General features: G+C 69.6%; 52 protein-coding genes, 1 tRNA gene and 8 pseudogenes (2 of these 61 running past the window's edge). 28 read left to right on the top strand and 33 right to left on the bottom strand.

From position 1 onward, the window contains the following. Both ABZ098_RS31300 and ABZ098_RS31295 read right to left on the bottom strand, forming a co-directional pair. On the bottom strand, window positions 1-173 hold the beginning of the coding sequence (locus tag ABZ098_RS31300) for a hypothetical protein (RefSeq protein ID WP_356596840.1). Its footprint begins 517 nt before the window's first position; 173 of the gene's 690 nt are visible here — the first part of the coding sequence; its start codon is at window positions 171-173; its stop codon lies off the left edge, out of view. Then, window positions 166-783 (bottom strand): SigE family RNA polymerase sigma factor, encoded by a 618-nt coding sequence (locus tag ABZ098_RS31295; RefSeq protein ID WP_356596838.1) that lies wholly within the window; start codon window positions 781-783, stop codon window positions 166-168. The genes ABZ098_RS31300 and ABZ098_RS31295 overlap by 8 nt, the downstream gene beginning before the upstream one ends. Before the next feature lie 298 nt (window positions 784-1,081). Between ABZ098_RS31295 and ABZ098_RS31290 the strand changes: the two genes are divergently transcribed. Further along, window positions 1,082-1,690: a hypothetical protein gene (locus ABZ098_RS31290; RefSeq protein WP_356596913.1), complete on the top strand. Its 609-nt coding sequence runs from the start codon at window positions 1,082-1,084 to the stop codon at window positions 1,688-1,690. Here ABZ098_RS31290 and ABZ098_RS31285 read toward each other — a convergent pair. The 4 genes and pseudogenes from ABZ098_RS31285 to ABZ098_RS31270 all read right to left on the bottom strand — a co-directional run. Next, window positions 1,660-2,163: pseudogene (locus tag ABZ098_RS31285) on the bottom strand (DUF5994 family protein); the annotation flags it as partial. The gene ABZ098_RS31290 and the pseudogene ABZ098_RS31285 overlap by 31 nt on opposite strands. 147 nt (window positions 2,164-2,310) lie before the next feature. Continuing rightward, window positions 2,311-2,658, bottom strand: a complete 348-nt coding sequence (locus ABZ098_RS31280) for a hypothetical protein (protein ID WP_356596836.1) — start codon at window positions 2,656-2,658, stop codon at window positions 2,311-2,313. A gap of 357 nt (window positions 2,659-3,015) precedes the next feature. After that, on the bottom strand, window positions 3,016-3,564 hold the full coding sequence (locus ABZ098_RS31275; RefSeq protein WP_356596834.1) for a DUF5994 family protein: 549 nt from the start codon (window positions 3,562-3,564) through the stop codon (window positions 3,016-3,018). 156 nt (window positions 3,565-3,720) lie between these two features. Then, window positions 3,721-3,972 carry a hypothetical protein gene (locus ABZ098_RS31270; RefSeq protein ID WP_356596832.1) on the bottom strand — a complete coding sequence of 84 codons (252 nt, stop codon included), beginning with the start codon at window positions 3,970-3,972 and terminating at the stop codon, window positions 3,721-3,723. 51 nt (window positions 3,973-4,023) lie between these two features. Here ABZ098_RS31270 and ABZ098_RS31265 point away from each other — a divergent pair. Continuing rightward, a pseudogene (locus ABZ098_RS31265) lies at window positions 4,024-4,511 on the top strand (DUF5994 family protein). A gap of 985 nt (window positions 4,512-5,496) precedes the next feature. Here ABZ098_RS31265 and ABZ098_RS31260 read toward each other — a convergent pair. The 3 genes and pseudogenes from ABZ098_RS31260 to ABZ098_RS31250 all read right to left on the bottom strand — a co-directional run bounded on the left by ABZ098_RS31260 (window position 5,497) and on the right by ABZ098_RS31250 (window position 7,937). Then, entirely contained in the window at window positions 5,497-5,922 is a 426-nt protein-coding gene (locus ABZ098_RS31260; RefSeq protein ID WP_356596830.1) for a DUF5994 family protein, read from the bottom strand. Between the two features lie 42 nt (window positions 5,923-5,964). Then, window positions 5,965-6,149, bottom strand: a pseudogene (locus ABZ098_RS31255) (acyl-CoA desaturase); the annotation flags it as partial. Window positions 6,150-6,758: 609 nt separating this feature from the next. Further along, window positions 6,759-7,937 (bottom strand): N(5)-(carboxyethyl)ornithine synthase, encoded by a 1,179-nt coding sequence (locus ABZ098_RS31250; RefSeq protein ID WP_356596828.1) that lies wholly within the window; start codon window positions 7,935-7,937, stop codon window positions 6,759-6,761. A gap of 378 nt (window positions 7,938-8,315) precedes the next feature. Here ABZ098_RS31250 and ABZ098_RS31245 point away from each other — a divergent pair, with 378 nt between their 5' ends. Beyond that, entirely contained in the window at window positions 8,316-8,549 is a 234-nt protein-coding gene (locus ABZ098_RS31245; protein ID WP_356596826.1) for a hypothetical protein, read from the top strand. Between the two features lie 306 nt (window positions 8,550-8,855). On the opposite strand, the gene ABZ098_RS31240 is transcribed toward ABZ098_RS31245, so the two are convergent. Beyond that, the gene (locus ABZ098_RS31240) at window positions 8,856-9,866 is read right to left on the bottom strand and encodes an AsnC family transcriptional regulator (RefSeq protein WP_356596824.1); all 1,011 of its coding nucleotides are present in this window, start codon (window positions 9,864-9,866) and stop codon (window positions 8,856-8,858) included. A gap of 97 nt (window positions 9,867-9,963) precedes the next feature. On the opposite strand from ABZ098_RS31240, the gene ABZ098_RS31235 reads away from it, so the two are divergent. Then, window positions 9,964-11,562 (top strand): MFS transporter, encoded by a 1,599-nt coding sequence (locus tag ABZ098_RS31235; RefSeq protein ID WP_356596822.1) that lies wholly within the window; start codon window positions 9,964-9,966, stop codon window positions 11,560-11,562. Window positions 11,563-11,587: 25 nt separating this feature from the next. On the opposite strand, the gene ABZ098_RS31230 is transcribed toward ABZ098_RS31235, so the two are convergent. The 4 genes from ABZ098_RS31230 to ABZ098_RS31215 form a co-directional block, all read right to left on the bottom strand. Continuing rightward, on the bottom strand, window positions 11,588-11,815 hold the full coding sequence (locus ABZ098_RS31230; protein ID WP_356596820.1) for an AraC family transcriptional regulator: 228 nt from the start codon (window positions 11,813-11,815) through the stop codon (window positions 11,588-11,590). A gap of 234 nt (window positions 11,816-12,049) precedes the next feature. Then, window positions 12,050-14,161, bottom strand: coding sequence for a SpoIIE family protein phosphatase (locus ABZ098_RS31225; protein ID WP_356596818.1), 2,112 nt, complete (start codon window positions 14,159-14,161; stop codon window positions 12,050-12,052). Window positions 14,162-14,823: 662 nt separating this feature from the next. Further along, window positions 14,824-15,483: a substrate-binding domain-containing protein gene (locus tag ABZ098_RS31220; protein WP_356596816.1), complete on the bottom strand. Its 660-nt coding sequence runs from the start codon at window positions 15,481-15,483 to the stop codon at window positions 14,824-14,826. Between the two features lie 89 nt (window positions 15,484-15,572). Continuing rightward, window positions 15,573-17,159, bottom strand: a complete 1,587-nt coding sequence (locus ABZ098_RS31215) for an oxidoreductase (protein ID WP_356596814.1) — start codon at window positions 17,157-17,159, stop codon at window positions 15,573-15,575. Window positions 17,160-17,661: 502 nt separating this feature from the next. Between ABZ098_RS31215 and ABZ098_RS31210 the strand changes: the two genes are divergently transcribed. Then, window positions 17,662-18,534 carry an alpha/beta fold hydrolase gene (locus ABZ098_RS31210; protein WP_356596901.1) on the top strand — a complete coding sequence of 291 codons (873 nt, stop codon included), beginning with the start codon at window positions 17,662-17,664 and terminating at the stop codon, window positions 18,532-18,534. Window positions 18,535-19,094: 560 nt separating this feature from the next. Here ABZ098_RS31210 and ABZ098_RS31205 read toward each other — a convergent pair. Beyond that, window positions 19,095-19,775, bottom strand: a complete 681-nt coding sequence (locus ABZ098_RS31205) for an NAD(P)H oxidoreductase (protein WP_356596812.1) — start codon at window positions 19,773-19,775, stop codon at window positions 19,095-19,097. A gap of 104 nt (window positions 19,776-19,879) precedes the next feature. Here ABZ098_RS31205 and ABZ098_RS31200 point away from each other — a divergent pair, with 104 nt between their 5' ends. Further along, window positions 19,880-20,851 (top strand): AraC family transcriptional regulator, encoded by a 972-nt coding sequence (locus tag ABZ098_RS31200; RefSeq protein ID WP_356596899.1) that lies wholly within the window; start codon window positions 19,880-19,882, stop codon window positions 20,849-20,851. Between the two features lie 128 nt (window positions 20,852-20,979). Here the strand turns inward: ABZ098_RS31200 and ABZ098_RS31195 are convergent, their stop codons facing one another. After that, on the bottom strand, window positions 20,980-21,234 hold the full coding sequence (locus tag ABZ098_RS31195; RefSeq protein WP_356596810.1) for a hypothetical protein: 255 nt from the start codon (window positions 21,232-21,234) through the stop codon (window positions 20,980-20,982). A 306-nt stretch (window positions 21,235-21,540) separates the two neighbouring features. Here ABZ098_RS31195 and ABZ098_RS31190 point away from each other — a divergent pair. Continuing rightward, window positions 21,541-21,991: pseudogene (locus ABZ098_RS31190) on the top strand (response regulator transcription factor); the annotation flags it as partial. Between the two features lie 169 nt (window positions 21,992-22,160). Here the strand turns inward: ABZ098_RS31190 and ABZ098_RS31185 are convergent. Continuing rightward, window positions 22,161-22,517, bottom strand: a complete 357-nt coding sequence (locus ABZ098_RS31185; protein WP_356596808.1) for an STAS domain-containing protein — start codon at window positions 22,515-22,517, stop codon at window positions 22,161-22,163. 198 nt (window positions 22,518-22,715) lie between these two features. On the opposite strand from ABZ098_RS31185, the gene ABZ098_RS31180 reads away from it, so the two are divergent. After that, window positions 22,716-23,195: an ATP-binding protein gene (locus ABZ098_RS31180; RefSeq protein ID WP_356596806.1), complete on the top strand. Its 480-nt coding sequence runs from the start codon at window positions 22,716-22,718 to the stop codon at window positions 23,193-23,195. Window positions 23,196-23,520: 325 nt separating this feature from the next. Further along, window positions 23,521-24,366 (top strand): RNA polymerase sigma factor SigF, encoded by an 846-nt coding sequence (locus ABZ098_RS31175; RefSeq protein WP_356596804.1) that lies wholly within the window; start codon window positions 23,521-23,523, stop codon window positions 24,364-24,366. Window positions 24,367-24,941: 575 nt separating this feature from the next. On the opposite strand, the gene ABZ098_RS31170 is transcribed toward ABZ098_RS31175, so the two are convergent. Further along, a complete protein-coding gene (locus tag ABZ098_RS31170; RefSeq protein ID WP_356596802.1) occupies window positions 24,942-26,162 on the bottom strand; it encodes an MFS transporter in 1,221 nt (406 codons plus the stop codon). Between the two features lie 90 nt (window positions 26,163-26,252). Between ABZ098_RS31170 and ABZ098_RS31165 the strand changes: the two genes are divergently transcribed. Further along, window positions 26,253-27,014, top strand: coding sequence for a DeoR/GlpR family DNA-binding transcription regulator (locus ABZ098_RS31165; protein ID WP_356596800.1), 762 nt, complete (start codon window positions 26,253-26,255; stop codon window positions 27,012-27,014). Between the two features lie 35 nt (window positions 27,015-27,049). Here ABZ098_RS31165 and ABZ098_RS31160 read toward each other — a convergent pair whose 3' ends face one another. The 5 genes and pseudogenes from ABZ098_RS31160 to ABZ098_RS31140 form a co-directional block, all read right to left on the bottom strand. Continuing rightward, window positions 27,050-27,313, bottom strand: a complete 264-nt coding sequence (locus tag ABZ098_RS31160) for a DUF6207 family protein (protein WP_356596798.1) — start codon at window positions 27,311-27,313, stop codon at window positions 27,050-27,052. Between the two features lie 722 nt (window positions 27,314-28,035). Further along, window positions 28,036-28,773, bottom strand: a pseudogene (locus ABZ098_RS31155) (hypothetical protein); the annotation flags it as partial. A 201-nt stretch (window positions 28,774-28,974) separates the two neighbouring features. Continuing rightward, window positions 28,975-29,241 (bottom strand): annotated as a pseudogene (locus ABZ098_RS31150) (hypothetical protein); the annotation flags it as partial. Further along, a complete protein-coding gene (locus tag ABZ098_RS31145; RefSeq protein ID WP_356596796.1) occupies window positions 29,205-30,011 on the bottom strand; it encodes a hypothetical protein in 807 nt (268 codons plus the stop codon). The pseudogene ABZ098_RS31150 and the gene ABZ098_RS31145, both read right to left, overlap by 37 nt. A gap of 847 nt (window positions 30,012-30,858) precedes the next feature. Continuing rightward, window positions 30,859-31,233 carry a helix-turn-helix domain-containing protein gene (locus ABZ098_RS31140; protein ID WP_356596794.1) on the bottom strand — a complete coding sequence of 125 codons (375 nt, stop codon included), beginning with the start codon at window positions 31,231-31,233 and terminating at the stop codon, window positions 30,859-30,861. 90 nt (window positions 31,234-31,323) lie between these two features. Between ABZ098_RS31140 and ABZ098_RS31135 the strand changes: the two genes are divergently transcribed. The 3 genes from ABZ098_RS31135 to ABZ098_RS31125 all read left to right on the top strand — a co-directional run bounded on the left by ABZ098_RS31135 (window position 31,324) and on the right by ABZ098_RS31125 (window position 33,271). Then, the gene (locus ABZ098_RS31135) at window positions 31,324-32,136 is read left to right on the top strand and encodes an MBL fold metallo-hydrolase (protein ID WP_356596792.1); all 813 of its coding nucleotides are present in this window, start codon (window positions 31,324-31,326) and stop codon (window positions 32,134-32,136) included. A 223-nt stretch (window positions 32,137-32,359) separates the two neighbouring features. Beyond that, window positions 32,360-32,710 (top strand): nuclear transport factor 2 family protein, encoded by a 351-nt coding sequence (locus ABZ098_RS31130; RefSeq protein WP_356596790.1) that lies wholly within the window; start codon window positions 32,360-32,362, stop codon window positions 32,708-32,710. A 159-nt stretch (window positions 32,711-32,869) separates the two neighbouring features. After that, on the top strand, window positions 32,870-33,271 hold the full coding sequence (locus ABZ098_RS31125; RefSeq protein ID WP_356596788.1) for a nuclear transport factor 2 family protein: 402 nt from the start codon (window positions 32,870-32,872) through the stop codon (window positions 33,269-33,271). A 17-nt stretch (window positions 33,272-33,288) separates the two neighbouring features. On the opposite strand, the gene ABZ098_RS31120 is transcribed toward ABZ098_RS31125, so the two are convergent. The 3 genes from ABZ098_RS31120 to ABZ098_RS31110 form a co-directional block, all read right to left on the bottom strand. Then, window positions 33,289-34,149: a hypothetical protein gene (locus tag ABZ098_RS31120; protein ID WP_356596786.1), complete on the bottom strand. Its 861-nt coding sequence runs from the start codon at window positions 34,147-34,149 to the stop codon at window positions 33,289-33,291. 217 nt (window positions 34,150-34,366) lie between these two features. Then, the gene (locus tag ABZ098_RS31115) at window positions 34,367-35,626 is read right to left on the bottom strand and encodes an MFS transporter (protein WP_356596784.1); all 1,260 of its coding nucleotides are present in this window, start codon (window positions 35,624-35,626) and stop codon (window positions 34,367-34,369) included. A gap of 51 nt (window positions 35,627-35,677) precedes the next feature. After that, the gene (locus ABZ098_RS31110; RefSeq protein ID WP_356596782.1) at window positions 35,678-36,790 is read right to left on the bottom strand and encodes a DUF5937 family protein; all 1,113 of its coding nucleotides are present in this window, start codon (window positions 36,788-36,790) and stop codon (window positions 35,678-35,680) included. A gap of 67 nt (window positions 36,791-36,857) precedes the next feature. Here ABZ098_RS31110 and ABZ098_RS31105 point away from each other — a divergent pair, with 67 nt between their 5' ends. The 3 genes from ABZ098_RS31105 to ABZ098_RS31095 are packed head-to-tail and all read left to right on the top strand — an operon-like array spanning window position 36,858 to window position 37,572. Further along, a complete protein-coding gene (locus tag ABZ098_RS31105) occupies window positions 36,858-37,187 on the top strand; it encodes a hypothetical protein (protein ID WP_356596780.1) in 330 nt (109 codons plus the stop codon). Then, on the top strand, window positions 37,184-37,345 hold the full coding sequence (locus tag ABZ098_RS31100; protein WP_356596778.1) for a hypothetical protein: 162 nt from the start codon (window positions 37,184-37,186) through the stop codon (window positions 37,343-37,345). The genes ABZ098_RS31105 and ABZ098_RS31100 overlap by 4 nt, the downstream gene beginning before the upstream one ends. Then, window positions 37,342-37,572, top strand: a complete 231-nt coding sequence (locus tag ABZ098_RS31095; RefSeq protein WP_356596776.1) for a hypothetical protein — start codon at window positions 37,342-37,344, stop codon at window positions 37,570-37,572. Before ABZ098_RS31100 ends, ABZ098_RS31095 begins: the two co-directional genes overlap by 4 nt. Window positions 37,573-37,695: 123 nt before the next feature. Here the strand turns inward: ABZ098_RS31095 and ABZ098_RS31090 are convergent, their stop codons facing one another. Further along, window positions 37,696-38,856: a DUF418 domain-containing protein gene (locus tag ABZ098_RS31090; RefSeq protein WP_356596774.1), complete on the bottom strand. Its 1,161-nt coding sequence runs from the start codon at window positions 38,854-38,856 to the stop codon at window positions 37,696-37,698. A 323-nt stretch (window positions 38,857-39,179) separates the two neighbouring features. On the opposite strand from ABZ098_RS31090, the gene ABZ098_RS31085 reads away from it, so the two are divergent. Further along, complete coding sequence (locus tag ABZ098_RS31085; RefSeq protein ID WP_356596772.1) at window positions 39,180-39,392, top strand: hypothetical protein; 213 nt, start codon at window positions 39,180-39,182, stop codon at window positions 39,390-39,392. Window positions 39,393-39,659: 267 nt separating this feature from the next. Here the strand turns inward: ABZ098_RS31085 and ABZ098_RS31080 are convergent, their stop codons facing one another. Both ABZ098_RS31080 and ABZ098_RS31075 read right to left on the bottom strand, forming a co-directional pair. Then, window positions 39,660-40,052: a hypothetical protein gene (locus tag ABZ098_RS31080; protein ID WP_356596770.1), complete on the bottom strand. Its 393-nt coding sequence runs from the start codon at window positions 40,050-40,052 to the stop codon at window positions 39,660-39,662. After that, window positions 40,049-40,516: pseudogene (locus ABZ098_RS31075) on the bottom strand (transposase family protein); the annotation flags it as partial. The pseudogene ABZ098_RS31075 and the gene ABZ098_RS31080, both read right to left, overlap by 4 nt. Before the next feature lie 126 nt (window positions 40,517-40,642). Here ABZ098_RS31075 and ABZ098_RS31070 point away from each other — a divergent pair. The 4 genes from ABZ098_RS31070 to ABZ098_RS31055 all read left to right on the top strand — a co-directional run bounded on the left by ABZ098_RS31070 (window position 40,643) and on the right by ABZ098_RS31055 (window position 43,773). After that, a complete protein-coding gene (locus tag ABZ098_RS31070; protein WP_356596768.1) occupies window positions 40,643-40,780 on the top strand; it encodes a hypothetical protein in 138 nt (45 codons plus the stop codon). A 365-nt stretch (window positions 40,781-41,145) separates the two neighbouring features. Further along, on the top strand, window positions 41,146-41,361 hold the full coding sequence (locus tag ABZ098_RS31065) for a hypothetical protein (protein WP_356596766.1): 216 nt from the start codon (window positions 41,146-41,148) through the stop codon (window positions 41,359-41,361). A gap of 36 nt (window positions 41,362-41,397) precedes the next feature. Next, a tRNA-Gln gene (locus ABZ098_RS31060) sits at window positions 41,398-41,469 on the top strand. A 3-nt stretch (window positions 41,470-41,472) separates the two neighbouring features. Further along, window positions 41,473-43,773 carry a hypothetical protein gene (locus tag ABZ098_RS31055; protein WP_356596764.1) on the top strand — a complete coding sequence of 767 codons (2,301 nt, stop codon included), beginning with the start codon at window positions 41,473-41,475 and terminating at the stop codon, window positions 43,771-43,773. Between the two features lie 205 nt (window positions 43,774-43,978). Here ABZ098_RS31055 and ABZ098_RS31050 read toward each other — a convergent pair whose 3' ends face one another. Continuing rightward, entirely contained in the window at window positions 43,979-44,152 is a 174-nt protein-coding gene (locus tag ABZ098_RS31050) for a hypothetical protein (RefSeq protein WP_356596762.1), read from the bottom strand. Window positions 44,153-44,398: 246 nt separating this feature from the next. Here ABZ098_RS31050 and ABZ098_RS31045 point away from each other — a divergent pair, with 246 nt between their 5' ends. After that, window positions 44,399-45,385 carry a helix-turn-helix domain-containing protein gene (locus ABZ098_RS31045; protein ID WP_356596760.1) on the top strand — a complete coding sequence of 329 codons (987 nt, stop codon included), beginning with the start codon at window positions 44,399-44,401 and terminating at the stop codon, window positions 45,383-45,385. An 82-nt stretch (window positions 45,386-45,467) separates the two neighbouring features. Here the strand turns inward: ABZ098_RS31045 and ABZ098_RS31040 are convergent, their stop codons facing one another. Beyond that, window positions 45,468-45,851 carry a hypothetical protein gene (locus ABZ098_RS31040; RefSeq protein WP_356596758.1) on the bottom strand — a complete coding sequence of 128 codons (384 nt, stop codon included), beginning with the start codon at window positions 45,849-45,851 and terminating at the stop codon, window positions 45,468-45,470. A 153-nt stretch (window positions 45,852-46,004) separates the two neighbouring features. Between ABZ098_RS31040 and ABZ098_RS31035 the strand changes: the two genes are divergently transcribed. Further along, the gene (locus tag ABZ098_RS31035; RefSeq protein WP_356596756.1) at window positions 46,005-46,298 is read left to right on the top strand and encodes a hypothetical protein; all 294 of its coding nucleotides are present in this window, start codon (window positions 46,005-46,007) and stop codon (window positions 46,296-46,298) included. A gap of 114 nt (window positions 46,299-46,412) precedes the next feature. Here ABZ098_RS31035 and ABZ098_RS31030 read toward each other — a convergent pair. Then, a pseudogene (locus ABZ098_RS31030) lies at window positions 46,413-47,062 on the bottom strand (MFS transporter); the annotation flags it as partial. Between the two features lie 837 nt (window positions 47,063-47,899). On the opposite strand from ABZ098_RS31030, the gene ABZ098_RS31025 reads away from it, so the two are divergent. Further along, on the top strand, window positions 47,900-49,084 hold the full coding sequence (locus ABZ098_RS31025) for a type III polyketide synthase (RefSeq protein ID WP_356596754.1): 1,185 nt from the start codon (window positions 47,900-47,902) through the stop codon (window positions 49,082-49,084). Between the two features lie 231 nt (window positions 49,085-49,315). Here the strand turns inward: ABZ098_RS31025 and ABZ098_RS31020 are convergent, their stop codons facing one another. Continuing rightward, window positions 49,316-51,478, bottom strand: coding sequence for a SpoIIE family protein phosphatase (locus tag ABZ098_RS31020; RefSeq protein ID WP_356596752.1), 2,163 nt, complete (start codon window positions 51,476-51,478; stop codon window positions 49,316-49,318). A 437-nt stretch (window positions 51,479-51,915) separates the two neighbouring features. On the opposite strand from ABZ098_RS31020, the gene ABZ098_RS31015 reads away from it, so the two are divergent. From ABZ098_RS31015 to ABZ098_RS31000, 4 genes are all read left to right on the top strand, one after another. Beyond that, entirely contained in the window at window positions 51,916-52,260 is a 345-nt protein-coding gene (locus ABZ098_RS31015) for a hypothetical protein (protein ID WP_356596750.1), read from the top strand. 947 nt (window positions 52,261-53,207) lie between these two features. Further along, window positions 53,208-53,396 (top strand): FAD-dependent monooxygenase, encoded by a 189-nt coding sequence (locus ABZ098_RS31010; protein WP_356596748.1) that lies wholly within the window; start codon window positions 53,208-53,210, stop codon window positions 53,394-53,396. Between the two features lie 4 nt (window positions 53,397-53,400). Next, window positions 53,401-53,769, top strand: a complete 369-nt coding sequence (locus ABZ098_RS31005) for a hypothetical protein (RefSeq protein WP_356596746.1) — start codon at window positions 53,401-53,403, stop codon at window positions 53,767-53,769. A gap of 494 nt (window positions 53,770-54,263) precedes the next feature. Then, a protein-coding gene (locus ABZ098_RS31000) for an amidohydrolase family protein (RefSeq protein WP_356596744.1) crosses the window boundary here: on the top strand, window positions 54,264-54,907 show its 5' portion. 493 nt of this gene lie beyond the right edge of the window; 644 of the gene's 1,137 nt are visible here — the first part of the coding sequence; its start codon is at window positions 54,264-54,266; the stop codon falls past the right edge of the window.

The raw sequence follows: 54,907 nt of genomic DNA, 5'->3' as shown, positions 1-54,907 counted from the left end.
GCACCTCCGCCCACCGCGGCCACCAGGGCAACGGCCAGTGCGGCTGTGGCCGTCCGGTGACGGCGCCGCAGCTCGTCGCCGCGAGTGCGGACCATTGCGGCGGGCCGGGCGCTGGTCCGCGCGGCAAACTCCTCGGATCCTGCCTGGAGGATGGCCTCGAAGTCCTCAGTCATGGTGGTGCACCTCCTGGTCGGCGGAGCCGAAGCCGTCGGTTGCGACAGCGCGAACGATGCCGGGTGCCGAGACCGCCGGCCGCAAACCGGGCGGGCCGGCGGTACCGCCCGGGGTGTCGCCTGGGATGTCGGACAGATGGAGCGCCATCGACTGGCGCCCGCGCGACAGCCGGGCCTTGACCGTTCCCGGCGCGACTTCGGTCTCCCGTGCAGTCTCCTCGACGGACAACCCGACCAAGTGGTGCAGCACGATCGCCCGCCGTTGCTCGTAGGGGATGCGCCGCAACGCCGCGACGATCGCCACGTAGTCAGGGCTGACAGCGGGAATCGTGTCGGGTACGCCATGTCGGCGGTGGGCCGTGATCCGGTTGACCGCCTTCCGCCAGATGCTCACCCGGATACGGCAGGCCACCGAACGCACCCAGGCCACCGGGTCCGCGTAGCCCGATACTTTCTCCCAGTTCTGCCAGGCCCGGGCGAAGGCCTCCTGCACCAGGTCCTCGGCCTCGGGGAGACTGCCGGTCATCGCGTACATCTGGCTTGTCAGCCGACGCACATTGCTGGAGTAGAAATCGTCGAAGGCGCGTACATCGCGCATTGCCCCCTCCACATCAATGATTCGAGGGGTTGTGCCCTCACCGTCTCGTCACGCCCGAGGAGGGTGGCAGGTTGCACGGCTCCCGCACTCTGTCTGCCGCTGTACTCCTGGCCCCAGCACAGGTTCCCATCACGAGATGGCCGCCTTGTCCGGGCCCCGGCCGGGGCCCCCGCATCCCCCGGTATGCCTTCGTCTCCTGACGGGTGGGGCGCCAGCGCAAAAGGCGTGCGCGGCGGAGACAAGGGCGACGTGGCGATGTCAGCCGCCCCAGGTTCGACCCGCTTTCGGCAAGGGGCGGTCCAGTTCCGCAATGACGCAGCGGCACCCGTTGGTGCCGCTGGCGATCGCAACCCGCGAGCTCGGCCACGAGGCCCTGCCCCTCGATCAGGCGCACGACATCGCGTCAGAGCAATTCGCGCTCGCCTTCGGCTCGTTGCTGCCACGCCGCATCTCCGCCGACCTCAAGCCGATCATCGCCGACCGCAAGCCCGACCTGATCGTGCAGGAGGTGGGCAACCCGGCGCAGGACTGGCCGCGAACCTCGGCGCCGACGCGTCCGAACCGGATACTCGGCCACCCGTACCTCGACATCTGTCCGCCGTCGGTGCGGGACCCGGAGTTCATGGCCGGCCCCGTGCGGCGGATCGAGCTGCGGCCGGTGCCGTTCTCCGAGCCCGGCGTGCTGCCGTCGTGGGTCACCGAACACCACGAACCGCTGGTGTACCTGACGTTGGGCACGGCGACCGCCGAGGCGGGCGTGCTGCGTGCCGCGATCGAGGGTCCGGCGACGCTGAACGCGTGGGTGGTGGTGGCCGCCGGTCCGATGGTGCGGTGGACGCGCTCGGCGAGGTGCCCGACAACGTCGTGGCGGCCGTGGGTGTCGCAGGCCCATGCCTCGTCCGGGTCCAGTTGCTCGTAGGTCGCGGTGACGCCGTGCCGGGTCTCGTCAGCGGCGATGAGCGCGCTCGCGGTCAGGGGCGGGTCGTCGTGGTCGGACGCGGCAGCCATCAGCCGGGCCGCCGGCTCCGCTTCGGTTTCGGGGAGGATGACCAGCACGTCTCAGCGGCCGGTGCCGTAGGAGAGCAGCAGCAGCCTGTGCGGGTCGAGTTTAGGGGTGAACCAGCCGACCTTGACGATGTGGCCGTCCACGGGAACCTGGCTCGGGATGAAGGGCCAGTACTTCGGGTTGACGGCGATGCGTGTGATGCGGCCCCACAAGGGGTCCAACACGTTTGTCAGCGCGGGCAGTTCGCTCAGCAGATCCCGGGAGCGGGGCCACCAGGCACCGTCGAGGAGTCCACGGGGGGCGCCGTCCGTCTTCAGGGCGAGACGCGCGGCCGGGGTTTTGACGGGCTCGGGGTGCGGCAGGGTTGGGGGCAAGGTCGCCGACATGATGCGGACCCGTCTCCGGGCCGCCTCTGCGGCGGCCCGGGTTTCATCTTTCGCCGGGGACGACCCGGCGTGGAAGCCGGTGTGTGAAATGCCCTCGGTACTGCCGACACTGCTCCGCGCCCGGCCGCGACGCGGAGTAGTGGATCCCTAGATGTTGAGCAGTCTCTGGGTGATCTCCCGGTACTGCCTCAGCGCGTGCCTGAGTTCGTCGGACTGCGCGTCGGGCTTCTGGTCCTGCCAGCCGGCGCGCAGGAGACGCCGTCGTTCCGCGAGGGCGTTCACGAGCTGTGTGGTGGCTTCGTCGTAGGCGCTCTCGGCCTCGTCCAGCGCCTCGAGCGGGGTGTCGGCGAAGGTGTTGAGGGCGTGCCGGAGGCGGTGGACGATCTTGTCCTTTTCGTCCGACGGGAGCAGCGGCTCCGGGCTCGGGCTGCGACGTCCGGCCGTGCCTGGAGTCTGGTCGGCCGGCTGCCGGGCGCGTGTCTGGTCGTACATCATCGGGGGCCACTTCCGTTCCGCCTGAAAGCGTTCGTGGTCTTCTCCGCGGCCTGTTTCAGGCTTCCGGAGACGCGGTCGTTCCTGCCTCGGCGTTGCGGTCGCCTGTTGCGGGTGACTCGGCCGAGCTCTTGCGTGATCCTGCCCTTCATCGTCTGCGCCTGGTTCCTGATGCTCCGTGCAACGGTCATGGCGGGCCCTGCTGTTGTCCGGTGGGGGGTTCTCGCGGGGACCGGGTGAGGCGGAATCCCGGAGTGCTTCGCCGTGTGTTCCGCAGGTGCATGGCCCGGCACCCGGCGGCCTTTCCGCGTCCCGCGCCGGTCCGTGTCAACGCGGTGCCCACGCGTCCGGGCCTCCTCGTCACGGCCGGGGCGGCGGCGCATACGACCGCATCTCCGCCGCCGGCTGGTCGGGCCGTCCGGTGTCGGTGTCGGCCGATGAGGGGGTGTCGACCAGTTCCGCCGTCAGGAGAGCGGTCGCGGTCGACTGCGCGGTGGTGCTCGCGCTCGCGGCGGCCATCAGCCGGGCGGCCGACGGGGCGCTGACCTCCGGAGGTATCACCAGGAGGTCCCAGCGGCCCGACGTTCCGGACAGCAGCAGGATCTTGTGCGGGTCCAGTTCCGTGGTGAACCAACCGACCTTGACCACATGGCCGTTGACGAAGATTCGTTGCGGGATGATCGGCCAGTGGCGGGGGTTGACGGCGATACGGGTGATTCGCCCCCACAGAGGGTCGAGTATGTCGGCCAGCGCCGGCAGTTCGTCACTCAGGTCACGGGAGCGGGGCCACCAGGCGCCGTCCAGCTCGACCTGCCCCGGGGAGGGGCCCACGGATTTGAGGGCGAGGCGTGCGGAGGGCGCCCTGAAGGGCACGGTGCGCGGCGAGGGATGGTGGGTGATCGCGGACATCGTGTGAACCCGTCTCCGAACCCCTGCGCGTGAGCAGTCGCCCGGTGCCGTTGCTCACCAGGAACGACACCGGTATCGGGGCCGGTGCGCGAAGTGCTCCCGATGGGTTCACGCTACTCCCCGAACAGGCCGAACGGACCGCTACCGGAGATCCGCTCACTTCCGGCCGGTGTCCTTGCCCGAGGATCGGCTGGTCTCCAGCCAGGACCGCGCCGGTTCTGCCGCGCTGGTGGTGTCCACGATGAGCTCGAGGCGGGTCCCTCCCTCGGCGTCCGCGGGGTAGCTGCGCTGTTCTGTGGTGGCGAAGCAGTGACGGAGTACCTCCGCGACCTGGCGGGCGACGTCGGGGGAGGCGGCGACGATACGTACGTCGGCGTGTCCGTCGGGGGGAGTTTCCTGGGGCTGCATGACGACCTCGTTGTTCCCGCATAGGATCCGTGGACTGGATCTTCCACCCTACTGCGGCCCGACTCCGGTTCTCCGCGTGTGACCAGGCTCTTGCCGGACGCCGTCCACCAGGCGGTGCAGCCGCGGACGGCGGTCGTACGGCTGCGGACCACGCATGACCGGCGGGGCGTTCTCGACGGGGCGTGGTGGCCGTGCTCGCGTGACAGCGCAGCCGAGTTTCCCGCCCTGGTCTCCGCACTGATCGAGTACCTCGGGCCGCTCACGCGCGTCGGCCTGGACGCCGGAGCCCGGGACGCGCTGCCGACGCGACTGCTGGTCGACGACCGCGTCGTCGGCATCGACTCCTACCCGATCGGCGACGACACCGTCCTCGTCACCAGGGGCGATCAGGACTACTTCACCCTCCTCGTCATCCCGCCGCACGCGACGCCCGAGGCGGCACGCCCGCGATGGCCGAAGCCGTCCGCGCCGACAACATCACGCGAGCCGAACAGATCCTCATGGACACCGGTACCGACCGGGGAGCCCCCAGGATTTGACGCCGGTCAGTCGAGGCGGCAGTGGACCGGCGAGCTCGCGAAGACGGTGGCGGGCAGCCATTGCAGTCCCCGGAGCAGGCGCCCCGGCCGGTCCGGATCCGGACGGGCTCCCAGGGGATCCGTCTGGCACTCACCTGTCTGCGCTGACAATGAGCATCCACTCCGCGAGTGCGGCCTCGCGGGATTCGTTCCGTGACGTGCTCGTGGGACCGGGTGCCACCCGGTCCCACGACTGAAGGAGGCGATTCACGGTTCAGCTGAACCGTGAGGCCCACAGTCCGGGTTCCGCGAACCCACACCTGCAAACAGTTTCGGGGCAATCAAGGCGCCTGCACCGGCCCGGTTCACTGGAACGCGCGGCCCGGTCTGCGCGAGTCGCCGACGCGTGCACGCACCGTGGAAGGACCAGCAACGAGCCCACCCTGGTGAGCGACACGGTCACGTCAACGCGGCAACACGCGCTCGCGCGACCATCGTCAGTCGCACGAGCACGTCGGCCCGTGGCTCTGTTCCGAACCGCGAAGCCGATGCCCGGGTTCCACGGTTTCGGCGGCCCAGACCCTCCGCCCTCGACGGCGCGGAGACGCACCCCTGCGGAAAACTGCACGACGGTCAGTAAGCGGACGTTCGAATCCTTGGGTCTGGGGCAGGTGCCCCAGGGCGGACCGGAGCCGTCTCCCGCGGGGGGAGCCGCTTGTGGCCCCGGCCCCAGTCCTCATGGCCGTCTTGCGTCGGGGCTGAGTCCCGCTCGCCCCAAACGGCCCTCGGGACCGTTCCGCGACGGCTCGCCTCGGAGGAAAGGGCGCGAATCCGCGCGCAGGCCGACGCCGTCTTCGCCAACCCCAGGGTGGCGGTCATTCCCTTTTACCGTCCCAGTTGTCGGGCTGGTGCACCCGCCCGTCGACAAACTGTCGTGTACAGCATCGGCCTCGCTGTCCATGATGGGACAGCGCAGTCCCCACCGGACCGTGCCCGGACCACGAGATCAACATCGAGGCTTCTGCACAGCTTCTCGCGCCTGACCGATCGCCCCGGCCGCCATGAGCGGTTCCGCGGCCTCCTCGGGCGTGTCCGGTGGCACGACCATCAGGTCCCAGCGTCCTTGGCCCGGCGCGAGAAGGACGATGGTGTGCGCGGCAGATGCTGTGAGGGTCCGGTGCAGCTGAACGACCTGGTTGGAGACGAGGATCCGGCCGGGCACCGCGGACCAGGTCGCCCCGTTGACCGTGACGCTGGTGATATGGCCCCACGCGCGCGGCAACCCGGCGAGCAGCCGGGGGAGTTCGGCGAGCAGGTCGTACGAACGGGGCCACCACGCTCCATCGATGGGGCGTGGCATGCCGCCGCGCGGGGCCAGGCGCAGGCGCAGGAGGGGATGGGAGGGAAGCGGGGGTTGTAGTGCCGTGGTCATGAGATCTCCTGCCAACTGCTGTACATGGACGAATGGTCGATGTCAGGCGCGGTGGACGGCGGCGCGGACCGGACTCGGCCGACGCACGTCGTGCGTCCAGCCGAGGCTCTCGAGGAGGCGGACGACGGCTGCCGATCGTCGAGCCGACCGCGGTCGACGCCGTGGCGGGCGCTGGTGGGGTCGGCGTGGTGGCGGTTGTGCCGGCTCTCGCCGAACGAGACCAGGGCGAAGGCGAGGAGGCACAACGCTGGGAAGGGGGACGCCCCTGTCGTAGACCTGGGCAAGCGGGACGGTGGCCGACGGTGTGACCGTCGTAGACGTGGTCGGTCTGAGCGGCGTACGTGACTGCTCGGCCTGGATGCGGATGGCGCGGCGGGGCTCACGGGCTGCACTGTGAGGATGGGTGGTGTGCTGCGGAAGAGAGGTGGGCCGGTGGACCCGAGCACGAGGCGACGGCGCGGGCCGGTGCCAGTTCCGGCATACGGAAAACCCTCGTCCTGTCCACCGTACTCCTGCCCGTGTCACAACCGCGTCTGTTCGCAAGCGGCATCGCGTTGACGCGGGCCGAAACACCGGACGTCGACCGGCTGCACGCCTGAGAGCTGTGGCGCTCCGCGAATCCGGCACGACGCACAGGAAGCGCCGCTGGACGATGAACGGCCAGACCCGGTCCCGACAGTCGGCGGATCAGCTCTGCGGCGCCACAGGACGCGAGCCCGGATCCGGCATCCCCTTCCGTCGGACGAGCCGGATTCGAGCTACTCCGCAAGGCCCCCGCCGCGCGGCGGCTCGGGACAGGGGCCGGAGGACGGCTGAACTCCGGATGCCCCGCCCCGCTACGGCCGTGACGTCGTCCGGGTCTCCTCGTGGGCGTGCGGGTACTCCGCGGTGCGGTGCTGGAAGGCGAGCACCTTGGGGTTTTGGACGACGCCACGGCGGATTTCGATGGCGTGCCGGATCGTGTCGTCGGAGTCCCAGCCGTCGGGACCCTGGAGCACGACGTCCAGATACGGCAGGAGGGCCTCGCTGTTCTCCCAGGTCGCGGAGTTCCACAGGTAGGAGGGGCTGTGGTCCACCGCGTAGTACCTGACGTGGTCGCCGACGGTGAACATCGGGTCGGTGAAGGTGGTGGGCCGAGCCCAGTCGAAGCCCATGCCCTCGTCGCAGGAGACGTCGATGACCAGGGTGCCGGGGGCCAGCTTGGGCAGGTCTTCCTCTATCAAAAACATCAGCGGCGCGTCGGTGTCCTGCAGCACGCAGTTGACGATGATGTCGTGCCCGGCGAGGAACTCGGCCAGCGGCAGCGGGCCGTCCTCGGTGAGGGCGACACTGCGTCGCGGGTCGAGGGTGTCGTCGGCCTTGTCATGGTCGAAGTGGACGATCCGCGCGGAGTGGATGGGGGAGCTGACGGCGGTGACGCCACGCGCGGTGAGCACGTCGACGTCGTGCACGCCCAGGGCGCTGAGCGCGGTCACCGCGCCGCGGGCGGTCGCGCCGAAGCCGATGACGACCGCGCGCTGCCGCCGCCCGTAGTCGCCCGTCACGCCGGTCAGTTGCATGGCGTGCAGGACCGAGGAGTACCCGGCCAGCTCGTTGTTCTTGTGGAAGACGTGCAGGTTGAAGGCGCCGCTGCGGGTCCAGTGGTTCATCGCTTCGAAGGCGATCAGGGTCAGCTGCCGGTCGATGGCCGTCTGGGTGAGCCTTTCGTCCTGGACGCAGTGCGGCCAGCCCCACAGGACCTGGCCCTCGCGCAGTTCCGCCAGGTCTTCGTGGAGTGGTTTGGCCAGCAGGATGACATCGCAGTCGGCGATGAGTTCCTCGCGGGTGCGAAAGCCGGCGACGAGCGGGGCGAGCCGGCTGTCCGGCACGCCGAAATGTTCTCCGTAGTTCTCCTGGAGGTAGATGCGCTCGCGGAGACCGGCGTCGATGCGGTCGAAATGAGCGGGGTGAACGGGCAGACGATGCTCGTTTTCCTTGCGGGTCTGCGACATGATTCCGAGCGTGAGCTGCTGCAAAATGCCCCTTTGGTTACTCCCTGTGTAGCACACCGGAGCAAGTCGGCAGCCGGTCGCGAGCGGGGCCAGGGCAGGCACACGGGCAGGAGCCGGGTCCGGGCGCCAGGCGCGTGGCGGTCCTGCGCGCTTCCGAGTGGCGGCTGCCGTCTCTGCGGCGATCGGGGCGCACGGTGCGGGTCAGCTCCGTCGGTGCGGCCTCGATCGACGCTCGGGCGGGCCGACCTGAAGGCGCTACGGCCCGATGACAGACGGCACTCCCATGAGAACGCGTGCCGGAGGACGCCAGGCACCGTGCAGATGAGAAGGCCGATGGGGCTGTCCCACTGATCTCCCGTCCCGCCGAGCCCGCCGACGCATACGGTGGCACCGACGTGCGCGATGTCTCCCCCCGGCTGGCAGCCCGACAACTTCGAGAACAACGTCGAGGCCGGGGTCAAGCCCGGCGACGTGGCCGTCAGAGGGACGTCGACGGCGCCGGCGTTCTGCTCGATGCGCTCGGCGCTGCGGGCGCCGGGGATCGGCGGGACCGACCTCGCCACGACCGACGAGACCCTGCCGCACGACGGCTTCGGCGCCCGCTACTCCGAGGACCACGCGCCCGTCTCGATCTGAATCCGCGCCAGGACTTGAGCCGCCCTTCCGGACGGACACCGCGGGACCCTCCCCCGAGGGCACCGGCAGCCGGCTCGCGATGGACAACGCCATCTGTGACCAGGTGCTGCGGCAAGCCTTCTAGCGACCCGACGGTCATTCGACAGCGGGGTCGACATCTCAAGTGCCCTCTCGGCCATGGGCCGCAGGCAGAAGCTCCTCGTTCCCCTGCCGATGGCCACCCGGAAGATCACTCGCTTGCCCTCCACCATGATCGGAGGCCAACGGGGCGGTCGAGGCCGAGTGCCGCGGGTCGTCCGGCGCGCGTCAGCGGCGTCGCACGGGCGGCTTGCCGATGGCCGGGAGCGGTCCGGCCATCTTGATCGTGCGTAACACGGGCGCCGTCTCCAGGGTGCGGATCGCCTTCAGGCTGCCAAGGCGTTCGGTGAGGTAGCGGTGCAGCGCCGCAGGGTCGGGGCACAGGGCGAGAGCGGTGAGATTGTGGGGGCCCGTGACGGCGGCCACGAAGGCCAGCTCGGGGTGCCGGGCCAGGGTACTGGCGACCTGGTCGAGTTGGGCGGGGGCGACGCTCATCCACAGGAGTGCCTGCATGGTGCCGCCCAGCAGGGTGGAGTCGAGTTCGACGTCGAAGAACAGCTGGCCGCTCGCCCGCAGTTGTTCCAGCCGGCGCGCGACGGTGGCGGGCGACCAGCCGGTGGCCGCGCCAAGGCTGCTCAGGCTCGCCCGACCGTCACGCTGGAGGGCAGTGAGCAGATCGGAATCGGCCGGGCCAAGGGCCGCCCGCACCCCAGGAGCCGCGGTGACGGACGCCGCCTCAGCTACGGCGGTGCGCAATCGTCGCTGCTGCGCGGCGTCGAGGGCCTGTTGATGGCCGGACCAGGCGGTGCGTCCACCCAGGTAGGTGTGCAGCACGCAATGTGCGGAGACCGCGGTGACCCCGGCCGTGCGCGGGATGTCGTGCAACAGCAGCGCGTGCCCGGCGGGCCCGTCGGCGGTGGAGGTGTGCACGATCGCGACGATCTCGGTGCCGCCCGAAGCGAGCTTGACCCAGGAGGTGTCGGCGCGGCGGGCCAGCGCGTCGGCGAGGTCCTGGGCGGCGCGCGGCCCCGTGGTCAGTCGCAGCAGCCACTGGGTGCGGTCGTTGCGCTGCGCCTCGGCCAGGCCGACCACCCGCAGCGCAGCGTCTGCGCACAGCCGCCGGTAGCGGCGGGAGACCGTCTGCGCCGAGACGTCGAGGACTTCGGCGATCGCGCTGAACGGCGCCCGCCCGTCGATGCGCAGGGCGTGGATGAGACCACGGTCGATGTCGTCCAGCATGTGAAAATCATGCACCACGGACATTCCGATGGAATGATTCAGCAATCCAGCCGCTCAAAGTGGAGGTGCCCTGGCGACGGCGCGCACTCTCGGGCACATGTCGCACTCCATCATCCCGCCGCCGCAGCAACGCTGGGCCGCACTCGCCGTGTTGCTGGTGGCCGAGGCCATGAACCTCCTCGACGCCACCATCATGACCGTCGCCGCCCCCGTGATCCGCGCCGATCTGGGTGGTCCGGCCTCCACCATCCAGTGGTTCAGTGCCGCGTACACCTTGCCCTTCGCCGTCTTCCTCATCACCGGCGGGCGGCTGGGCGACATCGTCGGACGACGGCGGGTGTTCCGCGTCGGCACGGCCGGCTTCGTCCTGGCCTCGCTGGGGTGCGCGCTCGCACCGTCCACCACGGCGCTGATCGTCCTGCGGGCGGTGCAGGGTGCCGCGGCCGCGCTGATCATCCCGCAGACCATCGGCATGATCCGCGCCATGTTCACCGGCCCAGCACTGGCCCGAGCCATGGGCACCATCGGGCCGGTCATGGGGCTCGCCGCGGTGACCGGCCCGATGGTCGGCGGCGCGCTGACCCAAGCGGATGTGCTGGGTTCCTCCTGGCGCGCGGTCTTCCTCGTCAACGTCCCCCTCGGCGCCGCCGTGCTGGCGGCCACGCCACTGCTGCCCGAGGACCGTTCCGCGCTTCGACCGCGGCTGGACCACATCGGCACGGCGCTGGCGGTCCTGGGCATCAGCCTGCTGGTCTACCCGCTTATCCAGGGCGGCGCACATGGCTGGCCAGGTTGGTCCCGGGCCATGCTCGCCGCCGGCGGGGCGGTGCTGGTGGGCTTCGCACTACATCAACGGCGGCGGGCCCGCGGAGGCCGCAGTCCGCTCATCGAGCCGGGCCTCTTCGTGGACCGCGGCTTCACCGCCGCGCTGGTGTCCAGCGTGCTGTTCTTCTCTGTGGTGGGCGGCCTGATGCTGGTGGTCGTGCTACAGATGCAACTGGGCCTGCACCGCGACGTCCTCTCGGCCGGCTTCACGCTGCTGCCGTGGTCGGCGACCATGGCGCTGTCGTCCTGGGTCGCCGGCGTCTGGCTCGTACCCCGCTACGGCGCTCGGGTCATGAGCGTCGGCCTGCTGGTCCTGCTCGCCGGAGTCGTATCGGCCGCCGCCGTGTACGCCACCGGCCCGCCCGCCTCGTACCCCTGGCTGCTGCTGCCCGCGCTGGCCGTGGCCGGGATCGGTCAGGGCTTGTACGCCGTGCCGTTCTTCACCATCGCCCTACGCCGAGTCCGCCCACACGAGGCGGGTTCCGCGGCCGGCCTGCTCAACGCGGTGCAGCAACTCGGCGGCACGCTCGGCGTCACCCTGCTCGGCAGCCTCTTCTTCCATACCGCCGCGCCCGGCGACCCCAACCCGGCCGTCGCCGCGCTCACCGGCGCCCGCAACGCCTTCTGCCTCGCCGCCGCGCTCATCCTCGCCACCGCAGTGACCACGGCCAGGATGCTTCCGCGGCGGCGCCCGTCGCCCGCGAGCCCGGATCAGCCCTTCGTTCCCGATGCCACGGCCAGGGCTGCGGCTACTCGTCCTCGCCGTCATCGGTGTCGTCGTCGCGGTGCGGGTCGAGCCGTCGCCGCAGGCCCGGTGCGGTCGGCGGGTGAAGGCGTAGCGGGCGAGGAAGTTGACGGCGTCACCGGGTGATGACTGTGTCCGACGGGTGCGGAGTTCATGGGGTGGGACGGCTTCGCCCGGTCGCGGCGGAAGGTGTCGTTGCCGTGTTGGACAGTCGGCGCCATTCTCCGGGAGTCGTGCCGTAGGTCTCGCGGAACCGGCGGGAGAAATACGCGGCGCTGGTGAAGCCCCAGGAGCGGGCGACGGACTCGATCGTGCGGTACTGAAGGGTGGCGCGGCCAGGTCGTTGCGGGCCCCTTCGAGTCGGCGTCGGATGATCCACTTCGGTCGTCAGCCCCCTCGGCCACAGCCCGATTGCGCCCCGGGCCGCATCGTCGGTGGCTTCAGGCTCACCGTGCAGACGGTCGATGCTCTCGCCCCGCGGCACTCCGCTGCCCGCGGCAGGGTTCTCGGGGGCGGCGTGACAACCGAGTGTCTGTGCTGGACCGGAGCGCGGTGAGGCGCGGAGGCAGTCGGCACGGTCGAGGCTCGCGAAGAGATGCTCAGGACAAGCGGTTCACGATCCGTCGTGCAGGACAAGGATGGCGACGTCGTCGGTGCGCTGCCCGGCTGTGTCGGCCTTGCTGAGCAGATCGTCGATGAGCAGGTCCAGGTCCCGCTCGTCGGCTTGGGACAGGTGGTGCGCGAGGCGGGTAAGGGAGTCGTCGAGATCGACTCCGGGGGTTTCGACGAGGCCGTCGGTGTAGAAGACGAGCATCAGCCCCGGAGTCAGCGGGATCTCGGTCAGGGGAAAGACGGCGTCGGGGTCGATTCCCAGGAGTGGTCCTGGCTCGACGACGGCGGGTCGGGTGACCCGATCGGGAAACCGCAGCAGGGGTGGCGGGTGGCCCGCGCTGGCCAGGCACACGCGTCGGCGGGTGAAGTCGAAGTGCGCGTAGAGGCAACTGGTGAAGAGTTCGGGGGCCAGGTCGGTGAGGAGCCTGTTGGTTCGGGCGAGGACCTGGTCGGGGGGCGTCCCGAGGGCCGCGTGCGCGTGAACACCGGTGCGGACCTGGCCCATCAGGGCGGCGGCGGCGACGTTGTGGCCCTGGACGTCACCGATGACGGCTGCGGCGGCTGTGTCACCGAGGCGGATCAGGTCGTAGAAGTCTCCGCCGATGTCCATGCCCTGGGTCGCGGGCAGGTAGCGGGCGGCTACGCGCAATGCGTCGACTCGGGGAAGGACGCGGGGCAGCAGTGCCTGCTGAAGGCCGTGGGCGAGCTCGTGTTTGGCGTCGTAGAGGCGGGCGCGGTCGAGGGCCTGGGCGATGAGCCCGGCGATCGACGTCAGGACGGCGCGTTCCTCGGCCGGGAACGCGTGAGGTTGGTCGTAGGACAGGACGCAGCAGCCGACGGGCCTGCCGGAGATGATCATGGGCAGGAAGGCCCACGCCTGCTTCCCGCTGACCTGCGGCGCCTCCGGATAGGTGCGGAGCATCTCGTCCGGGTCGGCGAAGAACGCGGGGATGCCGCTGGCGAGGGCGTGTCCGGCCGGGGTGAAGTCGGTGCCGAGAGGGAGTCCGTCGAGGCGCTCGATGATGTGGGGGTCGTAGCCGCGATAGCCGGTGATCCGCAGTCGTCCGGCCTCGGCGGTGGACACGACCAGGCCCTGGGCGCCGAAGGCGGGCATGATCTGGTCGGCGATCAGGGCGATGACGTCCTGGACTCCGACGACTTCGGTCAAGCCCGCGGCCAGGTGGGTGAGTTGGTACAGCCGGCCCGTGCCGGCCGGTGTGACGGACCGTGTGGAGCGCTCGGGCGCCGGCGAAGGCAGAGCCTGCGCGCCGCGGGGAACGATGCGGACGCTGATGCCGCTGGCGTCCGGGAAGAGATGGAAGTCCAGCCACCGGTCCGGTGGGCGGCACGCGGTGAACGAGACGGGCTCACGGCTGATCACCGCGGCTCGGTAACGGTCCTCGTAGGTGGGATCGTCAAGCCAGCGCAAGGACTGCCACGGCAGGGTGCCCAGCAGCCGGCCGGCTTCGAGGCCCAGCAGGTCACAGGCGCCGGAACTGAGGTAGGTGAACTGACCCTCGAGGTTCAGTGCGCAGCTTCCGCCGGGCAGGCGCTCCGCGAAGTCGGCGGCGGCCATCGCCGGGCCCCCCGGCCCCCGCTCGACGGGGACGACGCGAGGCGGGTCGTCGCCGGAGGGGGACTGTCCGTGCGCGACGGCTTCCTCCAGCAGACGGGCCAGACGTCGGCAACTCGATGTGATGTGCCCTCGCTCCCGTCCGGTCATGTACGGCGGACGGGTGGCCGGCCACATGAGCAGCAGCGATCCCCAGCGCCGGGCGTCGACCACCGGTGCGGCGACCAGGGCCAACGGGTAGGGAAGCACCACCGCGGTGCGCGGATAGGCGCGGACCATCTCTTCCTGGCTCCCCACCCATACCAGGCGGTTCTCACGGACCGCGACGGCCACCGGTGCCGGGGCGGCCATCGGAATCCTGGCCCACGGTGCGGCGAATTCGGACGGCGCCCCGCACAGCACGTTCAGATGCAGCAGCTGTTCGTCCGGCGTGAGCAGGTACAGAGCGCCGATGGACGCGCCGGTTCGGCGCACCGTCTCCGCGAACACGGCATCCAGATCGTCGTTGTCGACGGCGGCCGGATCACCCGCGCTGGTCACCAGGCACCTCCAGCATCGCGGGGGAGTTCAGGAACGGCCGGGCGGTCCGGTCTGCCCTGGGATACGACATCCGCTCATGCCGAACTTGCCCCTAAGGGGACGCTACGCCCCTGAAAGGCGGTCGGCACGCCGTCCCACGCGAGCTCCGCCCCTGCCTGCGAGCCGACCGACGCCCCGCACGCGCCTCCGGCAAGGGTGGCTCCCCTGCGCGGCCGGCGAGTCCGAGGCGAACGCGGCTCGGGGTGCTCAAGGTCGCCACCGCGACCAGAAGAAGGCGCGCACCGCTCCCACCGGGCAGCGGTGAACGATCTGCGGCGCCACGGCCTGGCCGTCGACCGCGGCCGTACACGGGGAGCGAGGAGACCCGGCTGCCCACGAGGACGGTCCGGCCGCCGCGATCGACCTGGACCGCGAGCCGGAGGAGATGGGCGGCATGGGCAGGAATGCGGGCGGCTCCGGCGCGGCCCTTTCCCGGCGAAACCCGGCAGGGCCGCAAACGAGTCGGCTGGTGGGCTCGGTGGCGGCCGCATCCTGTATGCAGTCGCATGCCGCCCGCCTGTTCATCGGACCGTCCCTGCCGGTGCCGGGCGGTGCGACCGTTCCGGCCCGCCCTTCGCGATGCTCTCTGTGCGCCAATCCCCGGCAAAAGCGCACCCGCCCACTCAGTCGGCACCGGAGCGGGCTGAGGAGGCCGAGGACGACCGGCGTACACGCAAGACGAGTCCGGCGCTCTCGCAGGGGCCGGGGAGGTCCCGGGAGTGCTCCATGTCCATGCGGGAGCGCGGGAGCGAAACCGCGCTGCGGGCGATCGACTCGCGCTGCGGGTCGACGGTGGTCTGGGGCGGTGAGGCGAAGCGGGCCGCCTCGATGTCGTCGAAACCCGCCAGGGCCACGTCGTGCGGGACGGACACGCCGCTTCGGGCCAGAACCAACAGCGCAGCGATGGCGACCACGTCGTTGCAGCAGAACAGGGCGTCGAAGCGGACGCGGGTGCGCGGCAGACGGGCCACCGCACCGGCGCCGGAGGACCACAGATCGGCGACGTCCACGCCCATCACCAGCGACTTGTCGTAGGCGACCCCGGCCTCTTCGAGGGCTCGGCGGTAACCGTGCAGACGCCGACCACCGGCGCGCGGCTCCGCCTGGTCGCACAGGGCGGCGATACGGCGCCGGCCCTGGGCGAGCAGATGGCTGACGGCCGCGTGCGCGCCCTGCTCGTAGGCGATCTCGACGTGGTCCAGACGCATCCCGGCCGCCTCGGCGGGGTGTTCGCCGAGGGGCAGGGGGCCGTTGATGACGTTGGAGACCGTCTTCGTCGACACCTCGGCACGGTCCGTGCCACGGTCGGCGCGGCCTCAGATCCGAACGAGGCTGTGCACCATTGACGGCATGCCGCTGCCGAATCTCTTGCTCACTGACGGGCGATTGCCCGTGAGATGCCGGCGGTGACGGTCGTGGCGAGGATCCAGCCGGCCGCGATCAGCCCGTAAGCGAGCCATTGTCCAATGTCTCGTGGTGCGAAAGCCGGTTCCTGCCCGAAGGAGATGATGGGCACCAGCAGGTCGAGTGTGTAGAAGACCGCGTTGAACGGCGGTGCCTTTCCGGCTTCGAGCGGTGCGGGGGGATGTACACCGAAGAAGATCGCGCCGCAGGCGAGTAGAGCGATGAGCCAGAGGCCGGCGCGCAGAGGTCGGTAGCCGTAGCCGACGGTGCCGTCCTGGACGTAACCCCAGGCACGGCTGTGCGGGGGGAGCGTAGAGCGCCGGTGACGCTGTTTGGCGAGCAGCACGGTGCGTGCTTCGTCCTCGTGCCCGAGCCGTCGGTACGCGGCTGTGAGCTGCTCGTACGGCTGCGGGAGGTAGCCGTCGGTGCCGCGCCGGAGCCAGGCGACCCGTTCAGCGGCCGCCAGAGGGTGTGCGAGGGAGTCGTAGGTGGCCTCGGCCAGCCGGAGGTCGGTCGGCCAGGTGTCCGGGGTGTCGTACAGGGTCCCCAGCTGGGCGTTGCGTACGTCGACTGTGCCGTCGATCGGTCGCTGGGTGCGCAGATCGGTTTCCCGGGCCTGCGTGAGCCGCAGCGACAAGGCGGTGTCGTCGGGGTGCGTGAGCGTGGCATCGCGGAAGCTGAGCTGCGTGCCGATGTGGCTGCCGTCGAGTTTGACGCCGCCTACGACGGCGAGGCCCTGGCCGAGGTCGAAATTGCGGGCGACGCTGACATCGACAGCCTCCAGTGCGACGTCGCCGGGGTTGTTCAGCTGGGCGCCGCAGAAGCCGATTGCCGCAGAGACTGTGGCACCGGAAAGGATGATCCGCCCCTCGGCCCTGAAGCCCGGGTGGAAGGTGAGGTCCTCGGTGATCTGGACGTGGTAGGCGTCCAGTGCGTGGCCACCGGGGTTGCTCAGGAAGGCACCCTCCAAGTCGAACTCTCCGTCGACGGAGCCACCGGATATGCGGAATCCTCCCTGGAGGGCGAGGTTGGTGCACAGCACGTCACCACCAATGGCCACGTGGACCGCGGATATCGCCTCGGACCCCGGTGCCGTGATCACGCTGTCCCGGAGGTCCAGGTCGCCGTTGATCTGGGCGCGGTTCAGTACCAGGGGGCCGGTCAGGTGGCAGCGGGTCAGCACCAGTCGGCCCTCGATCTGGACCGTGTCGGCGGCGAGGCCCGGCAGGGAGCTGCCGGGGAGAGCCAACTCGCGGATCCTGGCGCCCTGCAGCAGGGGGACTTCATCGAAGCGGCAGTCTGCCAGGACGACCGGCACGGCGACCTCGGCGAATCTCAAGTCCAGGCCGCCTGTGATGCGGGCTCCGGTCAGACGCAGTGCCGGGCGGTCGCCCGGGGCGGGATCGGCGCCGGCGCCCAGCAACAGCGCCGCGATGACGTCGGCCCGCACTGAAGATTCCGCCGATGACGCGCCGTCGCGGACGTCGACGGCCGTGCCCTGCGCGAAGGAGTCCCACAACTGGCGTTCAGCAGCATCGAGTTCATCGAGACGCATGATCGATGATCATCCCGGCACCGGCCCTCCCAGAACAAGACCTGACCCCGATCTGTGACCGGTGGTGCCCAGTACGAGATCCCTCAGGGCGTGCCTCCTGGTGGACGGTCTCTGACATCCGTTGCGATCGCCTGTGCCCATGTGCGGGACTGGAGCTTCGTGGCAGCGGCAGCGATCGTCGGCGTCGTCGGTCGTGCTCCGCCAGGTGGTTCCGTGCCCGCCCGGCGCGGGGGTGTGGTGTTCCACGGATGGGGGAAGGCGTGGTCGCTCGACTGGCTGGCGTTGGGCGCGGCTTGCAGGATGAGGCGCGGGGCGCTGCGTGGGGCTTCGGCCCCCGGCATGGGATGGACTGTGGAGGGTGACGTGCTGGGTGTGTCTGACGTGGCAGTGTCGGTGACGTCCCTTCTCTGGCTCGGTCCGGGTGTGTGCCGTGGTTGACGCCCCGATGGTGCAGGCCGGTGCCATGGGCCTGCCGGTCGCTCCACCGTTGCACGGCAGACAGATGTCCCCGGGGGTACGGCCCGTCAGCGTCGATGCGGACGGTATCGCGCTGTCCGGGTTGATGAGTGAACCCGCGGACGGTTCTGCGCGTGCGGTGATCGTTGCGCTGCACGGCGGGGGAGTGAACGCCGGGTATTTCGATGGCCAGGCGCACCCGGATGTCTCCTTGCTGGTGTTGGGCGCGCGTTTGGGTTTCACGGTGCTGGCGCTGGACCGTCCCGGCTACGGTGCGTCAGCCGACCGTTTTCCGCGGGGGCAGAGACTGACGGCGCAGGCCGCGACCGTGCGGGCCGCGGTAGCTGCCTTCGCTGCCCGCCACGCACCCGACGCCGGCACTTTGCTGCTGGGTCATTCCTTCGGGGCCAAGGTCGCCCTGGCCGCTGCTGCGGACAACGGCGTGCGGGAGTTGCTGGGTGTGGATGTGTCGGGGTGCGGTCGCAGGCTAGCCGTGAACCCTGCGCTGATCGGCGGCGGGGCGGGTGTGGGACTGCGGCGGTTGCACTGGGGGCCACTGGGCTTGTATCCGCTGGAGACATTCCAGGCGAGCCAGCCGGTGGTCGCACCGGTGCCTGCCCTGGAGGTCGGCACTGTGGCGTGCTGGACGAGGCTGTCGGCTGTGATCCTGCCGCGCGTTCGCGTCCCTGTCCGGTTGACCTTCGCCGAGCATGAGGCCTGGTGGCGTCACGACGATGACGAGATCGCCGATCTGACCGCGCGGCTGTCCCAAGCTCCACGCGTCGCCGTCGACCGCCTGCCGCACGCCGGTCACAACATCAGCCTCGGCTGGACCGCCCGCGCCTACCACCTCAAAGCCCTCGCGTTCGCCGAGGAATGCCTGGCCCAGGCAGGCCGCACGGCGCCCCGGGAACCCTGACCGCGGCAACCGACCGAAGTACCACGCCTGCAGGGCCGGATGCGCCGACCAACGGGCACTGCACTCAAGGGAAGGCGGTACGGGCACAGGGCCTGATGCCGTCGGTTGCTCGCACTTGAGCATGGCGCAGGCAGCGGTCTGTCTGTTCTGACTGACGGGATGGCAAGAGGAAGGAGCGCTCGCAGCCGCTCCGGTCCTCGCCGGTGGCGGACGGGATGCGAGTGTGAGCGTGGACGCGGCTCCCCCGCCCCTTGTGATCTTGCTGTCCCAGCCAGGGCAGGCGTACAGGTATCCCCGCCCGTGTGTGGTGACTGGAGAGAACGGTCAGTTGCGGCACGCCGTCGCCTCCGACGCGAGGGTTGGCCAGGCGTCGGCGTCCTCATCGCCACCCAACGGATGCCGTCGGTGGCCGGGTCCGAGGTGCTGCGCGAGGTCCGTCCGCACTCCGTTTCTTGGAGAGACCCCGTCGGGCCCGCATCGCCGCTTCGTCGATGCGGGCCGTCGTCTCGATCGGGGTGGGTCTGGAGAACACCTGGCAGCGCGGGAGGCTGTGCCCGTCCTCAGGCCGCCACCGGTTCCGCCGTAAGGAACTCTTCCACGGCCTTCCGCGCGCGGCGGTCGAACTCGGCGTACTGCGCCTCGCGCTCGGCTCCCGCGACCGCGTCGCCGACAAGCAGATTGCCCTCGGCATCAATGCGTTGCGGGCGCTCCTCGGCGTCGGGGAGCAGGGCGACGGAGGAGTGGGAGAATCCGCAGTAATAGGCGATGCCCTCGCTCAGGTGGGTCTCCAGGACGGTCTGCATTCCCTCTGTGACGGGGTCGTCGGAGGTGGCGCCGGCCAGGCCCAGCCACAGCATGCGCTTGCCCGCCAGGCGGGGTTTGCTGCGACCGTAGGCGAATCCGTAGTTCCACACGCGATCGATCCAGCCCTTGAGGAGAGCGGGCACGCTCTGCCAGTACACGGGAAACACGGCGACGACGACATCGGCGTCGAGAACACGCTGCATATGGTCCTGGACTTCGTCCGAGTACGGCTTGTCCCGGTTGCCCCAGTCCGGCTGGTCCGCCACGTTCATCCGCGGGTCGAACCCTTCGGCGTGCAGGTCGAGCAGGTCGACACGGTATCCGGCGCTCTCGAGTCGCGCGGCCGTACGGCGGGCGGTGTGCGCGGTGAGGGAATCGGCCCGATGGTGCGCGATGACCACAAGGGCGGTCCTGGCAGCGCTGCTGCGGTGCGACACGGTTTCTCCTGACTGGTCTCGGTCAGTTCGACCAGTCCAGTACACCCGTGATCAATTGGATGATCCATGGGAGAAACGCTCCGCTGCATAGGAGTTCGTCTACGATCGCATCCGTGGATCCTTTGAGTGCGCTGCTCAGTGGCATCCGGGCCGAGGGCTCGGTCGTCAGTCACGCGGTGCTGGAAGCACCCTGGACCATCCGCTTCGCCGACGGTGCCCCGCTCACGATGGTCAGCGTGTTGCGGGGCGGTGGCATTCTGCTGCTGCCCGACGGTTCCGAACAAGCGGTCGGCGTCGGTGACACGGCCATCGTGCGCGGGCCCGACACATTTCACCTCGTGGACCGGCCGACCACCCTCGACCGCCCACACATCGAGTACGAAATCGCGTGCTTCTCGGACGCCGAATGCATGGCCCAAGACCTCAGCGGCATCCGCTGGAGCAGCGAACCTGACGGAGCAACCGCACTGATCGTGGGCGCCTACCGGGCCTCGGGCCATCGCCATGAACGACTGCTTCGCGCGTTGCCGCCCGTACTCGTGATCAACGAGGACACAGAGGTCTGCGCCTGGCTGGAGACAGCCGCCGCCGACGCCGCCCTGAGCTCGGCCGGCTCCCAGGCTCTGATGGACCGACTGCTGGACTGGGCTCTGGTGTGTACGCTGCGCACCTGGTTCGACCGGGCGGGCTCGGAAGCCCCCGACTGGTACCGGGGCCTGGCCGACCCGGTACTCGCCCCCGCCCTCGAAGCCTTCCACGCCCAGCCCTCCAAGAGATGGACGGTAGAGGCGCTCGCCACCGAATCCGGTGTCTCCCGGGCGCTGTTCGCCAAACGCTTCACCGAGGTGATGGGTCGCCCGCCGCTGGCCTACCTCACCGAATGCCGTATGGATGAGGCCGAGGCGCTCCTGTCCGACACCGACTCCTCCATCGCTCTGATCGCCAAGTCCGTCGGCTACGCCGATGCCTTCGGCTTCAGCGCCGCCTTCAAACGCCATCGGGGTGTGAGCCCCAGCGCCTTCCGCGCCGCAACAGCCCCTGAAAGGGCGCTGCGTCCCTCCCGGCTTGGTTCTTGATCGCTTGTTCGTGGTGCTGGTCGTCGTGCCCAGGTTCCGGAGACCTGCGCTAGGTCGTGAACGCCCTGGGTACTTCACACGTCGCGTCGCCTGACGACGAGAACGGCGAGTGTGACCGTGATCAGCGGTCAGAGTGTGTAGCACATGGGGGGCAGCGTCACCAGGGTGAAGACGCTGGTGACCATGGTCGCGGCGGTGTGCCGGAGCGGAACGCCGAGGCTCAGACCGACCAGGCCGCAGACCGGAGCCGGCAACGCGGATGCCGCCAGCGCACGGAACACCCCGGGGTGAGTGATCGGGAGGCAGGCGTGGTGGCCGTTGAGGAAGGAGCCAGTGGAGGCGGTGGTGCCGACTGCGGTCCACAGTGCGGCGGTGGCGGCCACGGTGGTGGTGCGGATCAGTCCCTGCCGTATTCGCTGACGGCGGTATGGGGCCCATGCTGCTGGCGACGAGGATCAGCGTCCAGTAGCCGGCCGGTGGACAGGCGTCGTAGGGCCGGACGTCAGCGGGGTCGGAGGGCGCGGATTGTCCGCCAGTGTGGCCACGGCGGGGGACCCGCTGACGAACAGGAGAGTGAGTGCGATCGTCCACGGGGTGGACCGCAGGGAGCGTGTCTTGAACCACTCGGCAGCGAGCAGGTCTCCGAAGCGGGCGGGCGGCGCGGTGCCGGGGGTGGTTCGTCCAGCCGGATGCGGGTCGGCGCGAGCGGCGTCGTCGTGAAGGACATGGCGTTGGACGACATGCTTGCGACGATCCGCGTGGTCGCCGACGGCGATGCACTGATCGCGCCGGGTGTGACGCGCCCGTCTGATCGCGGACTCCCTAGGGCAGCCCGCGGCTGTCCCGGAGTGCTCCCCACGGCCGGTCGAGGGCATCACCGAGCGGGAACGGGAAGTGCTGACCCTGGTCGGACGCGGCAGGTCCAACACCGAGATCGCCGCAGACCTCTTCATCATCGCGGCCACCGCCAAGTCATACGCTTCACGGCTTCTCACCAAGCTGGGCGCCGGGAACCCGGTCCAGTTCGTCATCACCGCCTATGAGATGGGGCTCGTCACCCGGCCTTCAACGAAGGCAGCAACCGAGCTCCTGCAAGCGCATCACCGACATGACCGTGAGGTGTCTTTGCTCATCGGCTGAGCCCCCGAACGGTGCGGGCCCGCGTGACCAGGACGGCGTGCCGCCGGCGGTGCCGGTACGGTCGCGTGCGGCATCGGCGGCTTCCACCACCGACTTCGTCTGCACGAGCCCGGTTTCCAGAGGCTTGCCGGTTCCCCCGGTGCAGCGGCCGGTGTCGTGCGGCCGGGGTTCAGGCGGCGTTCTGTGCCGCGAGGGCCCCGTCCAGAGTGGAGTAGAGGGGGATGATGTCGTCCAGGCCGACGATGTGCAGGAGATCCAGCACGCGCGCCGGAGTGCGGGCGAGGCGCAGCCAGCCGCCGTCGGCACGTGCGGCGTTGTTGGCGGCGACGAGGACGTTGATGCCGCTGGAGTCCATGAAGGTGACGTCGTGGAAGTCGATGACCGTGTGCCGGGGGGATCCGTCGTCAGTGGTGAGGGCCTGGCGGAAGATGGGGGCTGTGGTGTGGTCGATCTGGCCGGCCAGGGAAGCGACGTGCACGCCGTCAGCGGTGGTGTGTTGGGTGACGGCCAAGTGGGCTTGGCGCATACCGTCTCCTGTCCGTCGTAGGCGGGACTCGCCGCTACGAGGCCACCACCCACGCAAACGTATGCCGCCGCGTGATGTCAACTGTCCCCGATCCAGACCGGCCTGAAGAGGCTTGGGCCGGGCAGATGTGGGGCTGTGGTGCAATGGGCGGGCGCAAGCATGAAATTCGTGTGCTGATCATGTGAGACGGGCGGGTGCATGGGGCAGACCGCGGGGGATGAGGGACGAACGGCCAAGGACCGCGCTGTGCTGTCGGCGTCGGCCGCCTTCGACGGCGACCCTTCCTGTATCGGCGCCGCGAGGCATCTGGCCACCGGCTTCCTCGCCGAGGTGCAGGCCGTGCACGGGCTGCCGGTGTCCGAGCGGGCGATGGGCATGACGGAGTTGGTGGTCAGTGAGCTGGTCACCAACGCGGTGAAGTACGCGCCGGGACCGGTCATGCTCGACCTGCAGATCAGCCAGGGCGCGGTGCGGGTGTCGGTGTGGGACAGCGATCCGGTCCTGCCGGACGTCGCAGCCACCGATCCGCGGCGGGTGGGGCGGCACGGTCTGGAAATCACCCTCGCCGTCAGTCAGGGTTATGAGGTCCACCGTGAACCGGTGGGCAAACGCGTTACGGCGCTGATCGCGCTGGCCGACGACCCCGGCGGCAGCATCGCCGGGCGCACCACGCCATAGGGCCAGGACGGGTTTCGATTCAGGGCATGTGCACGCGATGGGCGTCATTCCCGTATGTACGTGCCCCTCTGGTACGGCACGTCCTGAACGAAAGGGGTGCTTCTGCCTGTTCGCACGGACGGGCTGCGGGACTGGCCTGCGCGTGGGGGCCGACCGCGTGAAGCGACAGTCGGACCCGCTGGAGAGGAGAGGCGGGAGATGCCTGCCCTGCAGGCGGGCGCACCCGTTCTCCAGCGTGTGCATGACCTGCAGTTGCCGGGGTAGCCGCGCTGGCGGCGGCCAGTGGCAGGCCGGCAGTACGCGGTGAATAGGGGAGGGAAGCATCATGACGACAGTGATTGCGGCTAAGAGGGACACCAAGGCAACCGGTCTGCCGGAGGTCGCCGATCCCTCCCAGGTGGCGCCGAAGGACGCCCGGCAGCTGACACGTCTGTTCTTCGATCAGCTGGCGGTGCTGGAAGAGGGCACGCCTGAGTACAGTTACGCGCGCAACACGCTGATTGAGATGAACATGTCCCTGGTCCGTTTCGCGGCCGGCCGCTTCCGCAGCCGCGGGCCGGAGGAGATGGAGGACATCGTCCAGGTCGGCATGATCGGTCTGATCAAGGCCATCGACCGGTTCGAGCTGACTCGGGAGGTGGAGTTCACCTCCTTCGCCATTCCTTACATCGTGGGTGAGATCAAGCGGTTCTTCCGTGACACCACCTGGGCCGTGCACGTGCCGCGCCGGCTGCAGGAGGCCCGCGTCCAGCTCGCCCGCGCCACCGAGGAGCTACGCAGCCGTCTGGGGCGCACGCCGACGGTGAAGGAACTGTCGGAGCTGATGAGCCTGCCCGAGGAAGAGGTGCGCGAGGCCCGCCTGGCCTCCAACAGCTACAACTCCTCCTCCCTGGACGCGGCGATCAGCGGCAGTGAGGACGGCGAGAGCGCTCTGGCCGATTTCATCGGCACGCAGGACCCGGCGCTCGAACTCGTGGAGGACTTCCATGCCCTGGCTCCGATGATTGCCGCACTCAGCGAACGTGACCGGCAGATCATCCACATGCGCTTCGTGGAGGAACTGACGCAGGCACAGATCGGCGAACGCCTCGGCGTCTCCCAGATGCACGTTTCCCGGCTCCTGTCCCGCACCCTGGCCCGGCTGCGCGAAGGCATGCTCACCACCGGCTGACACTGACACGCGCCCGAGCCCAGCCGCGCCGCCTGACCGCACATCACACACCGCACATCACACACCGCACAGCGCTCCACCGGGCCGGCAGCCGCTTTTGCGCGCCGAACGCCCCGGAGTAGGTGTCATCGGACTCTGGCCGTGACGCGCCTACGACCAGAGGACCTGGTGTGTTGGTGCTGGTGGTGCGGCCGGGGCTGTTGCCGGGTGCGGCGATCCGCTGCCGCCGGTGAAGGCGGCGGTAGGGGAGTCTTGCTCGGGCCGGTGCAGGTCACGGCGGTGGCGCGCCAACCGCTGCGGGTGCGGGCCTGCTGCCATAGCGCGACGCCTTGGAAGACTCGGCAGCACCCGCGGTTGTGCGCAGGAGTTTCAAGGCATGGGCGGGCGCTTCGAGTGCCTGCCCCCTCCTCACGCTCTGCCTCGCTGTGACGTCTTCACCGCGGAACCCCCAAGCGGACCCGTGTCCGGGTCCTCAGCGGTCTTGTCTCTGCACCCTTCTTCCTCTTCGGCCCTGTGCCGGGGCTGGAGGACTGGGCTTGTGCGGCACGGAGTCAGGTGCCGTGCCGCACAAGCGGTCAATGGTCAGTGGGCACGAGTTCGCTCTCGCGGGTGCTGTCCGATCCGGTGCGCAGGATGCCGCCGGCGGCAGCGGTGGTGACGCACAGCAGGATCAGCAGGACGAAGGCGTGGTTGAGGGCGACGAGGTGGGTCAGCCAGCCGACGACGGCGGGGCCGGCGAGCATGCCGACGTAGCCGAGCCCGGCGACGCGGGAGACGTTGGCCCCGGCGGCCGCGGGGTCGGCGTGCCCGGCCGCGCTGAACAGTTGCGGGACGCAGCCGGACAGGCCCAGGCCGAACAGGGCCCAGCCCGCGAACGCCGCCCACAGCCAGGGGCCGAGGGCCACCAGTGTGATGCCGACGGCGGCCGTGGCTGCGCCGTGGCGCAGGACCGCCATGGATCCGAACCGCGCGGCGAGGCGGTCGGCGAGCAGTCGGCCGGTGGTCATGGCCGCCGCGAAGGTGCCGTAGGCGAAAGCGGCCGTGCCGGCGGAGGTGCCGAGGACGTCCTTGAGGTGCAAGGCGCTCCAGTCGTTGGCGGCGCCCTCGCAGAGCATGACCATCAGCGCCAGCACGGCGATGAGCCAGATGCGCCCGCCGGCGCCGTGACGCTCGGGGGCCGACGACGACTCGGTCTGATCCTGCTCTCGTTCCGCGGGGCCGATGCGGGCCGCGGTGGGGGCGGCCGGCAGCAGGGCGTGTGCCGACGCCAGGGCGATCGCGACGCCCACGGCTCCCGTCACGGCCATGGCGGCGGCTGGATCCAGGCCGGTGCTCGCGGCACCGGCTCCGGCGAGCGCGGCGAGGACACCGCCGACGGAGAACGTGGCGTGGAAGCCCGACATGACGGGCCGGCCGTACGCCTTCTCCACCTGCACGGCGTGGACGTTCATGCTCACGTCCAGGCAGCCGTTGCAGAAGCCGAAGACCAGCAGGGAGCCGGCCAGCGTCCACGGATCCCTGGCAAGACCGGGCAGCGCCAGGGCCACGCCGCACAGCACACCGCTGACGGGCACCACGACGCGCACCCCGAGGCTGTCGGTCAACCGCCCGGCGACCTGCATCCCGGTGAAGGCCCCGGCGCCCAGGACGACCAGCAGGGCGCCCAGTGTCGCGTGGCTGATGTCCACGCGCTCCTCGATGGCGGGGATGTGCACCACCCAGGCGCCCATGAGGGTGCCGCACAGGACGAAGTAGACGTAGGTCGCCACGCGGGCGGCTCGAAGCGTACGTTGCATGCCTCCCACCGTAACGAACAATCCATCTGTTTGGAAGCATGGCTAACGAACAACTTGTTTGTTCATTATGGGGTGGTGTTCAATCGCGGCATGAGCAACGCAGACCGGCATGGATTGATCACGAAGACCGTCAGGGACTCCGGCAGCGCCACGGTCCAGGAGCTCGCGGGGCTGACGGGGGCCTCGGAGATGACGATCCGGCGGGACCTCGACATCCTGGCGGCGCAGGGCGTACTCGAACGCGTCCGCGGCGGGGCACGCACGTTGCTCCTCAGGGGCGAGGAACCCCCCTTCGCGCTGCGCGCCCGTGAAGCGGTCGACGCCAAGCTGCGGATCGCGGCCGGGATCTCCGCGCTCATCACCGACGGCGAGAGCGTCCTGTTGGACAGCGGCACCACCTGCCTGGAGGTCGCCCGTCTCCTGCGTGAGCGGCCCGTCACGGTGATGCCTCTGTCCCTGCAGGCCATCCACCTGCTCGGCGAGATGCCGGGCCCGGCCACGCTGATGGTGCCCGGCGGGCAGCCTCGCGCCGCCGAGGGAGCCCTCACCGGCCCCCTCACCCTGGCATCCCTGGCGGCACTGCGCTTCGACACCGCCATCATCGGCTGCTGCGGTCTGAACGCGGCCGACGGCCTGACCGCCTACGACCTCGACGACGCCGCCGTGAAGAAGGCGGCCATCGCCTCCGCCCGCCGCGTGATCGTCGCAGCCGACGGAAGCAAGTTCGGGCACACCGCCTACGCCTACGTCGGCCCCTGCACCCTCGCGCACACCCTCGTCACGGACTCCACTGCACCCGCCGCCGAAGTCACTGCCCTCGAAAGACTCGGCACCGTCGTGCAGAGCGTCTGACAAGGCGGTCCGGGATCGTCAAGGCCGGTCGGTCATCACATGGACCGGTGACCGGCGGTCCACGGCGCCACCGGCGCAGCCTGGTTGCCGCCCGCAGCGCTGCGGGTCGGCCCCTGGCGCAGGTGCGGGGAGCAGCGCAGCCGTATGCCGGGCATGCAGGGTTCCCAGGGCGTACGGTCCGCCGGTGCGGTCGCGCACCGCGCTGCGAGCAGCTTCTGGATCGCCGGCGCTGTTTCGTTCTCGGCTGCCGCACCTGTGCAAGCAGGACCCCGGGCTGGACCAAGCCCGGGCTCCGCCACTTGGAAGCGGCCGAGGGGCGGATGTGGTCGTCGGCTCGCAGACGGCTTGCGGTGCCGAAGGGTGCGAGCACCAGGTGTGGGTCCGCCATTGATCGGCAGGAGCACACCGCATCCGCGGGCTCAGCAACTCCTTGCGGGTGCCATGCTGCTGCACAATCTCGCCGAGCGGGGCGACCGGCCCAAGGACCGGCTGCGGCGGCTGGAGCACATGGACTGGCCCGAGTTGCCGCCCCCCTGACCCGGGATCGCCGGCCGCTCGATCCCGGCCGCACCGTCGTCCGCCCCACCGGTTCCCAGGCCGGGGCCAACTGCCGGGGACGCCTGCGCCTTCGAGCTGTGCCCCTATCCACCCAGGGACTGGGACAACCACCGCGTGGAGTTGACCGAGGCCTTCTGCCGCGCCCGACGCGCCCTGCTGTCACGGTCGCGTCTCCTCGCCCCACCGCAGGCCCGCCGGCAACGCCAAACCGATCTGGCCGAACTGGCCGAACTGGCCGAACTGAGGGTTTCCGGGAGCGGATGGGCCGACGCGCCCAGGATGACTTGCGCTGAGGTGGGTGGATCATGACGCCGTGGACGGGGCCCAGGCGCCCTTGTGGTTGTGGTTGTGGTTGCGGTTGTGGGTGCGTCAGCTGCCGTGCTCGACACGCGGCACCGGACGCGCTGTTGGCCCGCCAGGAGCCACCTGGCGGTCCCTCGGGGTGCTCCCAGATCCCGGCGTGTCACTCCGACTGGTGCTCCGGCCCCCCGAAGTCCGGGCTGGTGTAATCCGGGCTGGTGAAGCTAGGCCGTGGGCCGTCGTCCGGGCTGCTGAAACCGGGGCGGTCGTAGCCGAGGTGTGGCATACGGCTGGTCGGCGTCGGCGGTGCCGTACGGTGCAGGGCCGCCGTACTGGGGTCGGCCAGGGCATCCCGCAGGAAAGGCAGGATGCCACGTTCCAGCAGCGCCTCGCGCCAGGCTTCTCTGGCCCGCGCCACCTCCTCGCTCAACTCGCCGTAGGGCCCGGTTTCGAGCGAGGGCCTGTCGCGTAGGGCAGTGAAAAGCAGGCCGACGGCCGCGACCAGGGTCGCGCCTGCGGCGACGGCGCCGAACACCCACCCCGTGGTGAGCATGGCCCGGGCGATCGACGGACCGGGGCCGAGCAGCTTCAGGATGTATCCGATGATCAGGAAGATCACCGCAAGAGTTCCGGCGAGGACGGGTGCCAGGACCGCGACGACGGCGACGGCACTCGCACCCTTGGTCTCGGCGACCTCACCCATGGTTGCGGCAAGCCCCATCGTGCTCGCGTCCCGCTCCGTGGAGCCGGTTTCACGGACAACCTTCGGCCGCCGGGACGGGCGCGGTGTCCGTACATCCGCTGCCGTTGCCACCGTTGGCGCCTCTGGACGTACGTGCAGCCCGAGCACCGTTGCCAACAGGCGGCGCCCGTAGGACATCCGGGCCCACCGGTGAGGAGCGACTCCGTTGCGGATCCGACGGCCGCCTGGATGTCCAGCGCCCAGGATGGCGGCCCCGAGGCGGCGACCCAGGCTGGCCGGGGCATGGTGATCAGAGGCCACCGATCGGCTGCCGGAGCCCGGAGAAGCAGACGGACCAGAATCGGGCGCCGAGCCCGAACTCGAGGACGAGAAGGCGATGCCCGAGGACTGGTAGGCAGGCGCGGGGTGGCGGAGTTCTTCGCGCACCCGGACGTAGTGCTGGTACTCGGTCGCCGCGGCCGCGGTGATGAGTGCGGTGGCGTTGAGCGCCATGGTGCGCAGCTGTTCGGGGTTGAGCCGTTGTCCGACCGCGGCCAGTTCGGGACGGTGTGGTGCGGAGCGCAGCGCCTCATCGAGGATCCGCTCGTATTCTTGGCGGTCCTCGCTGTGCAGGTGTTGCGGAACGCTGTTCACAGCCCCTCCTCCCCGAACTCTGTCCTCTGCCATCGTGGAGCGCTTCGACCGTCGCGGCTAGTTCCCGTGCCATTGGCCGGGTCCGCGGGGAAGGGACCGTCCCCGGGTTGGGAGGCACCCGGGGACTGTGATCGATCCGCAGGCAGTTCGCCGGGGGCACGTTCCGGCGTGCGGGCGTCCGCGACCGCGCCGGGCGGCCTAGGCGAAGGCATCGGCCGCGCGATGGGCGAGTGGCCTTCGGCGGCAGAGGCTGGTAACTGAACCTGGTCTGAGTGGGATGCCGTAGGCGCGGGCAGTGGCTCCGCTCGGAGCGCACGAGCCGACGGCGCTACGGCGGCTCCGGCGCCCGGGGTTCCCACGTCGGTGACGCCATTCTCACCGCCCGCAGCGCCGGCGGCTGTTTGCACCCCGGTCTCCGTGGCCGCCTCCTGCGCGCCTGCCGTCTGCTGGTCGCCCGTCACCGCCTCGTTCACGGTCTGGATGCGGATGAGTTGGGTGAGCAGCACGGGCGCCGACATGCCGACGACGAGGGCGGCGTACTCACCGCTGATCTGCCCCGTGGTGCCGAACAGCACCGCGGCACCGGCACCCATCGTGGTGTGAACGACGGCTGCGGCGAAGTCGACAGGGGCATCGAAGTATCCCTGGAACTGCGGAGCTTCTCCCTGTGTCGTGCCCGCCGTGATCGCCTGCCGATGGGCGTTGCGATCGGTCTGCCAACACACGAACCGGGCGTACAGGTCAACGGCCCCACGCAGCAGACCGCCCGCCGCCCCCAAAAGGATCAACGTCGGGACGTCCACGGTCTCCCCCGGGTGATGGCGCTGACGCCTGGCAGCGAGCTTGCGGGCACCGGACGAGCGTAGAGCCGCGGACAAGCCGCAGGGAAGAGCCCAAGTCGGGCCGTATTTCGGTCAACTGCCCTTTTCTCGACTGTGTTTTCCTTGCTCTTCGGCGTGGATCCGTCTCGCAGGCGTCCGGTCCATGAGGTTCACCAGCCGTTGATGACCGCTCGGCCAGGTAGGGGGAGAATGTTCCAGCCGGGATCGCAGGACCGACGCCGCACATGCCGTTCGAGTCCCGGCAGGCCGCCGAACGGACCGCAAGGGGCTTCGCGCCGCGGAATACAGCGCGGAACGTGACCGGCCCCTGCCCGTGCCCGCACCACTTCAGTGTGTGCTGGGCACCCGCAGCGAGTTGAAGTACCAGCCGGCGCCTCGACCTGGTGACCGAGTTGCGGCCGCTACCGCTACCGCTACCGCTGTCGACGGGAGTCGTTTCCGTCACCCACTGCGCTTCCTGCGGCTGCTTGCCGGCTGGGGTGCGGACGCCACGCGGGCCGGATCGGGCACGTCGGCCCCGGCCGTCCGACGGGACCGCAGAGCGGCCACCTCCGCACCCGGGCACGCCGAAGACTGTCGTGCCGCTTCGCCCCGCACCCTTGTCGCTGGGTTCTCTGGTGACCCGCACGAACACCTCCCACGAGCCCGCCGTCGGCGGTGACGGGCAACGGCAGAAACCGTCGTGCATCTACCGCGAGGGACGCCGGGCCGTGATCGAGTCCTGAGGTTTGCAGGCGGTTCATGCTGGTCAGGGCGCTGACTCAGAGGGTGGAAGTGCGGTGATGTGTGTGCAGTGAGCCTGCCCGTTTCAGGGGGTCGGGTGGGTGGTGTGGGTGTTTAGGTGGTGGGCGTAGTCGCTGGTGTGTTCTTCGGCCCAGTTCTGCAGGTGTCGCAGTGCGGCGGTAGCGCCGCGGGCGAGGTCGGTCAGGGCGTACTGCACCGTCGGTGGGCGGCCGGTGTGCACGGTGCGGGTGATCAGTCCGCCTGTTTCGAGGTCGCGCAGGGTCTGCGCGAGCATCTTGTCGCTGACGCCGCCGGCCCGCCGGCGCAGCTCGGACCAGCGTTGCGGGCCGTCCATGAGATCCACCAGAACCAGGGCGGCCCACCGGGCGGTGACCAGGTCGAACAGCTGCCTGCCGGGGCAGGCGGGATTGCGGACGTTGCCTCGCGTGCTTTCCTGCACGTGCTCACCTCACCTAAAGGTATGTACTTCCCTTGAGAAAGTAACTCGGTCAGAGTGAGTGAGCCAACCCCAGATCGTCAAGGAGTACTTGTGGTAACCGACGATGCCGTGACCCGCGCCGCGAACACCGTGACGGTGCTCGGCGGCCCCACCGCACTGATCCGCCTGGCCGGCTGGACGCTGCTGACCGACCCGACCTTCGACGCCGCCGGCACCGAGTATCAGGACGGTCCGGTTCTGGTGCGCAAGACGGCCGATCCTGCGCTGAAGCCGGGGGAGCTGCCCGCCCTCGATGCCGCTCTGGTCAGCCACACCGGGCACCAGGACAACCTCGACACCGCCGGGCGCACGGTGGCCTCCGGTGCCTCGCAGGTGTTCACCACCGTCGCCGGCGCCGCCGATCTCGGGGGCTCAGCCGTCGGCCTGGAGCCCTGGCAGACCCGGACCATGTCGACGCCGGGCCGCACGCCGCTGAACATCACCGCGGTCCCCGCCCGCCATGGTCCCGTCGGCACCGAGGCCATCACCGGTCCGGTGACCGGCTTCCTCCTGCACACCGACGACGGCTCCACACCGAGCGTGTACGTCTCCGGTGACACCGTCGACCTGGACGCGATGAGCGCCCTGGCCGGCCGGTACCGCGTCGACGTGGCGCTGCTGCACCTGGGCGCGGCCGGCTTCGAGGAGCTCGGTGACATACGACTGTCGCTGACCGCGGTTCAGGCCGTCGAGGCCCGCCGCCTGCTCGGCGACCCCCTCGTGGTGGCCGTGCACGCCGAAGGCTGGGCCCACTACACCGAAGACCGCGGCCACGTCCAGCAGACCTTCGACGCCGCCGGCGCCCCGCTGCACTGGCCCACCCCGGGCGAGCCCGTCACCCTGCCGGAGCCGCACACCCGCTGACCCCGGTCGGCTCCTTCTATGCCGCCGCAGACGCGGGTGAGGTTGCGGTCACCGCACTGCATGAGGGTCTGGCCACCGTGCCGGACAACACCACCGACGCGCACGACAGCGCCCAGTAGTTTCTGGGGCTGATGCAGCGCGCCACTGGTCAATGGCTCACGCAGTTCGGCCTGTGGCCGACCTGCCTGTCCGTAACGAAGAGAAGAATAGAAAAGGAAAGATTATGAAGCCGGAAATTGTGCACGAGCGCTTCGCCCAGTATCTCAAGGACCGGGACCTCGATGGGCTGGGTTCCCTGTTCGCCGAAGACGCCATGTTCGTACCGGGACCGGGGCAGGAGCCGGTCTACGGCAGGGAAGGCATCAAGGAAGCGCTGAAGCCCTACCTGGCCTCGCCCAGCACCATGGAGGTGCTGGCCACGTCGGTCCATCAGAACGGCGACCTTGCGATGGTCCAGCCGTCCTGGCGGATCACGAGCGAGAGCGGCACGGTGGAGGGGAAGGCGGTCGAGGTGATGAAGAGGACGACCGAGGGGGACTGGGTCTACATCATCGACAACCCCTACGGCGTCTGAGTTCTCGTCACCCCGGCATCACCGTCGGGCGACACAACCTCGTCACGGCGGCGGTCGTATCAACTTGCCGGACAACACCACCGACGCGCACGACAGCGCCCAGAAGTTTCTGGGGCTGATGCAGCGCGCCACCGGTCAACGGCTCACGCAGTTCGGCCTGTGGCCGACCCGCCTGTCCGTAACGAAGAGAAGAATAGAAGAGGAAAGAATATGAAGCCGGAAATTGTGCACGAGCGCTTCGCCCAGTATCTCAAGGACCGGGACCTCGATGGGCTGGGTTCCCTGTTCGCCGAAGACGCCATGTTCGTACCGGGACCGGGGCAGGAGCCGGTCTACGGCAGAGAAGGCATCAAGGAAGCGCTGAAGCCCTACATCGCCTCGCCCGGCACCTTCGAGATGGGGGCTGCGTCGGTCCATCAGAACGGCGACCTTGCGATGGTCCAGGTGCCCTGGCGGATCACGAGCGAGAGCGGCACGGTGGAAGGAAAGTCGGTCGAGGTGATGAGGAGGACGACCGAGGGGGACTGGGTCTACATCATCGAAAACCCCTACGGCGTCTGATACTCGTCATCCCGGCATCACCGTCGGGCGACGGAACCTCGTGACGGCAGCGGCGGTCGTATCAACTTTCTCGATGCGGCCGCCGCTTGCTGACCGGCGCCGGTGACGCGGTCATGATCCGCTGTGGTCCGGGCGCAGTTGGCTCGTGAGGGTGAGCAGGTCTTGTCGACGTGGCGTTGTGCGGTGAAGGTCCCGCTGCCGACAGCGAACAGGTCGGTGCCGACGAAGTCCACGCGGGCACCGGCTGTCACAGCGCCGAGGAAGGCTGTACCGGTGAACCGCCGGTACAGCAGTGCTTCGTCGGTGCCGACCGGGGTGAGTCGTTCGATGGTGTGCCGGCCGTCGGGAAAGGTCGCGGCCAGTAGTGCGGTCAGCAGTATGACAAGGACGTCGCGGTCGCAGGCTTCGTCGCCGAAGCCTGCGGAGCGGTCGGGGTCGTGGGAGTCCTCGACCACGGCGATCGTGCGGGGGATGTCGGGGCGATCGAACAGGGCAGCGGCGACGTCGGCGTTGTCCAGGTGCGATGACCAGGAGACCGGGAAGTCCGCGGTCGGTGGGTAAGGCAGCACCCCCTGGGTGCGTAGGGCGGGTTGCTCGGGCCGCCCTCCCCACGGGGGAGCGGCGTCCATGGTGAGCAGGGCGCGGAACCGGCGACGAAACCTGCCGGGGTGAGCCCGGAGGATCCGTCCTGCGGCCTTCGGATCGTCCAGTAGCCGCGCCCCGCCAGCAGTGCCGCCGGCCGCTTGGCCCGGGCGGTGACGGTCAGGCGGGCGTCCGGGAGGCGTGGATGGTCCGCCGCGATCGTCAGACCCAGGCCGGTCCCGGTCCCCGACACCGTGATCCGAAATCTGCTGCGGCAGGGGTGTGCGGTCTGCCATGAGGTCGGGCGGGCTCTGGCCTCCGCCTCGGCCTGGCCATCGTGCGGGATGTCGCGAAGTCGCACGGCGGCACCGCCTTCGCGTGCACAAGGAAAGGCGGTGGCGCGGAAGTCTGGTTCAGCGCGAACGGCGCTAACGGCTCAGGACTGGTGCGGCGAGCCTTGCTCATGGCGGGACGTCCGGAATCGGGGCTGGCTGGAGGACAGCAGGGGGTCAGTCACCGGGTGGACTCCGGTGCGACTGCAGGTAGTTCGGCCTCGGAACCAGACGGGACGCCGATGCGCAACCGCCCCGGCCGCTGTGCTCTGGCTGTGCGGGCCAGGGTGAGCGCGGCGATCATGGCCAGGACGACGAGGGCGGCGCCCGAGAGGAGGAAGGCGTTCTTGACTCCGGTGAGTGCGATGGTGGTTGAGGCCACGAAGGGGGAAACGGCCAGGGCCCCTGCCACTCCGGCCTCCCACAGCCCCAACGCCTTCGCCAGATGGTGGCTCGGTATGCGCTGCTGCACCAGCGCGATCAGCGGGATGTCCGTGAGGGCCGAGGCCAGCCCGGTGGCGATCAGGAGCACTGCGGCCCCGGTGGTGGAGGTGACGATTCCGAGCGGCGCACGGAAGATTCCTAGCAGGGCCCAGGCCAGGACCGCCGCCAGGGCGAGTCTGCGCATCCGCAGGCCGGCCAACAGGAGCGCCCCCACCACCTCTGCGACCCCGGCGACGCCCAGCAGCAGGCCGTAGCGGCCGCCCTGCCCCACGACGGCGACCAGTCCCACCGTCAGGAAACCGTTGGCCAGAGCGAGGGCGAGCACGAAGGTCACGATGACCACGAGCACATCGGGAGCGGCCCGTACGGCCTTGAGCCCGGCGGCGAGATCGGCCCACAGGCCCGCCTGGCCGGCGGTCACGACGGGGTGGGTCACGCGAAGGGCGGCCACGGCGCCCGCCGAACCGAGGAAGGTCAGGCCGTTGACCACCAGCGCCGCCCGCATGGATCCGTAGGCCAGCAGCGGCGCGAGCATGAGCGGGCCGACGAAGAAGGCGGCCCGGAAGGCGACTTGCAGCAGCCCGTTGGCCTGTTGCAGACGGTCGGCCGGGACGATCTGCGTGACGATGGCGTTGCGGGCCGGGGCGAACGGGGCGCCGATCAGGGCCAGCAGCGCCGTTGTCACCACGAGCAGGGGCAGGTTCAGCAGGCCGAGGGACAGCAACACCGCGGCTACCGCCACCACGACGACACGGGCCAGATCGGAGGCGATCATCAGCTTGCGGCGGTCGTAACGGTCGGCGTACGAGGCGGACACGAACGTGGCCAGGAACGCGGGCGCGAACGCGGCCACGCTGACCACCGCAACGGCCGTCGGGTCCTTCGTCAGCGACCACGCCAGCCAGGCGGTCGCGGCGGTGTACAGGCCGTCGCCGAAGCGTGAGACGGCCTGGCCGACGAAGAGAAGCAGGAAATCGCGGTCCCTGAGCAGTGACATGCCGCCACTGTCGGATCTCCCCGCAACCTGATCCACTTATTAGGCAGATGGCTAATCAATGGGGTCGGTGGTGTGCAGGAAGCTCTCCAGGCTGGGAGCGAGCCCCGCCACCTGCTCGGGCAGGAGACGGTACAGGACGTAGTAGCCCTCACGGCGGCGTTCGAGCAGGCCCGCGTCCGCCAGGACGCGCAGGTGCTTGGACAGGGCGGCCTCGCTGACGCCGACGAGCGGGGCCAACTCCTGGGTGCTGCGCGGCCGTTCGGCGATCAGCCGGAGGGCGCGCAGGCGGGTGTCGTCGGCGAGTGCCCGGAGCATGCCGACGAGCTGCGCGGGAGGGATCCTGGGGCGGGCTTCCCGGGAGATCGACGAGACGGGAAAGACGAGGCCGAGCGGCCAGGGGCCGTCGCAGTTGACCCGTACGTGCGGCCACACATAGGCGCTGGGGGCGAGCAGCAGGGTGTCGTCCGGACCGATGGCGACCTCGTGGTCGTGCGGGCGTTCCAGCCAGAAGCGTTCGGTCTGCCGGTCGCTGCGCACCTCCGGCCACAGGCCGCGCAGCATGCCGTACAGTCCGCGCTGTTCGATCTGGTGCCCGGCCTCGCTGACTCCGGCGGCCAGTTCCGGTTCGATCCGCGCCCATTCCTCCTCGAACGCCTCCCGCCAGTAGCGTTCCAGCATGCTCAGGAACCTTTCGAGGAGGGCGCGGGGGTCGTCGAGGAGCATCGCGGCCATCGAGTCGTCACTCTCCCGTGCGGCGCGTTCTCGCAGCAGGCCGCGTACGTCCGGTTCCCGCAGCGCGTGGGGATCCCTGCCCTCGCCGCCGCCCGGCCACGGCGAAAGCAGCGGGACGGCGAACTCCAGCCGGACCAGCTCCGGGTCCGCCGTGCGCAGGCCGGCCAGCTCGCTGGTGAAGTCCGCCAGTCCACCGGTCGGCCGCGGAAAGAGGAATTCGGGAAAGTACGAGCGCACCGCGTAGGAGAACGCCTCGATCTCCCGCTTCAGCGCCGGCGACAGCTTGCGCATCGCGCGTACCCAGCCGTGCTGGACGGGGTGGTGCTTGGGCTCCACCAGCACATGAAGGCTCAGTACGGCTTCCATCGCCGGCGAGTAGGCGAACCCCACCCGCTCCGCACCACCTGCGGGCACCCGGAACACGATCGTCATGACTCGACATCCTCGCCGTCCGGCGTACTCAGGGGGAGCGTGCCGCGCGAGACGGTGGTCGGCGAGGGTGACTGACGATGACCTGCACGCCGTTCTCACCGTGGCGCACGCCGAGGTGGTGAGCGTGTCCTGCCTAGGCGGGCTGCGGGTGTTCACCGTGCACGATCTCGCTCTGGACGACGTCGACGCCTACGACCTGAACCCCAACTACGCCCGGTCCGTCGGCACGTTGGTCGTAGGTGAGCGGGCCACGCCCGTGCTGACGCTGACTCCTGAGACCGAGGACGCCTGCATCGAGGACTTCCGCATGCGCACCGGGTGGGCGCTCATCGGCATCGTCCGCACCGACGCCAACGGCGTGGTCGGGTCGAGTTGTGGCGGACGATCGAGGTCGTGACCATGCCTGCCGACTGGTGGTCGCTGCTGGAGGAGACACGCCGCATCGTGGTCGCCGGGCCCGTACAGGACGCCGGGGAGCAGGTCCTGTACGCGGCTGCCAGCGCCGGTGAGCTCCTGGCCGTCACCGCCAGCGTGATCCGTGCGGAGCAGACGTGACTGACTCCCACGTGAACCTGTCCCAGGCCGCCCGAATGGCCGGGTTCGGCCGGGTGGTGGTCGTCAACCGGCGCCGCCGCCACGGCGGTCTCGACGCCAGTGGCGGGACCGAGGAGAGCGCCACCTTCTCCCGCGAGGCCGCCGAAGAGTGGCTGCGCGCCCTCGGCAAGCTGCCCCGAACCACTCCGCCCGACCCCGCCCCCCTTGGGCGGCTACATCCACGCTGAAGGCCCCAGCGGCGCAGGTTGCCGGCCGCCGCTCCCGCTCCGGCACCGGCGCAGACCGGGGAGGAACGTGCCGGGGTGGGACGCACGGGGTGGGACGTAAAGGCGTCCCACCCCGGCCGAGTGCTATCGGATGTGCTTCGCCGGCTTGGTGGCGGCGTTGAGCAGGTACTCCAGGGGGCCGCGGCGGAAGAAGCGGGACCAGATCGTGGCGAACACGATCGCCCCGAGGACGTACAGGATCAGCGGCAGCCATGACTGCTGGGTGCCGGTCCCGGCGGGCGTGGACAGCACGGACTGCGCGACGAAGTGGCCGACGTAGGCCGTCAGGGACATGGTGCCCACGGCGATGACCGGCTTCGCCAGACGGCGCAGTCGTGGCAGGCGGTCCATCAGCACCGTCGCGCCCACGATCACTAGGATCGCGACTCCGACGCTGCCGATGATGTCGAACGTGGTGCCGCTGTGCGGCCCGGCCGAAAGAAGCGACGACGCCGGCATATCGGGGAACGACCCGCCGTCGAGGGGCATCGACCCGCTGCCGGGGGACATCGAACCGGAGCCGCCGGACGACGACCCGTCTTCCGCCATGCTCCTCAACGCGTCCTTGCCGGCCAGCAGCAAGGACATGCCGTACGCGGCCACGGTGATGGAGGCACCGAGCGCGGCCAGGCGCCGCCGGACAGTGCTGGAGGACAGGTCGAGACGGCCCAGCGCCATACCTGCGATCACGAATGACATCCAGGTGAGTGCCGGATAGAAGCCGGTGAGCAGCAGATCGAGCACTCCCACCTCGCTGAGACGGCGCAGCGGGTCGTAGGCGTTGATGCTCTCCTGGACCGACGGAGTCAGCGTCGAGGTCAGGACGAACGCCAGCTGCGGTGTGACGAGGGCGAACGCGGCCGCGATGATCGCGAGCGTCTTGGCGCTCAGCCGCACCAGGGGCAGGGCCAGGAGGAAGTAGACACCGTAGAAGCCGAGGATGATCACGCCCCCGTACTCCATTGCCATCACGGTGCCCAGCGCCAGCAGGACCACGGCGCGGATCGCGATCCGAGCCTTCGCCTGCCGGCCCGCCAGGCCGGCCTTCGGCTCCCGGCGGCCGGCGAGCAGCATCAGTGAGAACCCGGCGAGGGTGGCGAACAGGACCGACGAGTGGCCGTCCGCCACGTACCGGATCCAGCTGCCGACACCGGTCGAGGCGGACAGCGGGGGTCCGATGTGCACGATGTACATGCCGAACACCGCCAGCGCGCGGGCCAGATCCACCCCGACGAGGCGTCCCATCGAGGGACCGGGCGAGGCCGGCACGGCGGAATCGGGGGAGGTTCGGGGCGGCGGAGGCGAGTTCTCCTGCGGAGCTGACGTCTCCTGCGGCGGCTGTGTCTGTGTCATACGGAGAACCTCGCGCGGACGCCAGGGGGCGGACCATCCGGCAGTCTTCGGTAACGCCCCCGCCGATCGGCGGGGAGTGCCCTGCCGACCGGTGGAACCTCGGTGCCCGGCCGGACCCGTGCGGCCGGACGGCGGTCTTTCTTCAGCCAGTCGGCGGGGGTGGCCCCGACAGTTGCCGGATGGAGACGCAGTGGGCGGGCTTCCAGGCTGGAGGCATGACACAGCGTGTGCGACACGACGAGCGCGAGGGCTTGCGCGGAACACCGGCCGACTTACCGGGCCGTGACGCCGTCCCTGGCAGAGGCGAGTTTCTGGAGTTCCTCGGCATGGCGCTGGCGGCGGGCGCCTTCGTCCTGTGCGTCGTCCACCCGGAGGTGACCGAAGTGTTGGTGCGCCACCTCGCCATGCGCACCGCCGGACTCGGCTAGAACGAGTCGCGCGTCAACACCGCATCTCCGTCCGTCATCTCCACGCACTCTTCCAGGGCGCTGACCTGACCTTTGCCGCGTGGGTCAGGTACGAGCGTCTGCTGCGGATCCGCCGCGACCTGCTCGACCTGCCTGTGCCGATCGATCCACGGTCGCGATCGCGAGGCGGTGGGGGGACTCGACGCCAAGCACCTCGGCAGAGCACTGTGATGGTCCGCCGGCGGGAGGGTCGCACCGACACCTGGATCGTGCTGCTCTTTCGCGTGTCTACCAGTAAGTGGCTGGCCCCGTGATGACCCAGCCGGTGTCGGTGGACCTGACCCAGAAGCCCAATGCCACCTCGATTGTCTGCGCGCGGTAGGTGATCTCAACGTAGACATGGCTGCCGGTGTGGCCCCAGCGGAAGTCCGCGAGGTTCAGTTCGCTGAGCCAGGACAGATCCTGCTCCCACTCGTAGGCAGCAGGGCTTCCGCCCTCCTCGTCCCCATCGGCGCTTGCCTCGACGTACCCGGTCCACAGCGACTTGAGCACATGACGGATCGGGTGGTGATCGATGAGCTGTTCGGCCTCAGGGATCCTTCCGGCTCGGAGCAAGCTGAAGTACTGGCGAACGACAGCTTCGACGTCCGCCTTGGCAGGGTGCTCCGTCCAGTTCCTCACCGCGCGATCCTACGAGTTCGGTGACCGCCGCAGCCTGAGCCGGCCGCTTGGCGGGTGAGGATGGCTGACGATGTTCCTGATCCAGGTCGTTGAACAGCGGAGTTTACGGAGGGGAGCCGCCAGGGCTTGAGGGTGGTGATGGCTTGTTCGACGAATGCCCGGATCTTGGCCTGAGACCGGTTGACGGCCTGCCCCCGTGAAGCCCACCGCAGCCGGCCCCTCGGGTCGGCCATGACCTGCGCGTTCATGCCGTGCTTCTTGTGTTTGCCCGAGTAGAAGGGCCGGTCGGCGGCGATCCGGTCGATCGACAGAAGTGTCCCGTCCAGGAGCAGGTACGCCTTCATCGACGCGGCCCGTACTGCTTCGGCGAGCGTGGGAGGGGCGAGAGTTGCGCGGTGCTGGCCGTTGGGGAGGTGGGCGGGGGTGAGCAGGGCCTGCCGGCCCGCGCTCAGGCGTCGCCACCGGGGCGGACGTCCGTCTGTCAGGCCAACCACTCAGCCTGCGCGAGAGGTTGGAAAAGGCTCGGCGCCGTGTCCCACCTAGGATTTGACGGCATTACAGGCAGAAGGTCGGGTAGTGGGTGGGTGTGGGTGGCCAACATCGTCTGGCACAAGAAACTGCGTCTGCATCTTGATCTGGATCTCGATGACCTCGGCCCCGAGGAGCATCAGGATCTGTGGGGCATGGTCTACCGCACGGACAAGATGTACGCCGACCGGAATGTCTAGGTGGTGAGCGGGACCTGCTGTGCGGGGGAGTGTGTCAGGACGCTGGTGTGGAAGCGCCGATGTACCTGAGGCTGCGGGCCCATGGCCGTCGTGAAGCCGTCCATGAGCGGCGCAAGGACGAAGGTCGCCACAGTGTCCCGGTCGGTGACGGGCACAAGGCCTAACAGGAGCGCCTCCTGCGGCCGCACAGGAGGGCGGCTTCGGCGGCGACTGCGAAGTCCGCACCCGGGCAGGACGTGGTGGGATCCAGACCGACACCCTGATCGAAGGCGCCGACGGACGGCGGATCGGCTGGGAAGTTTCTGCGTGCGGTGCGTCGTGATCCCACCGCGGGGGAGCGGGCCGGAATTGCGACAGGACAGGATGTGACCTGCGCCCATGACATCTTCGGTAAACGGGCGGCTTCCTGGCGCAATTGCGTAGGGGAGGCCGATCATGTCCAGGCACGTCTGCTGGTCGATGCCGACGGTGACCTGGTGCGCCCGTGGGTGACGTGGTTCATCGACATCGCCACCAAAGTGATCACCGGCACTGCGGTCACTCCTGGCGTTCCTTCCCGTACTTCCGTGAAATCCGGTTGAGCGCTGTCCGGCGCCGCGGCTAGTTTCGGAGCTCAACGGCGTGTAGCTCAGCAGGAGAGCACCGGGCTCTGGACCCGGAGGGCGCAGGGGCGGAACCTGCCACGTCGGCTTATGAACGACAACGCTGAGCAGCAGCCTCTCACCGCGACGCCCTCGTATGCCGCAGGCCGGCTGGCCAAGGCATTCATGACCGCGCTCACCCATGAGGACCCCGACACCCGGCGCCGCGCCGAGGTGCGCGGGCAGCGCTGGCGGGAAGTCCTTGCCGGGATGGCCGCAGGCCGGCTCACGATCGGTTCGCGGACCCCGGTCGCGGGGCTCCCGGCCTGGGTCACCCCCGAGGTGCTGCGCGGCGGCTTCGCCACCGGGACCGCGAGCGCGGCCGGCCCGCTCCAGCCGTACGAGACCGAAACGGCCCGGAGTTTCGGGGTGCCCGCACAGCGCCGAGCGATCTTCGCTCACTGCCTCACCGAGCCCGGACTCATGTGGCTGTGGGCGCTGCTGGACGGAGGCCGCTACCGGATCGACGTTCCCGAGGAGGCGGCACTGCTCACCATGGCCTGGCTGGTGCGGAACGGGGAGACGGACGCGGCGCTGGACCTCCTGGCGGAACTGGAACCGTTTGCCGACCGGCTGCGCTTTCTGCCCCGTCCGACCGACCGCCCCGAGCCGGACACCGGCACGGCCGTCCACCGGCGCACCGTCCTGGACACGGTCCTCACCCTGGAGCGGCGACGGCCGAACACGGCCGTCGAGACCCAGCGAGAAGCACTCACCGTCTGGCAGCCCTTCGCAGACGACCTCCTCGCACACTGGTTGCGGACGGCCGAGGAAGACCGGGTTCTGGCACACGCCCCGGACCCCGACTGGCTGGCGCAGGCCGAGGCTCTACTCGGCCGCTACCGACTGCTCGCCGCGGAGCACACGCTCTGCTCCAAGCACCGAAACCCCAAGGAGAACCTGGGCATTTTGCGCGGTGCGCTGGAGGAGGTCGTCGCTGGACGGCTGCTGGACGCGCGTCGGCTCGGCCTGTTGCGGCACGCGGTGCAGTCCATGGTGCGACGGCGCGGACTGCCCGGCTCGCCAGGCCATACGGCCCTCCGCCGCAGCCAGGCCGCGCAGGCGGAGCTGCCCTCCCACCACGCCCTGGCCCAGCTCGTGCTGCGCCGGCTCGCCGTACTTCCCCAGCAGGCGGGCATCGCGGATGTGGATCCGCTGCTTCGCCCGGTGAGCGAGGAGGAGAGCAGGGCGGCAGGGCTGCCCGTCGGTGCCGTCCTGCCGCCCGCCATCGGTCAAGTGGTCGTGTCCGCACTGAGCGCTCCGCTCGGCACCCTCGTGGAACGGGGGGTCGTCCCCTCCGCCGAGGTTCTGGCCGAGCTGGTACCGCAGTTGGTCGCCGATGCCACCGCGCAGGCGTACGGCGACGAAACGCTGCGGGCGTTGATGGCCGCCCATTACCGGACCTTCCGCAACCGCCGGTCCCTGCTGCTGCTCAACCTGGAGCGGCAGGTCCGTATCGAGGAACTGCCGTGGGTGCGGGCGGTGTCCGGCCGACGGTCCGCGGTGACGGGCACGTCGGACGGCGAAGGCGCACGGACCGTGCTGCGGCAGCTGGGCGAACTGGCCGTGCAGGCGTTTCCGGGCACCATCCTGCCCAACCCGCTGGTCCGCGAGCTCAGCGTGTTGGAACGGCAGTGCGCCCTGGGCGTTCCGTTGGTGGAGGAGCTGGCCGCCGACATCTTCATGGGAGAGTTCAGCCGGAAGTTCCTGACGGCGGCGCGGATCGCCGCTGACCTGCTGGGCGGCACGCTGTACGAGCGGTACTACGGCATCGACTACGCGGAGATCAGCGATCTGGCGATCGCCGAAAGCGGCACGGCCCCGGCCCGTGCACGTCGGGCCGCGACCTCTCCCGGGTTCGCACGGCTGGCCACCGGGCGAGCCGGGACGGCGCCGGACTCCTGGTCGGTCGCCGCGAACGGCGCGGTGATCGAGCAGGCGCAGATCCTCACCACGCACAACCTGGCCACGCTGGTGCACCGGGTGGGCATCGCTCCACGGCCCGGCTGGGCCGACCTGGCCCGCCGCTCCTTCGTCACCGTGTGCCGACTGACCGCTCGTGTCCACCACAATCCGCGCCCCTTGAGCACCATCAAGGATGCCGCGTACGCGTGGCGCCAGATGGTGTTCTTCCTGTCCCTGTGCCCGCCCGAGGAGCAGCGACGGTTCGTCGCGGGTCTGGGCGCGGCCACGGCCCGGTACCCCAGCCACGTCGAGGCCCGCCTGGCCCCGGCCCTCTGGGGCCTTGCCCTGGTCGCCGACGGCGGCACCTTCAGCGGTGACGGAACGGCGGACGCCGGCCGCAGCAGGCGTTTCCTGGGATGGAGCACCGACAGGCACTGGATGCGGTGACGCCTCGCTCAGCGGAACAATCGGGCGGGGAAGCTGAGGCTGCGGATGGGGAACCACGTGAAGTCCCGAACGTGGTCGTAGTCGTCGTGGTCTGCCCCGGGACGTGGCACAGTGGCGGTACGAAGGCGTGCGGCCGACCCCGGGTGCGTTGCTGCCCGGCTTCACCCCGGGGTGGCCTTTCATCGGCTCCTTCCGCCTGGCCCGGTCACCCGTGAGGGTGACCGGGCCAGTTACTGGTCACAGTGACGATGAGCGAGCCGATCTGTACCGCCAGGGCGATGATGGGCTCGATGCGGCGGACGGCTTCGAGGCCGTCGGCCAGACGCCGCCGACGGGACTGCTTCGGCTCCCGTTGCAGGGGGTCGTTCGTGTCGTGCACAGGTCTCCTTCCTTCCACGTGCCGGTAGGCCTGAGCGATTGCCCCGAGACGTATCCGGCATCGGGCACGGGTGGGAAAACCAGTACACGGGCTGCGCTTTGATCGCTCCAATGCGTGAACAGGTCATCTGAAGAATGCCGAACAATCCGCTGACCTGCATCAGCAACATCGACTTCATCGAACGGGGTATGCAGCCCCACTAGTTCCGGAACAATCGGCGGCCTGTAAAACAATGGGGGAGGGCCTGTGGCAGGCCGGAAACTGAAGGACTTACCCGCAGACGGATCAGCCCGTACGCAACTTGCGCAACGACTACGCGCACTGAAGCGGCAGGCCGGCGATCCGACCTATGCGGAGATCAGCAAACGCACCGGTTACTCGCGTGCTGCTCTGTCAGGTCTGTTCAACGGACGGGTGCCCAGCCGTGAGTTCTTGTATGACGTGGTCGAATGGCTTGGTGGGAAGCCGCCGGAGTGGCTGGAGGTGCATGGGCAGGCGCAACGCGAGGAAGAGGCTCTGCAGCACCCCACCGATCCGTCCGACACTGCGGACGAGCTGAAGCGAACTCGCCAGGAGAACGCCGCGCTCAGACTCATGATCGCCAATCCGGACGACGCCGGTTACTGGGCAGATCGCAAGCTGATGGCCGCTGCTGAGCGTGCGCGCACCGCGGCGGACACTGAACGGCACGCACGAGAACTGCTCGGTCAGGCACTGGCTGAACTGGAACATCTCACGGCGATGCGTGCTGACGTCCAGGAGAGATGCGACGTGATGATCATGAACGCCATGACCCAGACCGCGCTCACGGAGGAGAAAGCTCGTCTGACCGCCGCCGAGTTGATCCGTGGCGCTGAAGGCACGGCTGCTGAGCTCGTCGACAGAGCTGTCGTGCAGGCAGACCGTGTCCGCAGTGAAGCTCAGACCGAGATATCGAGCCTGCATGCCAGGTCCGGTGTGCAGGTCGATGCCCTGCTACGGGAAGCGGACCTGGTTGCGGCCGACGCTCGGCGGGAGACCGAAAGCCTCAAAACGCGAGCCCGTATCGAGATCCAGCGGATGGTCCGCGATGTTCAAGAAGCCCTTCGCCTTGTCGGGGAAGCCGACAAGGCGTCGATGCTGGAACAGCTGCTGATGGACTTCGCCATTGGTGACGTCCACCCCAATGACGGCCCATCAGGACGTCACCGCCGTACCGCGGTGCCTGCCTCACGGCCCGAACTCACTGCTTGACCAGCCTTGGCTTTCTGGAGAGAGGGAGAAGGCCTTCATCCTGCTGTCCTGGGCCTCTGTCGTGGCGCATCCAGTCGATCGGTTACGGAGTTTCCTCGCGGAAGAGGGAGAGCAAAGTCCGGGCCGGCAGGGCGCCCGGGTCGAAGAACTGCGTGGCCAGAGCGGGCGGAACTGCCGTTCCGTGCATGCGGACCTCGTGGCAGGTGAAGCAGAACGCCGCCTCGAACAGCGCCAGTTCGAGTGAGTTGTCGTATGCCCGGACGCTCCAGCCCGGTGAGAAGCCACAGCGGTGCTGTTCACTGCCGGGCAGGCTCTCGATCAGGGCCAGGACGGCGTCGACCTCGTTCCCGGTCCAGTGAGCAACCGCTGTGCCGGGGTACGGGGCGTCCCGCCGGGCGGGAAGGGCGGAGATCCGTACGACCTCGATCAGCACGGTGGCGGTAACGGCTTCGGCGGGCAGCTGCATGAACGCAGTCTGCCCCTTCAGGTTCGCAGGCGGGTAAGGAGCACAGACGCCTTCGGCAGGCGAACGCTGCCTGGGCGGGGCGTGGGTTGCGGGTCTTTCCACAGGCCGGGCCTGGCCCTTGTCGCGCTGATCTATGACGGATACAACAGGAACGTGACCGACCCTTTCGCGCCATCCACGGACGGCCAGCTCACCCGGCCACCCGCGCCCGTCCCGGCGGGCCGGAGGCGGCGTACCAAGGAGTCGGACGGAGGCATGTTCGCGGCCTTCGCGGCCTTCTGGGGCACCCAGATGCTGGTCTTCGAGCCTGTCAGCCAGATGCTTCCCGAGTACGAGCACACTGTCACCGCCCTGGCGGGGCTCCTTGTCGCAGCGGCTGCCTATCCGCTCGCGACCTGGTGGCTCAAACGCCTACCCTGTCAGACTCATCCGGACGGCAGGCAGTAGCACAACGACAAGTCGACGAGTAATCGTCAAAAGTTGGGGACCGCTCGACTTTCGACGTTCTGGCAGGCATTGATGATCAGCGGCGGTGTCGAGGCTTGCTGTGGCTCGCGGCCGTCAGGCCGGCTCCGTCGCCTGGCGCCGATCGGCGAGGACAACCAGGCCGCCGATGACCGCGAGGCTCATGAGGACGGCACCGACACCGTGGCACCGCTGGTCAGGCCTACGGCGTCGCTGAGGTAACCGGCGGACACGGGCAGTAGCCCCGCCGGGACGTACCCGCCGACGTTGAGCGCGGCGTTGGCCTCCGCGAGGCGCTGGGGCGGGACGCTGGAGTTGAGCAGCGACAGGCCGCCGAGCCGGCCCATGCCCTGGCTGGCGCCGGCGAGCAGCGCGGAGGCGATGAGGACCGGCACCGACGAGGTGTGCACGGCGACGATCAGCGTGATCATGCTCCGCGTGGTGCTGACCGCGCCGGCCGTGAGGATGGTCCGCCGGTCGAGGCGTTGCACGGCGAACTGCACGCCGGTGGCGGCGAGGAACATGACGAAGGCCGTGGCCCCGGCGACGATCCGGCTGGTGGTGCCGAGCAGGCCTGTCAGGAGCGAGGGGCCAAGCGAGAGCACGAAGGAGGTGGCCGTGATGCCGGGCGTGAACACGGCGATGCCGAGGGCGAGTTGGCGGCCGCTGCCGCGCGGCACGCCGGGCACCCGCACCCAGGGGCCCTTCACGGGCGCCGTGGGACGCCGGAGGGGCATGCGCAGCACGGCGTGAGAGCCGTCGACCCAACGGCGTGGGCACTTCCGCATACGCCCAGGCGTTCCGCCGCGCGGTGAACAACCTCTGGGCAGCGATGACAACCAGTCAGACCGGGAGGACCGCCCATGGGTGAGATCCTTAGGGGCGGTTCTTCTCGCTGTGCTCGCGGCCGTCATCGTCGTCTACAGCATCGGCAGCTCGCGGGAAACTTCACCGCGAACGCTCGGGCGACGAAAACGGCCTGCTCCAGGGCTCGCTGGCCCTGTTCGGCCCTTCCAAGGGCAACGGTCGACCGCTGCTCCACCGTGATGTTCGAACTCGACGAGGGCCGACATCTCAGCGCGGACATCGCCGGGCATCCGAGTCCGAACTTCGAGGGGCTCTTCCCCGGCGCATGAGTTCGACGTATTTCTCGCCCCACTCCTGGCGTTCCGTATCAGGGGCACCATGGGCTCGACGAACTCGTACAACCGCGTTCCAGGACCCGGGACACCGCGCCGACGGGTGTGGGACGCTACGGATCGGCACCACCGGCTCCTCGTCGTGGAGGACAGTCAGGCCGTGGTGAGCCGCGGTGGCGGCGATGGCGAGGTCCACCGGTGGCATGTCAGGCAGGCGCGGCACCGTGCCGGCCCCCTGCGACAGTGTGCGCCGTCTCACGCATCGCAGAACCTCCCAAGTTGTCCAGATCACAGCGCAAACGCCCCTGTGGCATCCATGCTCGAAACGGACACCGACTACCGAATCGGGTCGTATTGTCGTGGACTTGAGTGACTCCTTCCCAAGTGGCCTATGACACAGCGCCCGTGGCATTTGATCCCGTTCCCTGTAGAAAGGCGCCGATCATGGTTGCTTACCTGTGCCCGCCCGCCGTGATACACGGCAAGCACGCCGTGCGGACCAGTCAGATCGTGGACGAAGTGCGAGGTCGGCACCCGAACGCGGCCTGGGCGCCGCGGATCGACGGCATCGCGTCCAGTACGGGCATCGAAACCCGTGGCTGGATGTTGCCGTTGGAGGCTGCCATCGCGCCCGGCGGCGGAAGCGGCCTGCCGGCCGCCGGCATCGGGAGTGCCCGAGAGGCGCTGGCCGGTGACGGGTTCACCGAACAGGACGTGGATCGCGTGATCGCCGCCCTTGAGGCGATACCCGCGCCGCAGACCGTCCAGGAGCGCACCGCGCCGGCCTGGTCGGCAGTGCAGTCCTATGGTGAGCGTGCGGCGCGCGGGGCCCTGCAGATCGCCGGGCTGGACGCCGCGGACGTCGACTGTCTGATCACCAGTCACTCCACCACGCCCGCGCTGCCGGGGCTCGACGTCTCCCTCGCCAACCGGCTCCCGCTCCGGAGCGACGTCCTGCTGCTGCCGGCCACACAGTGGGCCTGTATAGCCGGGACCCGCTCCCTGGCCCTGGCGGCGGATCTCGTGGCCGCGGACCCCGACCGGGTGGTCCTGGTGGTGATCGCGGAGGCACTGAGCACGACCTACCAGCCCGCGGACGACACTCTGGAGTCCTTGATCGTCCGGTTGCTGTTCGCGGACACCGCGGTCGCCGCGGTGGTCACGGGCCGACCCAGGCCCGAGTCCGTGCTGCGGCTGGACGCCGCCTGGCACCACACACTGCCCGGCACCCAGGACCTGCACCGCTTGGAGACGCGGGAGGACGGCACCCACTTCGTGATGGACCGGCGCGGGCCACGCGCCGTGCAGGAGACGGTCACCGCGATGTGGGACTGGTTGCGCCTCCGATACCAGGACGACCCCGGCTCTTGGCACCCCGACGTTCTGCTCGCCCATCCGGGTGGGACGCGTGTGCTGGAGTACATGGAGCAGACGATGCCCGACGGGTGGCCGGCGGGGCTCCTGCACCACAGCCGGGACAGCTACACCAGCGGCAACCGCGGAGGCGCCGCAGTGTTCGACATCATGCGCAGAGCGTACGACGCCGGGCAGAAGGCGGGCAGCCGTGCCGTCCTGTACGCGGCCGCCCCGGGCCTCACGGCCACCGCCCTGGAAGGGGAGTGGCTGTAGCGCGGATCGCGCCCCTCGTTAGGCCGGTGCCGCCGCCCGACGAACAGCTCCCGCGCCGCCCGGCCAACACCCCGTCACCAGCCAGAAAATGCTCCGCCACCACCGACCAGGGCCCTTGCCGCCGCCCGACCAGGGCCCTTGCCGCCACCCGGCCAAGGCCGCCTTGCACCACCCGGTCGAAGCCTCGCCGCCGGCCTGCTGACGCCTCATCACCTTTCGGCCGACTCCCCTTCACCGCTCGACCGAAGCCCACACCACCTTCCCGGTGTCCGTCCACCGCACCCCCCACCGGGTGGTGAGCCCATGCACTACGTGCAGGCCACGGCCGGCGTCGTCGAGGAGCCCGCTCTGGCCGAGCCGCGGCCTGCCGTTGCCGGTGTCGCCCACCTCGCACAGCAGCCCGTGACCGGTCCTGATCAGCCGTACGGTGATGGGTCCGCCGGCGAAGCGGACCGCGTTGGCGACCAGTTCGTCGACCACCAGCAGCACGCTGTCCCTGGTGTGCTCTCCGGTGCCCCACCGTCTCAGCAGTTCGGAGACGAGTGTGCGGGCCCGGGCGGCCGCGTCGCGGCGGGCGGGCAGACGCCACGTCGTGGTGTCTCCCTTGCGGTAACCGATCATGCGCGCGATCAGCAGAGTCACATCGTCGCGCCGACGTGTCGGCGCCACCGCCGAGACCACGCGTCGCGCGGCCTGCTCCAGGTCGTCCCAGGGGTGCAGCGAGGACACGGCGTCGGTCAGCCTGTCGATGCCCTCGTCGATCGAGAGGGCCGGATCCTCCACCAGGCCGTCGGTGTAGAGGGCGAGCAGCGAGCCCGGGGGCGCACAGAACGTGTACACGTCGTACGGTTCCCGCAGTGCGAACTCGGCGCCGAGCCCGGGGTGGGGGCGGATCGCGACCGGGCCGGCGGGCCCGTCCGGGGGTACCAGGACCGGGGGGAGGTGGCCGGCACTGGCCACCGCCACGTGGTGGCTGACCGGGTCGTACACGGCGATGCAGCAGGTCGACCCGAGGGCGCTGTAACCGGCCGCCAGCCCGGACTCCGCGTCGTCCAGCAGCGACACGGTCTCGTCCAGGTGCTCCAGCACCTCGTCGGGCGCCAGCCCCGCTGACAGCAGCGCGCGGGCCTCCATGCTCAGCTGTCCCATGGTCGCCGCGGCGCCCAGGCCGTGCCCCACGACGTCTCCGACCACCAGCGCGGTACGGCCGTCCGGCAGCGGAAAGCTGTTCACCCAGTCGCCGCCGACGCCCGCGCTGTCGGGGGTGGCGGGCTGGTAGACGCTGGCCGTCTGGATGGTGTCGCCGCCGGATCGTGGCAGCAGTCGGCGCTGCAGGGCCAGGACCTGCGTGTGCTCGCGCTGGTGCTGACGGGCCAGGTCCACGTGGTGGGAGGTCCTGGCCACCAGTTCCTGCAGGTCGAGCAGCTCGCTGTCCGCGAAGGGGCGGTCCGCCCGCCGCCAGACCTCCGCGACACCCAGGACTACGGGCGGTGAGCCGTCCAGGACCAGCGGTATGCATGCCACGGCCGCCGCCTGGTCGCCGGGCACCAGGGCACGTACCAGCCGAGGACTGCCGAGCACCCGCTCGATCGCTTCCCGGTCGGGTATGACGATGGCCTGCGCGGCATCGTCCCGCCGTATTGCCTGCGACAGCAGTCGACTCGCATCGCCGGGAAGATCGTCGCCCGGGGTCACGTAGCCGTCGGGCCACGCCCGGTCCGGCACCAGGGCCGCCCGTCGCAGCCGGAGGCGCCCCTGCGGCTGCCCGGTGACCGCCTCTCCCGTCCACACGGCGAAGTCGAGGTCGATGGCTGTCACGTCACCCCAGGCCAGCAGGGACTCCGCCAGCGACTGCGCGGTCTCGCCGATGTCCAGCGAGGTGCCGATCGCGGTCTCGGCGGCGTACAGGTGCAGCCTCCTGGCCATGGCGATCAGGGAGACGGTCAGGCCCTCCTGGGGCGCGGCGGCGGCCAGGATGCTCATCGAGACCACCAGCTCCGACCCGTCGCCGCGCCGCAGGCGCTGGACCCGGGCGACGTGCGGCTCTCCGGTCTCGAGGACCTGCCGCAGGCGCCGGGTGACCGTCGGTATGTCCGAGGGAGGCAGGAGATCGACGAAGGGGCTCCCGGCCTCGGCCTGCACTCCCGCGAAGACCGGGGCGTCCAGGTTGCAGCGGGTGATTCTCAGATCCCGGTCCAGATTGACCGCGCCGAGGATTTGCTCCTGACCAACGGGGGCCGGGTTGTCGGACACGTCTCGGCGGGCGGCGTTGTCCCCCTGCGGGTCGGCTGAACCGGCGGCCGCCGCCGCTCCGTCGACTGGCATGTACTGCCCCAAAGCGCTGCTGACCATGTCGAACGGTGACGCAGACGAGGGGGGTGGGGTGGAGTCCATGCGACTCTCTCAGCTCGCTCGCCGACCCCGGCACCACGTCGGAGCCGTACCGGAACCCGGACGACGAGTCCCGGGATTCCTGACCGCAAACCTCATTCAATAACACCTGGGGCCGCTTCGCCCACACCAGCGGGCCGCGTGGAGGCTGCGCACCCTGGGTGCGGGCCGGGGGCGTAGAACAACCGTGCGGCCTCTCCGAGTGCGGAAGAAGAGCGGATCGCCTCAGGAGGGCTCCTGCGACTGCCCTCCGGACGCGAGTGCTGACCGCCCCGTCCCGGGCGGCGTGTGCTCAGTGGCGAACCGCGTTGACACGGACGGTCGCCGGACATTGACTGACAACACGACACAGGACCATGAACGGCAGGGTCGACCGGGCTATTGGCGGAGGGCGACCTCGGACGGTGATCCCGGCGCAACGGAAAACGGTGCAGACGACGATGTACGACCAGACACGCGCCCAGCAGCCCGACGACCGGTCCTCGGGCTCCGCGGCGCGCCGCACCCAGGGTCCCGGACCGCTGATCCCGTCCGACGAGCGGGACGCGATCGTCCGCCACCTCGGGCACGCCGTCAACCACTTCGCGGACACCCCACGCGAGGCGCTGGAGGAGGCCGAGGCCGCCTTCGACGCAGCGGCCGACGCGCTGGTGAAGGTTCTCGCGGAGCGGCGTGGCGCCCTGCGCAAGAGCTGGAAGGATCAGGACACCGAGACGCGGTCAACTGAACTCCGGCTCGCGCTGCGGGAGTACCGGGAGATCACCGGGCGGCTGCTTCGCGCGTAAGCGGGCGCCCAGATCACGGCGAACGCCAAGCTCGTCATCGACGGCCTGCTGCTCAATTGCAAGAGCGTCCGCCGCCCGCCGGCGGCGATGTCACCGGCAGGCGGGATTCGATCCGTCTACGGTCTCCTGCGCCAACGCCGACGACATCACGCAGACCACGGCCGTGGCCATCCCACAACTACGACGCCTACATGTCTGTGAAATGCGCGGACCGGGTCGCCTTCGTCGTTGCTGCGCGGGCTCCGCCCCCGCAGGGTGGGAGGGCTTCGCCCACCCGCACCGCCTGGCGGAGGCGGCCGGTCGGGGGTTGCGGCATCACTGGGCCACGTATGCGCCGTACTGGTCGGCGAGGACGTTCACGGCCGCCGAGCCGCCGTTGTAGATGCCGATGTACCCGTCCGAGCCGACCGGGGGCGAGACCTCGTTCGGTGTGGTCAGCCCGGTGCCGCAGTCCAGGCTCGCCGTACCCGGCCGGGTGCATCCGTCGGCCCAGGCGGTCGGGTAGCCGCCGATGGCGGGGCTGACGGCGGTCAGTACCAGGTCGGCGGCCGTGCTGCGGACGCGGGGATGCCATGGGCGCCGCTGAACCTGAGCTTCAGTGTCTGGTGCGCTCCGAGTTTGGCGATGTGGCCCTCGGTGCCGGTGCCGGTGCCGGTGCCGTTCCGGGTGCCGGGGGAGCGTGGGCGGCAGGTAGACCGAGCCGGTGCCGGTCGCGTCGGCGTAGCCGAAGACGTCGGTGACCAGTTGCGCGGAGCCGCTGCTGTGGTTGTGGTACGACCTTGCCGTCGGCGAACGGTACGACGATCAGGTTCGACACCGTCTGCCGGCGGGCCAGTCCGAGGGACATGGTCACGGTGTCGATCCCGCCCAACCGTTCGCGCACCGCCGGGCCGGGGACGTCCAGTGGGGCTTCCGCGCGAGCGCGGCAGTAGAACGCCCCTCTCGCCTTGGTTCAGGCAGTCCGGGAGGTACCTCACGGGCACGGTATCGGCGACGCGGCGAACCTCGGCAGGAAGCTCGCGGCGGTGGTGCACGGCTGGTTCGGCGAGAACATCCTCGACACCTACACCACCGAACGGCATCCGGTCTTGACACGCCCCCTGCAGAACACTCGGGCCCAGATCGCTCCGATGTGACCTGATGGACCTCGACGACGCCCACCCGTACCTCGCCGGCATGGACGGCCGGTACGACCTGGGCGACGACCACCGGCTCGTCGGCACCCTGTGCCCGGACATGAAGCTGCGCCTGGAGCGGTCCGACCCGGACGTCGTCACTGCGGTGACCCGGTCGGCGGACCTGCCGCGTGAGGGGCGTGAGCCCCTGCTGGACCTTGTCGACCGCTCGGAGGTCCGCGACGCCGCGGCAGGGTGGACCGGACGGGTCAACGCCGTCACCGCCCGCACGGACAGTGTGGACGTCGACGCCTTGCTGATCCGGGCCGAGGTTGTTGTCGTCCGGGCTTTGCCCTACCGGGCAGGACCTCGACGCCACCACGCTGGTGCGTGAGCTGGCGCATGGTCCGGCCAACCGGCCTGAGCACCGCATTAACAGTCGTCTCAGGTTCGCTCAGTAGGAAGGAGGCATCCGGATAAGCCATGCACCCCGTATGCAGGAGGCAAGTGATGGCAGTCGACGCAGCGCCAAAAAGGAAAGCGCTGCCCCACCACAGCCGCTGCGCGCCGGTGAGCGGTTTCTCGACCTGAGGATGGCCGAAGCCTGCGCGCCCGTGCCGCCGGAGGGCGGTGGCTCGGACGAGCCCGGGCCCGATGATCGATCCGGGCCTGACCAAGACGGAGTTCGTGACCGGGACCCAATTCGCGCCGGAGAACGTTGCCATGGGCTCGGCTGGCAAGTTTTCGGCCGACCGGGCGTGGCCGGCGCTGAGGTCGAAGAGGGGCACACGGCATTGGCACATAGGCGGGCCTGGTAATGACGAAGGGCCTAGCTGAAGTGTCTTGCAGACGGACACCGCACCACACAAGACCTGAGGAGAAAATGACATGAAATACAGCACAAACCCTCTGAAGCAGCTCACGATGGGACGCCGCGGCTTTCTAGCCGGCACGGCACTTGGCATTGGTGCTGGCTTGTCCACGCATGTCATAGTCTCGGCAGCGGACGAGAACGAGACTTCGGAGAAGACTTCGGACATTTCACTGCGGGACCAGGACCTGCCCTTCATCGGTACGGAAGAGACCTTTTCCACCCACGAGTTGATGGTGCTGAACGACAGGCTGTTTCTCGAGGACACTGGTCTTGCCGAGATCGGCCCGCGCCGCATCGCTGCGATGGATGAGGCGGGGCTCAACGTTCAAATCCTCTCCGCACATACGCCAGGTGTGCAGAATGTCCCAGGTCAGAAGGGCATCGATTTTGCGTATCGTCTCAACAAGATGCTCGTCGATGGGCCGATGGCCAGCTATCCGGAGCGTTTTCAGGCATTTGCAACCTTGCCACTTCAGAGTCCGGAGGCCTCGGCAGACGAACTGGAACGCACAGTCCGGGAAGATGGATTCCTGGGATGTCTGACCAATGGAATTACCGGGGAGAAATTCCTCGACCATCCCGACTTTGAGCCACTCCTGGCGCGCGCCGAAGCCCTTGATGTACCGATATACATCCATCCGGGTCTGCCGCCTGACGA

Origin of the sequence: Streptomyces sp. NPDC006335 (assembly GCF_040612795.1) — a bacterium.
In the GTDB taxonomy this organism is placed as follows: Bacteria; Actinomycetota; Actinomycetes; order Streptomycetales; family Streptomycetaceae; genus Streptomyces.
This window is presented reverse-complemented; position numbering and strand designations above follow the sequence as displayed.

What these genes read in the sequence shown, in the direction of transcription:
- ABZ098_RS31290 (WP_356596913.1), top strand. Translation starts at nt 1,082, where the DNA reads ATGACGCAGCGGCACCCGTTGGTGCCGCTGGCGATCGCAACCCGCGAG.
- ABZ098_RS31280 (WP_356596836.1), bottom strand. Translation starts at nt 2,658, where the DNA reads ATGATGTACGACCAGACACGCGCCCGGCAGCCGGCCGACCAGACTCCA.
- ABZ098_RS31275 (WP_356596834.1), bottom strand. Translation starts at nt 3,564, where the DNA reads ATGTCCGCGATCACCCACCATCCCTCGCCGCGCACCGTGCCCTTCAGG.
- ABZ098_RS31270 (WP_356596832.1), bottom strand. Translation starts at nt 3,972, where the DNA reads ATGCAGCCCCAGGAAACTCCCCCCGACGGACACGCCGACGTACGTATC.
- ABZ098_RS31260 (WP_356596830.1), bottom strand. Translation starts at nt 5,922, where the DNA reads ATGACCACGGCACTACAACCCCCGCTTCCCTCCCATCCCCTCCTGCGC.
- ABZ098_RS31245 (WP_356596826.1), top strand. Translation starts at nt 8,316, where the DNA reads ATGTCTCCCCCCGGCTGGCAGCCCGACAACTTCGAGAACAACGTCGAG.
- ABZ098_RS31240 (WP_356596824.1), bottom strand. Translation starts at nt 9,866, where the DNA reads ATGCTGGACGACATCGACCGTGGTCTCATCCACGCCCTGCGCATCGAC.
- ABZ098_RS31235 (WP_356596822.1), top strand. Translation starts at nt 9,964, where the DNA reads ATGTCGCACTCCATCATCCCGCCGCCGCAGCAACGCTGGGCCGCACTC.
- ABZ098_RS31215 (WP_356596814.1), bottom strand. Translation starts at nt 17,159, where the DNA reads ATGCGTCTCGATGAACTCGATGCTGCTGAACGCCAGTTGTGGGACTCC.
- ABZ098_RS31210 (WP_356596901.1), top strand. Translation starts at nt 17,662, where the DNA reads ATGTCCCCGGGGGTACGGCCCGTCAGCGTCGATGCGGACGGTATCGCG.
- ABZ098_RS31185 (WP_356596808.1), bottom strand. Translation starts at nt 22,517, where the DNA reads ATGCGCCAAGCCCACTTGGCCGTCACCCAACACACCACCGCTGACGGC.
- ABZ098_RS31180 (WP_356596806.1), top strand. Translation starts at nt 22,716, where the DNA reads ATGGGGCAGACCGCGGGGGATGAGGGACGAACGGCCAAGGACCGCGCT.
- ABZ098_RS31175 (WP_356596804.1), top strand. Translation starts at nt 23,521, where the DNA reads ATGACGACAGTGATTGCGGCTAAGAGGGACACCAAGGCAACCGGTCTG.
- ABZ098_RS31170 (WP_356596802.1), bottom strand. Translation starts at nt 26,162, where the DNA reads ATGCAACGTACGCTTCGAGCCGCCCGCGTGGCGACCTACGTCTACTTC.
- ABZ098_RS31165 (WP_356596800.1), top strand. Translation starts at nt 26,253, where the DNA reads ATGAGCAACGCAGACCGGCATGGATTGATCACGAAGACCGTCAGGGAC.
- ABZ098_RS31130 (WP_356596790.1), top strand. Translation starts at nt 32,360, where the DNA reads ATGAAGCCGGAAATTGTGCACGAGCGCTTCGCCCAGTATCTCAAGGAC.
- ABZ098_RS31120 (WP_356596786.1), bottom strand. Translation starts at nt 34,149, where the DNA reads ATGGCAGACCGCACACCCCTGCCGCAGCAGATTTCGGATCACGGTGTC.
- ABZ098_RS31115 (WP_356596784.1), bottom strand. Translation starts at nt 35,626, where the DNA reads ATGTCACTGCTCAGGGACCGCGATTTCCTGCTTCTCTTCGTCGGCCAG.
- ABZ098_RS31110 (WP_356596782.1), bottom strand. Translation starts at nt 36,790, where the DNA reads ATGACGATCGTGTTCCGGGTGCCCGCAGGTGGTGCGGAGCGGGTGGGG.
- ABZ098_RS31090 (WP_356596774.1), bottom strand. Translation starts at nt 38,856, where the DNA reads ATGGGACGCCTCGTCGGGGTGGATCTGGCCCGCGCGCTGGCGGTGTTC.
- ABZ098_RS31085 (WP_356596772.1), top strand. Translation starts at nt 39,180, where the DNA reads ATGACACAGCGTGTGCGACACGACGAGCGCGAGGGCTTGCGCGGAACA.
- ABZ098_RS31055 (WP_356596764.1), top strand. Translation starts at nt 41,473, where the DNA reads ATGAACGACAACGCTGAGCAGCAGCCTCTCACCGCGACGCCCTCGTAT.
- ABZ098_RS31040 (WP_356596758.1), bottom strand. Translation starts at nt 45,851, where the DNA reads ATGCAGCTGCCCGCCGAAGCCGTTACCGCCACCGTGCTGATCGAGGTC.
- ABZ098_RS31025 (WP_356596754.1), top strand. Translation starts at nt 47,900, where the DNA reads ATGGTTGCTTACCTGTGCCCGCCCGCCGTGATACACGGCAAGCACGCC.
- ABZ098_RS31020 (WP_356596752.1), bottom strand. Translation starts at nt 51,478, where the DNA reads ATGGACTCCACCCCACCCCCCTCGTCTGCGTCACCGTTCGACATGGTC.
- ABZ098_RS31015 (WP_356596750.1), top strand. Translation starts at nt 51,916, where the DNA reads ATGTACGACCAGACACGCGCCCAGCAGCCCGACGACCGGTCCTCGGGC.
- ABZ098_RS31005 (WP_356596746.1), top strand. Translation starts at nt 53,401, where the DNA reads ATGGACCTCGACGACGCCCACCCGTACCTCGCCGGCATGGACGGCCGG.